The following is a 57671-nucleotide window of genomic DNA, read 5'->3' as shown; positions in this document are numbered from 1 at the left end:
GTAGCGCGAGTCGTCGTCGCGCAGCACGTCGACCGGCAGCCCGTTTGCCGTGGTGTCCGGCTGCCCGGCGAGCGCGCCGCGCAGCGAATCGAGCGACGCGGCCGGCTGGCGGACGTCCACATAAACCTGGTCGATCTGCTGGATGCGCGCCATCGGCTGGCTGTCGCTGCTCGCGACGAGCGCACCCTCGGTCACGAGGGCCTGGTCGATACGGCCCGTGATCGGTGCCTCGACGGTCGCGAACTTCAGGTCGAGCTGGCGGCGCGCGAGCGTCGCGCGGGCCTGCGCGACGTCGGCGGCAGCCTGGTCGCGTTGCGACACCGAATCGTCGTAGACCTGCCGGCTGATCGCGTCGGCTTCCACCAGCGGCTTGAGGCGGGTGGTCTGCACCTTGGCCCGTTCTAGCGCGGCTTGCGCACGTTGCAGGGCCGCCGCGGCCGTGTCCATGTCGGCCTTGAACGGCGCCGGGTTGATCTGGAACAGCGGCTCGCCCGCGCGCACTTCCGAGCCTTGCTCGAACAGCCGTCGCTGCACGATGCCGCTGACCTGCGGCCGGATCTCGGCGATCCGGTGCGCCGCGACGCGGCCGGGCAGGTCTTCGGTCAGGTCGAGGGGCGCGGCCGCGAGCGTCATTGCCGCCACCGGGATGGCCGGCGCGGCGGCCTGCTGTTCGGAGGGCCCGCAGCCCGCCAGCATCGCTGCCACCAGCGCGCACACGGCGCCGTAGCAGGCTCGTTTCTGATTCTTCATGTGGACTCCATGGGACGCAGGCACCCGATGGCCCGCATTTTCGGTTCGCAGTGTGCGTGTGCCCGATGGAGTTTTTTGTGCGGAAAGATGGAGGTTTGATGGAGGCGGCGAAAGAATCGCGGAACGGCGATGCAGCGGCGGGCCGGGCCCGGAGGGGCGGGCTTTCGGAGGACCCGGCGGTGTGCGGAAGCGGGATGGGCGGCGCGGGAAATCCGCAATCCTCCGATGAAATGGCGGCGGCCGTGCATGCCGGCGGAGGCGCCGGCCGTGCGTTCCGCGCGCCATTATTGCGAAGATCGCTTCGGCGCGGGCGGCGGGCACATCGCGCGACGCACGCGCACTGCCCGTTCAGCGGTGGCGGGCGTGAGCGCGAGGGCGCGGGGCGGCAGGCCGGCGCACGGGGCGTGTCGCCGGCTCGCCGGGAGATTCAGCACGGATCGGCATCGACGGAGCGTTGCGTAGCGGACGTCACGTCCTTCCGGTTCGGCGTCGCGATGCGCGGCGATGCGGGGCCGTCGGGCCAGCGCAGTTCAAACGACGTGCCGCCGTGTGCCGTCGGGCGACACGATGCCTCTCCGTCGTGCGCCTGCGCAATGGCCGCGACCACGGCCAGCCCGAGGCCGCTGCCGCCCTTCTGGCTGGACTGCGCGTCGTCCACGCGCCGGAAGGCATCGAAAATCCGGGCCGCGCAATCGGCCGGGATGCCCGGCCCCTCGTCTTCGACCAGCAGGCGACACGCGCCGTTTTCGACACGCGTGTGGATGCGTATCGCGCCGGGTACCGCATAGCGCCGCGCGTTCTCCAGCAGCGCAAGCAGCGCCTGGCGCATCCGGAACGGGTCGCAGCGCATGGGCCGCGTATCGAGATCGAGCACCATGTGTTGGCCGGCCGCGGCCAGTGCATCCTCGAACATCTCGACGACCGCGTGGATGTGCGTCGCGAGATCGGTCTCCTGGATGCTGACGCTCAGATGCCCGCTTTCGGCGAGGCTGATCACGCGGAGATCCTCGATCAGGCGCGTCAGTCCTTCCGCCTGGGTCAACAGGCTCCGGAACAGCGCCTCGCCCGGCTGGAAGACGCCTTCCGCCAGCCCCTGCAACCGCCCGCGCAGGACCGTGACCGGCGTGCGCAGTTCGTGCGCGATCGCGGCATTCCAGAATGCCTGTTCGTCCGTCATGCGCTGCAGCTGGGCCGCGAGTGCATTGAAGTCGTCCGCGATCAGCGCGGCTTCGCGCATCGATCGATCGCCGGCGACCGCGCGCGCGGTCAGGTCGCCCTTGGCGACGCGACGAATGCTGTCCGCGACGGAGTTGAGCGGCACCAGAATCCGGTGCGCGAGTCGAGCCGACACGACGACCGCGAGTGCCAGGCCGGTCACGATGGTGATGCCCAGCCAGATCCACTCGGGGTTCGACGGAAACCAGCCCGCCTGATTGCAGACCTCGCTCCAGTGCCGGAGCATCACGTAGTAGAACGCATAGATCATCAGCACGACGATCAACGTGATGCCGAGTGCCAGCTCCGTCATCGATACCGCAATCTTGCGGCCCAGCCCTCCGAGCTTCATTTCGTGCTCCCAAGCGTGGCGTTGCGTCGATTCACGACGGGAGGGTGGTGCGGTCGGATTGCGTTGGCGTCGGGGGAAGGGCATGACAGGGGCGCGCGAGCGGTGTGCCGGCCGGGGGCTGCCGCTGTGGCGCGGAGGGCGGCGGCGCGCGTCGCGCGGGACGGTATGGATTCTTCAGTCATGGTGTCCGCTTTGTCTTATTGCTATTTCACGCCATCGAATCGCAATGTTACCGCACGAAATCGGCCACCGGACGACACGATGGTTCGGCATGGGTTGGAATGCGATCGCCACCGGCGTTGCGGCGCGGCGCGGGTCGTCAGGCGTGCTGCGCCGTTGGTTGGCGCCCGCTGATTGCCCGATGCTTCCCCGCGATCCAGGTGATTTCGAGGCAGGGGAATACCCTGCTTTTTTTCGTGTTCAATTGTTATGTATCATGACCTACAATAGTCAACGTTTTCTATAAGCGGAATACCCTGTCCCGCTCGATCCGGCGGGGTTCGGCGGAAGGATCGAGGAAGTGTGGGGCCGCCGACGGTTCGAACAGGAAGCATGAGCACACCGATGGGCGTGCGCCATCGCGTCGGGCGAGCGTTCATCCGGAGAACCAACGAAGCATCGAACCGAATCGGTACAGGAAGTTTCATGATGGATTTCAGATCTCCCGACATCGCGTTGTCCGTTGCCTTGCTCGCGTGGGTGACAGGCACCTATGGCATGAAGTTCGTCCGGATGCGCAACCCGTTGCTCGGGGCCGCCTGGTGGGTCGTTGCGGCGTCCGCCGTCAACGCGCTGATTTTCATGGCGACGGGCTGGTCAGGCTCGTCCGGCGTGGCGTACTTCCTGGACATGTTCACGAGAGGGTTCGGCATCCCGGTGATCGCGGCTGCCGGCATGATGGCCGTCACGCACGAATACAGGCCGATGGCCCAGCAGGTCGTGATGTTGCTCGGGATGGCCGTGGTGGGAACGATGGCGCTGATGACGCTCGAGTTCGTCGATGTCGTCCTGCCGTATTTCCATGTGGCGATGTGGGTGTTGCTGGCGCTCTATCTGGTTTATTTCGTCGCGCGGCTGTTGCGCGCCGGGGAAGCGTTGCATGCGATGACGACGGCGCTGGCACTCGTGCTGTCGCTGGTCGTAGCGTACGTCGACGACCTGTACGGGCTGCCCGGCGACGCGCACGGTGCCGTATCCGGATTTCCCGTGCTGGCGCTGCTGACGTGGTCGTATTTCGCGGTCGCGATCTATTACGCGTACTGCGCGCTCGAACGGAAGCGTCATGTCGAAACGGCCGGGGCCGCCGGCATGATCCGGTGGCGTGAATTTACCTCGTTCGAATAGGAATCCTGAGATGAATGAGGGTCTTGAAGCGCATGAAACTCACGGCGCGGATCAGGCCGGACAGGCGGTGAAGCCGACGCCGCGGCGCGGCAGGAAACGCGACGGCGAGTCGCGAGAGCGGCTGCTGCTGGCGGCACGCACGATCTTCGCCGAAAGGGGATATGCGGCGGCGAGCATCGAAAGCATTGCCATCGCGGCGGGCTATACGCGCGGCGCGTTCTATTCGAATTTCGGCGACAAGACGGCCGTGCTGCTCGAGTTGCTCAGGCGCGATCACGAAGGCGTCGAACATGAACTGATGCGCGTCGTCGAGGCCGCCAGCGACCGCGAGGTGATGGAGCGCGCGATGCACGCGTACTTCAGGCAACGCTATCGGCAGCCGGACGCCTGCGTCATGTGGATGGAAGCGGCGCTCCTGTCCGTGCACGACCCGTCGTTCCGCGTTCAATTCGCTGCATTCCTGAACGAGCAGCGAGTCCGGAGCCTGGCGTGCGCCGGTGTGCGGTTGCCGTTGCCGATCGAGTTGCTGACGCTCGGCCTGACAGGGCTGGGCGACGACGTGTTGCCGGACGGCGCGAGCGGACGGTGGCACCTGACCGACGCATGGGTCGACGCGGCGGTGGCGCAGGTGTTCGCGAGTAGCCCGTGCGACGAGACGATGGAATGACCGCGCGCTCGCCGCGTACCGGTGCAAGGACAAACTGACGAGGACGGAAGGAACATAAAAATGAATCGCAAACCCAGGCCGGATGCCCAGACCCGGCGCAACCTGCTCCGCCTCGCAGCGGTGGGCGCGGGGTCGCTCGCGGCCGGCGGAGTGTCGCTCGCGCAAGCGGCCGGCGCAGTCGCCGGGAACGACGGCGTGCTCGACGTCGCGATCATCGGCGCGGGGCTCGCGGGGCTGACCGCCGCGCGCGACCTGAAGCGTGCCGGATGTGAATCGTTCGTCGTGCTCGAGGCGCGCGATCGCGTCGGCGGGCGAACCTACAACCACGACCTCGGCGGCGGGAGAATTTCCGAGGCGGGCGGGCAGTGGTTCGGCCCCGGCCAGACGGCGATCGTCGATCTCGCGCGCGAACTGAACGTCGATACGTTCGACACGTACTACGCCGGCAAGACGGTGTATCTGGCGGACGGTGCGCGGGTGACCCAGGACACGCAGGGTACGGTGGGCGGCAACGGCACGATCGCGGCCCGGCTCAACGCGATGGCGAAGAACGTGCCTTCGGCGGCACCGTGGAAAGCGCCGAATGCGGCGGCGCTCGACAAGCTGTCGCTGGGCGCGTGGCTCGCGCAGCAAGGCCTGACCAACGAGGAGAAATTCTCGTTCAGCCTGGCGGCCCGGCTGTCGCTCGGCACGGCGCCGGCGCAGCTCGGCTTGCTGCACTACCTGGCGACGATCAACAGCGCGAACAGCGACTACGACCAGCTCGAGTCGATCAAGGGGGGCGCGCAGGAATCGCGTTTCGTCGGCGGTTCGCAGGTGCTGAGCATCAGGATGGCGGACGAACTGGGCGAACGGGTGAAGCTGTCCTGCCCGGTGCGCAGGATCGCCGGCTGGAATCGCGAGGTCGTCGAGCTGCATACCGACCAGGGTGTCGTACGTGCGCGCCGCGTGATCGTCGCGTTGAATCCGGCGCTGTGCAACCAGGTCGTGTTCGACCCGCCGCTGCCGGACGGTCGCGCGCAGTTGCAGCGCCTGTGGCCCGCGTACGCGCCGATGCGCAAGACGGTTCACGTCTACGACCGGCCGTTCTGGCGGGACGACGGGTGCAACGGGCAGGTCATCCCGGTCAACGGCCCGCTGTTGTGGGCCTATGACAACTCGCCGCCGGACGCGTCGATCGGCGTCATCAACGGCTTCATCGCACCGGGCGCGCTCGCGAGCGACGCGAAGGTGGCGGAACGGACGCTTTCCGCGATCTATGCGCAGGCGCTCGGCGACAAGGCGCTGCGCCCGACGCAGTTCCACGATTACGACTGGGGCAAGGTGGATCCATGGTCGCTGACCTGCATTCATCCGATTCCGCCCGGCTTCTGGACGAAGTGGGGCGAGTACCTGCACCCGCCGGCGGGGCGGCTGATCTGGTCGGGAACGGAGACGGCCGACATCTGGGCCGGTGCAATGGATGGCGCGGTGCGTTCGGGGCATCGCGCCGCACTGCAGGTTCTGGGTGCGCTCGCGCATCGGACGACGGAGGCTTGAGTGAAGCGAGCATGGATCATCGGTGTTGTCGTGGTCGCTGCCGTGTCGGCGGCCGGTGTGCTGTTCGGGCCGGATCTGTACGGCTATTACCGCTTCGGGAAAGCGCTGGACGGCGAGGCCGACACGCTCAAGGCCGATGCCGGCCCATGGCCGCAGCCGCAGGAGACGTGTTTTATCTGTCACGGCCCGCGCGGACAATCGGGTAACGGCGGATATCCGGCGCTGTCCGGCCAGCCGGCGGCCTATATCGAGGCCCAGTTGCGCGCGTTCGCCAGCGGCCGCCGGCCGGACCCGTACATGGGGCCGCTTGCGCGCGGCATGGACGAGAAGCAGATGAAGCTGCTGGCCGACTATTTCGCGCGCCAGGCGCCGGTCCAGAACGAGAAGATCCGCGTCGATGCGGCGCTCGCCGCGCGCGGCATGTCGGTGGTGCAGACGCGGAGCTGCGTCGCGTGCCATGGCGCGGGCCTGACGGGCAACGCGCGCGCGCCCCGCCTCGCGGGGCAGGGCGAGGCGTATCTCGCGGGCCAGCTCGTCGCGTTCCGGGCGGGCAGGCGGCACGACGAGACGGGCGCGATGAACGGGGTGGCTGCCGCCTTGTCGGACGATGACATCCGGGCCGTCGCGCATTACCTGGCGGGTGTCGCACCGACGCATGCCGCAGCCGCGACCGCATCGACGGATCATGCGCCGCGCCTCGCGAATCACGGCGAGGCGGATCTGGTGAAGCAGATCACGGCCATCAAGACCGGGTATCTAAACGATCGGGCCGATCCGGCCGGTGCGATGCATGCCGCCGTCGCCAGGTTGTCCGGAGACGACATCCGCGCCGTCGCGTACTACCTCGCCAACGTGTCTGCCGCGCGCGGCGGCGGTGGCGTCAGCGTCAGGTAACGCGGGGAGCGGAGCGGCTGCCCGTTGCGATCGCGCGGGCGGACGTCGGCGCCCGGGCGGAGCGCTCAGGCTCGTGGCGGCCCCGGCGGTCGCGATACGGTGAACGCCGCGCACGCGGCACCGGCGCCGCGACGAACGGTGGCAGCGGCGGCCGCCCGCCGCCCGGCGGCGCCCCGGATGGAAATTGGTGTCGGCATCGGGTATAGTCGTTCGCGACCGGCGAAACGCCGGTCCTATCACATCAGGAGGGCGGAAACGCCCGGATCATGACGGAAGCGATGACAGTGCCTATTGAGCAACCGACCCGGAAACGGCGCACGTCGAGTGCCGGACCCACCGGCGCGCAGCCTGAAGGCCTTCGGGCCCAGGGCGTTCGTACGCGCAAACTCATCGTGCGCGTGGCGAGGAAACTCCTGCTCGAGGGCGGTGCGCTGGAGTTTTCCCAGCGTGCGGTCGCGCAGCGCGCCGGCATCAGCGTCAGCAACCTCCAGTACTACTTCCCAACGCGGCTTGCCGTGCTGCGGGCAGTCATGGAGCCCGAGATCGAGGCGTACCTGAGCGCGCTGAAGCGCGCGCTCGAAAGCGGCGCGCCGCCGCGTGAAACGCTCGAGGCATTGCTCGGCATGGCGCTCGAGAATGCGAAGGACGTCAAGGGCACGGCCCTGTGGGCCCACTTCGTTTCGTTTGCGTCGATCGATCCCGAATGCGCGCGGCTGATCGACGAATGGTATGCATCCTTGACGCAAGCCATCGCCGCGCTCGTCCGTGCGGTGAATCCGGGCCTCAAGGCGGCCGACGGCGAGCACGTCGCGATGCTGCTCGTCGCGATGGCCGACGGGCTGGCGCTCCAGTACACGATGGGGCGGCAGACGGAGGGGCTCGATGCGAGGTTCCTGGCGTCGGCGTACTCCCTGGTGGAGAGCAAGGCGCCCGGCGGCAAGAGCCGGTAGCAGTCGCGGCCCGGCCAGGTGACACAGGAAGACAGGGCATGTCCCTGTCTTTTTTCTTTTTTGCCCCGCGCGCATGATGCCGCGTGGCGGGCGCCACGTCCGGCGAGGGCGACGCACAGGGCGGGCATTCGGCTTGCCGGACGTGTGTCGCCGAGCGTTCCGCGGAATTTCGCGAGCTGAAGCGACTCCGCCACGAGCTGCCCGCTCGTATCCCGCAATTCACCATCGATGACCAGCAGGCCATTGCGGACGTCCTTCGTCACGAAGCGGGCGTGGATCGGCCCGGGGCCGGGAGCGGCCTTGAGGTATACCGCATAGTCGATCGTCGGCATCGATCCCCACTCGGCGCGATCGATGACGTTGTCGCTCGGCGGCGGGAACGCATCGGCGAAGAAGGCCAGCGACGCGAGCGTCGGAGATGCTTCGTCATCCAGAGCAATCCATCCATCGATGATCGCGGTGTGTTCAGGCTCGCTGTTTCGCAATGCTCCGGGTGCGAGACGCAGGTCGAACTGCGAGATGAACGAGTGCATCGGATCGGGGATCGCCAGCGTGTCGATGCTCACGCACGCGCGATAGAGCGTGGCCGGCAGCTGCGGTCCCGCGCAATGCGTCGCCGTGGCGCCGGTTGTCTGCGAAAAGTCGGTGAACGTCGCCACGTAGAGCGCCTTGAGTGCGCTTTCCTGCATCAGCGACAACGTCGCGCGCGACAGGCTTTTCATCGATCTCAATTCGACGATGCGGGCCGTCGCGGGGCTGGAAACGGGATGGCCGAGAAAACTCGCGTTGATCGACAACAGGTCGGGGTGCGCGCTTCGGCGGGCAAGCGTCTCGGCCGCCAGCCTCGTGAGATAACCCCCGTTCGGATAGCCGAGGACGTTGAATCGCGACGAGATATCGACGGGTATTTCCGCGCAGGCGCCCGGCATTCCTGTTCCCATGAAGCCATGCCCCGTCGACGACACGGGGAATCGGATTGAACGGCACGCGCACCACGGCGCACGCGCGAGTCGCTGCCGGGCACGGGTTGCCGTGAACCGGCGCGTGGATGCCGTACGGCGATGCCATCGCCGCCGGACCGATGCGATTTCTCGCGTGAATTCGTGACCGCGAGCATAGCGGGCACGTGCGTCACGCTGAAGTTTATTTTGTGAATCGGCCGGCATTCCCGCGATGAATGGTCTGCTTCGCAGCAGCGTCTGCAACCGCCAAAAAAATTCTCCAAGGCAGGGTAATCCCGTGTCTTTTCTTTATTTTGGTTGTATGTATCATGACCTACGTTTGTCACATATTCCTACAAATGGATTGCGTGGTTCGCCGACTTGCCCTGCGCCATGAGTGAGGCGGGAGCAGCGGCCGCATTCCGATCGGTCTGGAACGACGTGCCGAACGGGCCGCCTATCGTTCGTCATCCTGATGGACGGCTCCCGAGCGACTTTCATTGCAGTAGCCAAGACAACATGCCAAAGAAGTCTTTCCCCAATGGAGCAGCCGATTTGCGTCGGAGGCAGTGGCTCAAGTACGCGGGCGCGTCAGCCGCCGCCGTGGGCACGCTCGCGATCGGCGCGCGGCAGGCGAGCGCCGGCGAAGGCGGCACGTCCGGCATGCCGGTCGACGTGCTCGACGTGGTCATCATCGGCGCGGGGCTGGCCGGACTGACGGCCGCGCGCGACTTGCGACAGGCCGGTTGCGAATCGTTCGTGGTGCTCGAGGCGCGCGACCGAGTCGGCGGCCGGACACTCAACTACAACGTGGAAGGCGGATTTGTCACCGAGGTCGGCGGCCAATGGATCGGGCCGGGCCAGACCGCCGTCGCCGATCTCGCCCGCGAACTGGAGGTCGGCACGTTCCCGAGTTACTACGACGGCAAGACGGTCATCCTCGGCGGCGAAGGCCGCGCAACGGTCGACCTGAAAGGCACGTTCGGCACTGACGAAGCCATATCGTCGAAGCTCGGCAAGATGTCGCGCGACGTGCCGTCGGGCGCGCCGTGGACGTCGCCCAGGGCCGGCGAGCTGGACAGGATGTCGGTGGGCGACTGGCTGGTGACGCAGGACATCAAGCCCGAGGACCGGGTGGGTTGGGAGGGCTCGTGCACGCTGAGCGGCGGCGCTCCGCCGGTCAGTATGGGGCTGCTGCACTTCCTGTCGATGATCAATTCGGCGTCCTGCGACTTCACGCAACTCGATTCCATCAAGCGCAGCGCCCAGGAAACGCGCTTCGTCGGCGGCTCGCAGATCCTTTGCACGAAGATGGCCGGGCAACTGGGCGACAAGGTACGCCTGTCGACCCCGGTGCGACGGATCTCCGGTTGGGACCGCGACATCGTCACATTGCATACCGATCGCGGAGAGGTGCGGGCGCGCAAGGTCATCATGGCCATCCACCCGGCCCTCTGCAACCAGGTGCAGTTCCAGCCGGCGTTGCCCGAGAAGCGGGCGTCGCTGCAGCGGGCGTGGCCCGCCCACTCGCCGGCGCGCAAGACGGCGATGGTCTATCGCCGTCCGTTCTGGCGGGAGAAGGGGCTGAACGGCCATGTCTTCCAGGTCGGCGGACCGATCATCTGGGCGTACGACAACTCCCCGCCCGGCGGCGAGATCGGGATCATCAATGCGTTCGTCCGGAACGCGCTGTTGCCGACGGACAGGAAGGCCGCGCAACACATCCTCACGGACATCTATGCACAGGCGTGGGGCGACGACGCGTTGTCGCCCGTGTCGTATCACGACCACGACTGGAGCCGCGCCGACCCATGGACGATCACGTGCGTGTCCGCGATTCCACCCGGTTTCTGGACTGCGCACGGCGAGGGACTGCATTTGCCGTGCGGCAATCTGATCTGGTCGGGAACCGAAACCGCGAACATCTGGGCGGGCTACATGGATGGCGCCGTGCGTTCGGGGCATCAGGGCGCCTTGCAGGCACTGAACGGCCTGCGCCGCGCATAGGAGAGCAATCATGAAAAAACGCATCTTGCTCGCCATTGCGGGGCTCGTCGCCGTATCGCTCGTCGTCTTCGGGCCGACGTTGCTGAATCTGTACCGCCTTCAACAGTTCGTGTCCGCGTCGGAAGAGGCGTACCGCGCCGACGGCGGACCGTGGCCGCACCTGACCGACACGTGCCTCGGCTGTCACGGCGTCAAGGGTACGTCGGCCGACCAGGGTTATCCGAGCCTGGCGGGGCAACCGGCGTCCTACGTGGCGGCCCAGCTTCACGACTTCGCGAGCGGCAAGCGTGTCAATCCGAACATGGCGCCGCTGGCGATGAGCCTGAGCGAGACCGAAATCAAGTCGCTGTCCGAGTACTACGCGCGCCAGCCGGCCCGCAGCAACCGCTACTTCGAGGCCGATCCGCAACAGGCGGCGCAAGGCAGGCAACTGGTCGAGAAGGGGGCGTGTGCCGCGTGCCACGGCGCCCGCCTGATGGGCCAGGCGCAGTTCCCCCGTCTGGCGGGCCAGGGGCACGACTATCTGCTGAAGCAACTGGAGGCGTTTGCAGCCGGCACGCGAACGGAAGCGACCGGCACGATGCAGCGCGTCGCCGCCGCACTGTCGCCGAAAGACCGCGAGGCCGTTGCTCAGTACCTGGCGAGTTTGAATCCGGAGAAGGAATGATGAACCGTATGCAATCGGAATGGAGCATTTGATCATGGACAGCAGAACGCTCGCACTTTGCCTCGCCAGCGCATTGCTGGCAACCACGACGGCCACTTACGGCTGGAAGTTTCTCAAGCGGCGCAATTTCCTGCTCGGGATCGAGTGGCTCATCGTCACGGTCTCTTCGACCAACGCGCTGATCTACTTCGCGACTCACTTCGAGCTCTCGGGGCTCGTGTCGCATGTCCTGGATGCGTTTTCCCGGGGCTTCGGGATGCCGCTCGTCGCCGTCGCGGGCCTGATGGCCGTGACGCGCGGCTACAGGCTGTCGGGCCGCCAGGATGTCGCGCTGTTCGCGATCTCCATCGTCGGCACCGCCGTACTGGTGTCCGGCGTGATCGCGAAAGTGCAGCCGTATTTCTATGTCGCGGCATGGGCGTGGCTGACGATCTACCTCGCGGGTTTCGTGCGGAAACTGCTGGCGGCAGGCGAGCGGTTCCATGCGACGACGACGACCGTCGCGGCGGTGACGTCGATGGCGATCGCGTGCATCTACGACTTCTATCCGATACCGGGAGACGAGCACAACGTCGTGCTCAACTTTTTCGTGCTCGCGCTGGTGACGTGGTCGTACTTGACGGTCGTGGTGTATTACGCCTATTGCGCGCTGGAGCGCGCAGGTCAGACGCATGACGCCAGCCGGTTTGGCTCGAACCGGAGCGGGGATCGTCGCCTCGCGTAAGCGCGTGGCGACGCGCATCGGAGCATTCGCGTCGATCGACGACACGCGCCGGAGATGGCTGTTGTGCCGTCGTGCCGCTCAGCGCCGCATCGCTTCCGCTATTCCGTTACTCACCGCGGCCGATCGAGCGCGTGAGCAACGGTGTTCCGGAGCGAGGCTAGTGCGGATCGGCCCTCGCGTATCCGCTGGCCTTCGTCGGACGGTGTCGACATCGATCCGGCGACGGCCTGCATGTCACGTTGTCCGGCGTGTTCCGGATGGCGGGGTGTCGGCTCGGCGCTGACCGCGACACGTGAAGGCCGTCGAACAATCGTCGGAGGAAAGAGGGGCGCGTGCCCTCGGTGTGCCCTTTCGGCGCGCGGGCGGGCACGCGGCCGTGATCGGCTTCGCATGCCAGGCATCCCGTTTTGTCCACGTATCGAATCCGTACCGGGAATACCCTCTCTTTTTATTTTCTTCTATCTTTATCATCATTACCTAACATTGTTACTCTGTTCCATGTTCGGAATGGTACAAGGCACCCGCAAGCAGGGCGGGGGCGAACCAACAGGAGGTGACCGATGGACGATGTCAAGCGCAAGGCTTTCGCGGAAGACGGTGCGATTCTGATCGAAGGCGTGTTGAACGAGGAACAGCTGGCCCAATGCCGGCTCGCGTTCGACTGGGGGATTGAAAACCCGGGGCCGATGGCGTCGAGTCTCCTCGACGGTACCGAATTCCGGTCGCACGTCGACAACGCGAATCCGTATGCGAAGGAACGGCTCGACGAACTGGTCGCCACGCTGCCGCTCGGTCGCCTGTTTGCCGACTTGTGGGGATCGGAGCACGTGTGGTTCTTCGCCGAGGAACTGTTCCTGAAGCGCGGCGGAAAGGGCGCACGCTCGTTGTGGCATCAGGACACCTCGTACCTGCCGTGGTCCGGGACGCACTTCGGCAACGCGTGGATCAGTTTCGAGGCCGTTCCCAAGCGCAACGCGCTCGAGATTGTCCGGGGCTCGCATCGCGGCGTGCGTCACGACGGCACCACGTTCCAGAACGCCGACGATCCCACCGAGCCGCTGCATGGCGGTGGCGTCTGGCCGCGGATGCCGGACATCGAAGCCGAGCGCCGCGCCGATCCGGGCAAGTACGACATCCTCTCGTGGGCCACGAAGCCCGGCGACGTCCTGCTGCTTCATCCCGGCGTGCTGCACGGCGGCGGCGTGGTCGATCCGGCGTTTCCCGATCGCCACACGCTCGTACTGCGCTTCTTCGGCGACGACGCCACGTTCAGCCCGCTGCCGGACAACAGCGCATCCGGTTTCACGCCGGCGGGCGTGCTGTTTGTGGACGAGCTCGCGTCCTTGAAGGCGGGCGACCCGTTTCGCGCGCCGTGCTTCCGTCAACTCGTCTGAATCCGGAGGATTCCAGTCATGGCAACAACCAGCAAGCGGCAACCGATCGTTCCACCCGGGTTCAAGGCGTGGTACGACACCTACCATTTCGCCCCCGCGACGCGTGTGGGCGACACGATCTGGGTTTCCGGCCAGGTCGGGATCGGCGCGGACATGCGGCCGGGCGACGGCGTGCAGGCGCAGGCGCGCATCGCGTTCGAATCGCTGAAGGCGATTCTGGTCGAGGCGGGCGCGAGCCTTGCCGACGTGGTGGAACTGACGACTTTTCATACGGATCTGCGCGCCGAGGTTGAAGCCTTCGCAGCCGTGAAGGACGAATACTTCCCGGATCGCTATCCGTCGTGGACGGCGGTCGGGGTGACGCAGCTCGCGTTGCCCGAGCTGTGTGTCGAAGTGCGGGCGGTGGCGGTGGCCGGATCCGGCGCCGCCTGACGCGGACGCCCGGCCGTTCGCGCGACCGGCGCGGCGTCGACGCAAGAGGGTGTTCGACGCCGCGAAATTCGGCGGAAGAATACCGACAATATTTCGTATTACTTACAACGTAGAACGCATCGGCTCGGTGATGTCGAGCGTTTCACGGTCGCGGGGTCGCGCGACGGCCTTCCGGGAAGCGGCGTGTCAGCCGCTCGAAACGGATTGAACGCCTGTCACCCGTCAACCGCACAACCGGTGAATGAAAGCTGAGTCTCGGAAGGAGAACATGATGAAGAAGCACACGATCGGAACCGTGTCCGCAATCGCGGCTGCGTTTCTGGTGATGGCAGGCAGCGCGGTGGCTGACGACCTTACCTCCGCAGGCGCCGAACGCGGCGCGAGCAAGGACGGTTCCATTCCGGCCTTTTCCGGCAAGCAGGAGCCGCAGTCGGGCTGGGAATACGGCAAGACGCGAGGCGATTTCTGGAAACACCGGAACGAGAAGCCGCTTTATTCGATCGACGCCGCGAACGTCGACAAGTACGCGAGCAATCTGTCGCCCGGCCAGATCGCATTGGTCAAGCAGCGCAAGGGCTACCGGATGGATGTCTATCCGTCGCACCGCGAGTGCCAGTTGCCGGAATTTGCCGAGCAGAACACGAAGGCCAACCTCACGGCCGCGAAGCTCGCGTCGGATGGCGAAACGCTCGAAGCGGGCGTCTTGCCCGGCGTGCTGTTTCCCCAGCCGAAAACCGGCGCCGAAGCGATCCTGAACTACGAGAACCGGTATCGGGGTGTCGGTATCGAGTGGCCGCTGGTCGTCACGTCGATCTCGCCGCGTCCGGGCGGCGGCGAATGGATCGACGGGATCGGCCCGCAGGTCTTCTTTTTTCCGTCGGGCAAATCGGGCAAGAGCGGGCCGAAGGATGTCGACCAGCTCAGCCTGGCCGCCTATTTCTCGGCCACGTCACCGGCCGCGCTGGCGGGGCAGGCGTTCGTGCAGCGCCAGTATTTCAACAAGGACTCGGAAACCTACTACTACTTTCCGGGCCAGCGCCGCGTGAGACGGATGCCGGCCTATACGCATGACGCGCCGCTGATCGGCTTCGAGAACCAGTACCTGATCGACGAAGCCAACATGTTCAACGGCTCGATCGACCGGTTCAACTGGAAACTCGTCGGCAAGCGTGACCTGCTCGTTCCGTACAACGCGTTCGGCATGTACAAGTTCAAGAGCAAGCTGCACGACGTCGCGACCCCGGACGGCATCGCGTCGGCGAACCGGCGCTACGAGATGCATCGCGTATGGGTCGTCGAGGCGACGGTCAAGCCGAGTGCGCGCCACGTCGCGTCGAAGAAGGTGTTCTACCTCGACGAGGACAGCTGGCTCGCACTCGTCGGCGAGGACTACGACGCGCAAGGCAAGCTGTGGAAGGTGCGCGAGAGCTACCCGATTCCGGTATGGGAGCTGGGCGGTGCCTGCGACAACGAACCGATGGCGCAGTACGACGTGCTGAGCGGGCGTTACGTGTTCGATTCGTCGACGATCGGCCAGGGCAAGGATATCCGCTGGTACCAGGAGATCAACGATCCGCGCTTCAAGCCCGATTTCTACTCGGCGGAATCGCTGAGATCGGTCAGCGAACGCTGATTGCCGTAGCCCAAAAAATAGAAAACAGGCCCGACGTGCGTACTCGCGCCGTCGGCATCCGGTCTGGAGATGGGTGGGTGGTGCGATGAAAGCAAGCAATATCGTTAAGAGTACTACGGTGTCGATTGCCATGCTGGGTGCGGCAACGTCGACTGCGTACGGGTACGAGTTCACGCTGGGGGACGGCGCCGTTCAGGGGTCGTGGGTGACCAATCTCACGGCGGGCGGCGGGATCCGGACCAGGAGTCCGAGCTGCTCGCTGACCGGCGATCCGAATGCATACGGTTGCGGCGCGGCTGCCAACACGGATCAGTGGGGTTACGGTGACAACGGCGACCTGAACTACCGCAAGGGGCAGCCGTTCAGCACCTACGTGAGCGCGACCAGCGAGCTGCTGCTGAAGATGCCGGGCGAAGGGCTCAAGTTCATGGTGCGCGGCACGGGCATGTACGACTTCCTCGCCGGGAGAACGGCCAGAACGCCGCTGTCGAGCACGGCGGCCGCGCAGGTGGTGTACAACGCGCAGCTGCTCGATCTGTGGGCGCAGAAGGATTTCACGATCGGCGGGCGCAACGCGCACGTCCGGCTCGGCAACCAGGTGATCAACTGGGGCGAGAGCATCTACGCGCAGAGCGGCATCAACGCGACCAACTCGATCGACGTCCAGAAGCTGCTGATCCCGGGTTCGCAGCTCAAGCAGGCGCTGCTGCCGGCGCCGATGCTGAGCCTCGCCGCCGATCTTTCCCACGGCTTCAGCACCGAAGCGTATTACCAGTTCCAGTGGAACGGCAACCGCCTTCCGCCGGTCGGTTCGTACTGGTCGCTGGCGAACGTCATCGGCCGCGGCGCCGAACCGTTCACGATCAACGCGAACAACCCCAATGTCGCTGGCCCGGGCGTCGGCACGATCGCCAATGCGATCGGCGGCGGGGCCGCGGCGGGCAACCAGGACACGCTGAATGCGATCAAGAACGGGCTCGTGAACGGCGCGTTCGCCGGGCCGCCGTTCAACGACCTCGGCATTCCGGTGTCGACGCAGCTGCCCGCGAAATACCGGCCGCAGTTCGGCGTGAAGTTCAATTACTCGCCGCGCTCGTTCGATGCGAACTTCGCGTTCTACTACCTGAACTACACGGACAAGTCGCCGGTGCTGTCGACGCTGTCGAACGGCACCGCGCAATGGTCGTATCTCCAGAACCGGCAACTGTTCGGCGCGAGCGCGAACTTCGGGGTCGGCCCGTGGGCCATCGGTACCGAGCTGTCGTATCGGCCGCGCGATGCGGTCGCGTTGTCGAGCTGCTACGGCGCGGGCGGCCCGACCGACCTCGTCACGAACGGCGTGCAAGGCGTCAACTGCCAGCAGTGGGCCGACAAGAAGAAGTTCCAGCTGGATGTCAACGGGCTGCTCGCGCTGACGCGCAGCGAGTACCCGTTCCTGAAGCTGATCGCCGCGGATTCCGCTGCGTTGACCTGGGAACTCACGTGGATCTACTACCCGGGCCTCGGTTCGGACGTGACGCGCACGGTGGACGGGCAGCCGGTCACGCAGGTGCCGGCCGCCGGTTATTTCCCGTGGCTGAACAACAACTCGGGGCTCGGCTATCCGATCACGCAAGGGCAGGGCACGTCGAGTTCGGTGGGCGCGACGGTCGACTTCAACTGGACGTATGACGGTTCGCTGATCCCCGGCTGGCAGGTGACGCCGGGCGTGACGTTCAGCACCGGCCTCTACGGGTACACGCCGACCTTCACCGCGAACTACATGCAGGGCGCGAAGTCGGTGAACGTCTACGTGCTGTTCAACCAGAATCCGCCGAAGTGGCAGGCAGGCATCAACTTCGCGGCGTTCTTCGGCGGTCACCAGTCGGTGGGCAATCCGTATGCGGACCGCAATTTCGTCGGTGTGTTTGCTACCCGGAACTTCTGACGCGCGCGTCGGGCATCGCCGGAATACATGAAGGGGTAATGCAGTGCTCAATCGTCTGGTCAGCCGCCTTGAAAGGCTATTCTTCGGTCATCGCGCGATCGTGCTCGCGGCGATCGGCCTGTTCACCGTCGTGATGGCCGTGTTCGCGATGCAACTGCGCATGGATGCCGGCTTCGAGAAGCAGATGCCGATCGGCCACGAGTACATCCGCACGTTCCAGCAATACCGGAACGACCTGCTCGGCGCGAACCGGATCACCGTCGTCGTGCGCGCGAAGCACGGCTCGATCTGGACGCCGGACGGCCTGACACGGTTGTACAAGGTCACGCAGGCGGTGACCTACCTGCCGAATGTCGACCGGATCGGCGTGCGCTCGCTGTGGACGTCGAACGCGTTCGTCAATGAAATCACCGACGAAGGCTTTCGCGCGGAGCCGATCATTTCCGGCACGATCACGCCGGATCAGCTGACGCCGGAGATCGTCGGGAAGATCCGTCGCGCGACGACGCTGGGCGGCTATGTCGGCACGCTCGTGTCGCACGGCGAGGACAGCGCGATGATCACGGCCGAGCTGAACGAGCGCGACAGTGCGGGCAAGGTGCTCGATTACGTCGCGTTCAATCATTTGCTCGAACAGAAGATCCGCCAGCCGTTCGAGGATGCCGGCTACGAGGTGCAGATCATCGGCTTCGCGAAGCAGATCGGCGACATCGCCGACGGCGCGAAGGCCGTGCTCGGCTTCTGCGCGATCGCGCTGCTGCTGACCGCGCTCGCGGTGTACTGGTATTGCCATTCGCTGCGCTTCACGGTGCTGCTGATCGCGTGCTCGCTGACCTCGCTGGTCTGGCAGTTCGGCACGCTGAAGCTGCTGGGTTTCGGCCTCGACCCGCTCGCGGTGCTGGTGCCGTTCCTGGTGTTCGCGATCGGCGTGTCGCACGGGGTGCAGCAGGTGAACTTCATCGTGCGCGAGATTTCGCACGGGCACAGCTCGTACGAGGCGGCGCGCCGCAGCTTCAGCGGGCTGCTGATTCCGGGCGTGCTGGCGCTGATCACCGCGTTCGTGTCGTTCATCACGCTGCTGCTGATCCCGATCCCGATGGTGCGCGAACTGGCGATTACCGCGTCGCTCGGCGTGGCGTACAAGATCGTGACGAACCTGATCCTGCTGCCGGTGGCCGCGTCCTGCTTCAACTTCACGAAGCGCTACGCGGACAGCGCACTCAAGCGCGGCGAGCGGCGCTCGGCATGGCTGCGGCCGCTTGCGCGCGTCGCGCAGCCGAAGTATGCGGGGGCGACGGTCGCCCTGACGCTGGTCGTGTTTGCGCTGGCCGCGTGGCAAAGCCGCGATCGCGTGATCGGCACGCTGCAGCCGGGCGCGCCGGAACTGCGCGCGGATGCACGCTTCAATCGCGACGCGACGTCCATCGCCGGCAACTACGACATGGGCCTCGACTGGCTGACGGTCGCGATCGAGTCGGCCGGCAAGAGCTGCAACAACCCGGCGGTCGGACTGTACGAGGACGATTTCGCGGCGGCCATGCGCACCGAGCCGGGCGTGGTGTCCGTGCAGTCGTACTCGGGCATGCTGCGCGGCTACAACCAGGGCTACAACGAAGACTATCCGAAGATGAGCGTGGTGCCGATCGACCCGGAGAACTACGGGGCGGTATCGGTCGACGTCGGGCGCGTGAAGGGCTTCATGAAGGCCGACTGCACGATGTCGGCCGTGCACCTGTTCCTGACGGACCACAAGGCGACGACGATCAACCGCATCCTCGACGACGTGAAGCAGTATCGCGCGTCGCATCCGTTCCCGGGTATCGCCGTGCGGCTCGCGGCCGGCAACGCGGGCGTGCTGGCGGCGACCAACGAGGAGGTCGCGGGAAGCGAGCTGCCGATGATGCTGTACGTGTACGGCGCGATCCTGATCCTCGTGTTCCTCGCGTACCGCGACTGGCGCGCGATGATCGCCTGCTGCGCGCCGCTGTCGGTCGCGACCTTCATCGGCTACTGGTTCATGAAGGAACTGCAGATCGGGCTGACGGTGGCGACGCTGCCGGTGATGGTGCTCGCGGTGGGGATCGGTGTCGACTACGCGTTCTATATCTACAACCGGCTGCAGGTGCATCTCGCCGGCGGCCAGCACATCGTGAAGGCCGTGCAGCACGCGATGCTCGAGGTGGGCGTCGCGACGATCTTCACGGCGATCACGCTCGCGATCGGCGTGGCGACGTGGAGCTTCTCCGCGCTGAAGTTCCAGGCGGACATGGGCAAGCTGCTCGCGTTCATGTTCATCGTGAACCTGGTGATGGCGATGACCGCGTTGCCCGCGCTCGCGTCGCTGCTCGAACGCTGGTTCCCGCGCCGCAAGCCGGCCCGCGCACCGGGTTTGTTCAGTCACTGAAGCTCGTGAACCTGCCGATGGAGATTCGTTCATGGTCAAGACGCTAACTGTTTGCGCCGTACTTTGCATCGCGGCGGGTGCGTTCCCGCGATTTCATGAAACGGGCGCGGGTCGGAGTGCGCCGGCTCGTGCGTTCGCGATGGACGCGACACGCACCGGTGTGCACCACGCCGCAACCGGCGAAACGGGTGTCGCCGCGTCGTCGAACGACGGCGGAGCCGAGCGACGGGTAGCGGCCGCGCAGGGCAACGGCAAGCCGCCGGCCGTGGTGCTAGGCGAAGCGAATGCCGGCTGGTCGGCGCTTTTCAACCACTGATGCCCGCACACTACCGGGATTCACCATGATCAAGACGCTCATTTCCTGTATCGCGCTCTGCACGGCCGCGACGGCCTTCGCGCAACCGCAGGACGGAACCGTCGCGGCCTGGGCCGCGAAACCCGCGCACACGTGGGCCGCGCCGACGCACATGATGCTGATGGACGCGACGCGCGCCGGGTCGCGGATCGTCGCGGTCGGCGAGCACGGCATCGTGCTGCTGTCCGACGACGATGGCAAGACCTGGCGTCAGGCACGACGCGTGCCGGTGTCGGCGACGCTGTCGGCCGTGTCGTTCGCGGATGCGAAGCACGGCTGGGCCGTCGGCCAGTGGGGCGCGATTCTCGCGACCGACGACGGCGGCGACACGTGGGTCACGCAGCGGCTCGATACGTCGGTCGACCAGCCGCTGTTCTCGGTGCTGTTCACGAATGCGCAGGACGGCATTGCCGTCGGCCTGTGGTCGCTGATGCTGCAGACTCACGACGGCGGCAAGACGTGGTCGCGCACGACCCTCGCGAAGCCGCCGGGCGGCGGCAAGGCCGACCGCAATCTCTATCACGTGTTCGCCGACGCCGCACACGCGCTCTACATCGTGTCCGAACAGGGGACGGTGCTCAAGTCGGCCGACGGCGGCGCGAACTGGCGCTACCTGTCGACGGGCGGCAAGGGTACGTTGTGGGCGGGCGTCGCGCTGCCCGACGGCCGGATCGTGGTCGGTGGCCTGCTCGGCAGCCTGTACCAGAGCAGCGACGGCGGCGCCAGCTGGACGGCCGTCGACAGCCGCACGCGGAGTTCGATCACCGGCCTGTCGGCGGCAGGCGACGGCCTGGTCGGCGTCGGGCTCGACGGCCTGGTATTGAAGCAGCGTGCCGGCGCCCCGACGGTCGAGGTCGCGCAGCGCCCGGACCGTGCGACGCTGACCGCCGCGCTGCCCGGCAAGGGCGGCACGCCGGTTCTTTTCTCGCAGGACGGCGTGTTGACGTCGCCCTGATTGCAACCCGGATGACACGGAATGCCGGTTGGCGGAAACGAGCGACGGAGGCACACATGAGCAATTCGCAGTACCAGAATATGAATGACTCGACCGGCACGGCGATGCGGTTCGACGCGGCGCAGGCAGACCGCACGTTGCGGGCCTATCGATCCATCGGCGGCTGGATCGAGCGGCCGGCCGACATGCATCCGCAGCTCGAAGGCGACGTTCGCGCGGATGTGGTCGTCGTCGGCGGCGGCTTCGCGGGCCTGTCCACCGCGCTCGAACTGACCGCGCGCGGCGCGAGCGTCGTCGTGATCGAGCGCGAGTTCGCGGGCTTCGGCGCGAGCGGCCGAAATGCCGGCTATCTCGCGGGCGGGCAGGGGCTCGAGTACGAGATGTTCGTGAAGCGCGTGGGGCGCGAGCAGGCGAAACGGATCGTCGGCTTCTACGACGAGGGCGTTGCCTACGTCGAGCGCAAGCTCGTCGAGTACGGGATCGACTGCGACTTTCGCGCGACGGGGATCATTCGCGCGGGTGTGCATCCGTCGCAGGAGAAGCGCCTGCGCGAGAACATGGAGATGGGCATTGCGCTCGGTTCTCCCGCACAGTATCTCGATGGCGCGGCGCTGCGGGCGCGCGGCATTCCGCCGGCGTTCCTGTTCGGTTGCCACTTTCCCGGCGGCGGCACGCTCGACCCCGGCAAGTATGTGACGGGCTTGCGGCGCGCGGCGCTCGCGGCAGGCGTGAGGCTCTACGAGAACACCGCGCTGCTCGACTTCGACGCCGGCGCGACCGTGCGGGCCCGCACGGCGCGCGGCACCGCAAGCGCGCCGGTCATGGTGCTTGCCACCAATGCGTATACGCCGCAACTCGGCGTGCTTGACGACAAGGTGATGCCGCTGCGCGTGTCGGCGCTCGAAACCGAACCGCTGTCCGATGCGCAACTGGCGATGCTGGGCTGGCCGAACCGCGAGGGAATCGTCACGCCGCACCTGACGATGGAGAGCCACCGGCTCACCGCGCGCAATACGCTGGTGGTGACGACCAAGCGGCTGGATTACGTCTATGGCTCGCGCACGCCGAACGTACCGGACGACGCGGCCTATCGCGCGCTGCTGGCGACGCTGCGCGCGCGTTTCCCGCAACTGGGCGACCAGCCGGTGCGTGCATGCTGGAGCGGCTATGTCTCGATCGCCGGCGATGCATTGCCGGTGGTCGGCGCGACCGGCCCGCACGGCAACGTGTTCTACACGGCCGGATGCTCGGGCCACGGCGTCGGCACGCAGTCGCTGATCGGGCAGGTGCTGGCCGACCGGATCATCGGCGCGGAGTCGCCGCTGCTCACGGCGCTCACGCACCGCACGCCATCGATGCCGCCTGAGCCGCTGCGCTGGTGCGCGATCAAGGCCGTGCTGGGCGTCGCGAACCTGCTCGACGAACGCGTGAACCGCCGTGCGGCTCGCGGATAGTGCCATGCGACACCGTCACGACGAACCGGACACGGTGACCGAACCCGAAGCGCACCATGCTGGCGGAAGGAAGCGCGCGACGAGTGCTGCCTCGTCGGGCAGCCATCCCGACGGCTTGCGGGCGCAGGGGCTGCGCACGCGCAACACGATCGTTCGCGTCGCGCGGGAGCTGCTGCTGGAAGGCGGCCCGCTGACCTTCTCGCAGCGCGCGGTCGCCGCCGGTGCCGGTATCAGCGTGAGCAACCTGCAGTATTACTTCCCGACCCGGCTGGCCGTGCTGCGGGCCGTGATCGAGCCGGCCATCGATGCGTACCTGGGCGAGCTGACGCGCGTGCTCGACAGCGATGCGTCGCCGGACGACGTACTCGAACGCGTGCTGGCGCGCTCGCTGAGCGATGCGAAGGATGCGCAATACGGTGCGCTGTTCAGGCATTTCCTGTCGTTCGCCGCCATCGATCCCGAATGCCTCAAGCTGTTCGACGGATGGTACGACACGCTGACGCGCGAGATCGCGAAGCTGTTGCGCACCGTCAATCCGGCGTTCGACACGGCCGACAGCCTGCACGTCGCCACGCTGCTGATTGCGACTGCCGATGGCCTGACGTTGCAATCCGGGTCGGCGCGATTTACGCAGGAGCTCGATGCCATGTTCATGGAGACGGTCCGTTGCCTCGTCTACGAAAATCGACCTCGAGGTAACGCCGTGCGGTGACCGCGTGTAGCGGGTAGTCGTCCCCGGTCACGCAGCGGTTGCGCGATGTCGTGCCGGGTGCGCCGGGCCGGAACTGCACGACAGCGGCGGGGCGCCTTGAGCCGACCGCAACGTCCCGTTGCGCGCCAATGACCGTTTGCGTACGTCATCCGCATGTGAAGAACGGCCTCGACGCATGCGCCGCGATCAATCCGGATCGTTGGCGATCCAGTACAGCACCTCCAGCGCGGCCGCGACGTGCAGGCGCTGCTGCGCGAGCGGGCGGGGGAGCAGCGCCTCGGCACGCTCGAGCCGGCGCAGCAACGTGTTGCGGTGAACATGGGTTTTCTCGGCCGCGTCGGTCACGCTGCAGCCTTCCGCGAGAAACGCGCGCAGCGCGGCGCGCAGCGACTTGTCGGCGGTGGCCAGCTCGCCCAGTGTATTGGTGACGAACTGTTGTACGGACTCCATGTGATTGGTCATCAGCGCGATCAGACTCATGCTGTCCGCATGCACCACGCCGACGCCGGCGTGCAGCCTGCCGAGCAGCCGCTGCGTCGCCAGTGCGTCCAGGTGGCCATGCCGGAATCCTTCCACGCCGCTGCCGGCGGTCGCGACGGCCATGTGCACACCGGGCAGCGTGTTGATCGCACGCTGCAACCAGGGCATGTCGAGCGGTTTGCCGTCGTGATACGTCCAGACCCACAATGTCGCCGTGTTCGCGACGACGACCAGGGCATTGCGCGTGCCCGCGCATTGGGCCAGCGCGTCGGCGGCCCGCTCCAGCAAACCCAGTTCGATATCCGCTTCCTCGCTCCAGACGATCGCGGCGTGATGGCGCTGCTCCAGCGTGTAGCCCAGACGCCGGCTGGCCTCTTGCGTGCCGATGGCCGTGCCCTCGACGATCTGCGTGACCAGTTCGCGACGGTCGGCGTGCGTGCCGCGTAGTCGCGCTTCGCGCTCGGCGCGCATGAACTCCGCCATGCCGACCATGTTGGTGTCGATGAACGTCGCGATCGAACGTGACGACACGGCGAGGAATTCGCGCAGTTCTTCCGGGTCCTGGGTCAACGTAAACGCGAGCTCCATCCAGCGTTGCCACACGACGCTCTGCGACGAACGGGCCGCGACGAACACGAGGTCGGTCAGGCCGCGCCGCACCAGTTCCTGCGCACTGCTCAGCATGTCGGCGGACAGGAAGCGGGATACCGGCGCGCAAGGGTTCTCAAGATTGGAGGTTGCCCAGTGAATCAGCCCGTTGCGGTTGATCCGCCGCACGGCCGCCGCGAGTACGGGGTCGCTCATCGTCGCGCTGGCCGCCACGTTCTCCTTGTCGAGTTCCTGCAGCCATTCCGTCTGCACATTCAGCGCGATCTCGGCACCCTGACGCATCAATTCCCGGATGCGAGGCGACGGCATCGGCCATGGCGGCGGGGTCATGGAGGGGAGGTTCTGGGACATGGCAGGCGAGACGCAAATGAAGAGGTGCAAGTTGCACTAATTGTAGTCGCGTACTGTGCGTTCGACACCTTGTTTGGTGCGGTTCGGTTGATAACAATAACGACACATCGCGCATTTCGACGCAATCAGGAGACACGCCGTGACCGTACACCCTCTTCCGTCCACCGAGCATGTAGATGTGCTCATCGTTGGCGCCGGCCTTTCCGGGATCGGCGTTGCCCGTCAACTCGAGACGGACCGTCCCGGCACGTCGTACCTCATTCTGGAAGCGCGTGCCACGACCGGCGGCACGTGGGACCTGTTTCGTTATCCGGGCATCCGCTCCGACTCGGACATGCATACCTACGGTTACGGTTTCAAGCCGTGGGCCGACAAGAAGGCGATCGCCGGTGCGGATTCGATCCTTTCGTACCTGAGAGAGACCGCGACCGAATACGGGATCGATCGTCACATCCGCGTGAATCACAAGGTGATCCAGGCAAGCTGGTCGAGTGCGCAGGCGCTGTGGAACGTCGAAGTCGAGCGCCTCGATACGGGCGAACGCAAGACGATCCTGGCCAAGTGGTTCTTCAGCGCCGCAGGGTTCTATCGGCACGACGAAGGCTACACGCCGAAGCTCGACGGGATCGAGAATTTCGGCGGGACGGTGGTTCACCCGCAGCACTGGCCGGAAGATCTCGACTACGGCGGCAAGCGCGTGGTGGTGATCGGCAGCGGCGCGACCGCCGTCACGCTGTTGCCGGCCATGGCCGGCAAGGCCGGGCACGTCACGATGCTGCAGCGCACGCCGACCTACGTGGTGAGCCTGCCGTCCGAAGACATCATTGCGAATACGCTGCGCAAGATCATGCCGCACAAGTGGGCCTATGCGATCGTGCGTCGGAAGAATGTCGCGATTTCCCGCTTCATTTGGCGTTTCTGCCGGTCGCGTCCGCAGGCGGCGCGGCGCCTGATCCGCTACCTGAACAAGCGCCAGTTGCCGAAGGACTATCCGGTCGACGTCCATTTCAACCCACCGTACAACCCGTGGGACCAGCGCCTGTGCGTGGTGCCGGACGGCGATCTTTTCAAGTCGATCCGCGATGGCCGCGCATCGGTCGTGACGGACCGCATCAGGGCCTTCACAGAAACGGGCATCGTGCTGGAATCCGGGCAGACCTTGCCCGCCGATATCATCGTCACGGCGACGGGGCTCAACGTCAGGTTCTTCGGCGGGATCAAGCTGGTGGTCGACGGCGAGCCGGTCGATCTGCACAGCAAGGTCGCTTTCAAGGGCATGATGCTCAGCGGCGTGCCGAACTTCGGGTTCTCGATCGGCTATACGAATTCGTCGTGGACGATGAAGGTCGGGCTGCTGGCCGAACACTTCTGTCGTTTGCTGACGCATATGGAGCACGGCGGTTACGCGGTCTGCATGCCCGAATTGCCGGCCGCCGACATGCCGACGCGCCCGCTGCTCGATTTCGGTGCCGGCTACATCAAGCGCGCGATCGACGGCCTGCCGCGCCAGGGCCCGGGCACGCCGTGGATCATGTCGATGGACTATCACGTCGACGTCAGGATATTGCGGCATGGCCCGGTCGAAGATCCGAACCTGCGTTTCAGGCATGCGCCGGCAGCAGGCGGCACGGATCGCGTCGAGGCCCGTCGGGCCGTCGGAGCCTGATCATGACGATCCACGCCATGGAAGCAATCCAGGACGCGTTCTGCGACCTGCCGGGCGGGGTGCGCCTCTGCTATCGCACCTACGGGCCCGACGACGGCGAGCCGTTGCTGCTGATCGCGGGCATGACGCTGCAATTGACCTTCTGGCCGCCTGCGCTGATCGGCGCGCTGATTCAATGCGGCTATCGCGTGATCGTGTTCGACAATCGCGATGTCGGGCGCTCGTCGCGCATCGCGCGGCCGGGGCCGAGCGTGCTCCGGCAATTCCTGCGCGTGCCCGTCAAGGACGGCTACGACCTGGAAGACATGGCGCAGGACACGATCGGCCTGCTCGACAGCCTGAAGGTGGCGCGCGCGCACGTCGTCGGCATGTCGATGGGCGGCATGATCGGCCAGGTGCTCGCCGCTCGCCATCCGCAACGCGTGCTGTCGCTGACCTCCATCATCTCCACGACCGGTGCGCGCAACGTCGGCCAGCCGGCCATGTCCAGCATGCTGATGCTGACCGCACCGCCGCCGCGCACGCGCGAAGCGGCGGTGGAGCAGTACAGCCGCATCATGGCCCACATCGGTACGCAGGCGTATCCCGCGGACGACGCCGCGCGGCGCGCGTACGCGGCCCAGGCGTGGGACCGCGGCCAGCAGGCGTGCGACCACGAGAGCACGACCCGCCAGATCGGCGCGATCATCAAGTCAGGAGACCGAACCGAGGAAATCCGGCGAATCCGGGCGCCGACCCTGGTCGTGCACGGCGATCGCGACCTGCTGGTCGCGCCGAGCGGAGGTGCCGCGACCGCTGCCGCGATCCCGGGTGCCGACATGGTGACGGTGCGCGGCATGGGGCACGACATTCCCGATGGCGTCGTGCCGCTGCTGACGAGCCTGATCGACGGCCATATCCGGCACCGTGCAACACGCGCTGCCGCCGAACCCGTGCGTGCCGGCAGGCACATTGCGTGAGCCGGTTAGCGTGCGGCACGCGACAAGAGGAGACGGCGTGGCGCGGCGCTCGCGCAATCGCCGGCAAACGATCTGCCCGAAGGCAGCGTGAAAACCAGGGACATCTTGCAAGACGCTTGTCGTGATGCGACGCGATCGCACGATCGACAAGCCGGAGGAGACACCATGCATCAAGGCTACCCGACCGACCTTGCGGCCCGCTTCGAGCGCCAGCGCCGCGCCTTCGCGCTGGAGCCGAACCCGGCCCTGGCCACCCGGCTGGCGCGCCTCGAACGGCTGGCCGCGTGGCTCGATGCGCACGAGCACGACATCGTGCGCGCCATCGACACCGATTTTCAGGGCCGCTCCGCTCACGAGACGCGGCTCGCGGAGGTGTTCATCGTGCGCGCCGGCATCCGGCACGCGCGCCGGCACCTGAAGCACTGGATGCGGGCGCGCCGCGTGCCGACCGCGCTGCATTTCCGGCCCGGCTACAACCGGCTCATCCCGCAGCCGCTGGGCGTGACGGGCATCATCTCGCCGTGGAACTACCCGCTGCAGCTTTCGCTCGGGCCGGCACTCGCGGCGCTCGCCGCCGGCAATCGCGTCCTGATCAAGCCGTCCGAGCTCACGCCCGCGCTGTCCGACCTGCTCGTGTCGATGGCGCGCGAGACCTTCGCGCCGGACGAACTGGACGTCGTGGCGGGCGACGTCGAACTCGGCAAGGCGTTCGCGAGCCTGCCGTTCGATCATCTGTTCTTCACCGGTTCGACCCAGGTGGGGCGTGTCGTCGCACAAACCGCCGCCGCCAACCTGACGCCCGTGACGCTCGAGCTCGGCGGCAAATCGCCGGCCATCCTCGATGCGTCGTGCAACGTAGCGGTGGCCGCGCAGCGCATCGCGTTCGGCAAGCTGCTGAACGCGGGCCAGACCTGCGTCGCGCCCGATTACCTGCTCGTGCCCACCGGCACGGCCGGCAGCGTCGCGTCGCAACTGGCGCGCGCCGTCGCGCGCCTGTATCCGACGCTGGCCGCGAATCCCGACTACACGGCCATCATCAGCGAACGCCACCGCGCGCGCCTCGCCGACATGGTCGATGAAGCGCGTCGCGCGGGCGCGCGCATCCTCGAAGTCAACCCGGCCGGCGAATCGTTCGTCACGTCGTCGCGCAAATTCGCGCCGACGATCGTGGTCGGCGCGCCGGCCGACACGCGGCTGATGAACGAAGAGATCTTCGGCCCCGTCCTGCCGATCGTCGAATACGCGAACCTGGACGATGCACTCGCCTACATTCAGGGCCGCGCGCGTCCGCTGGCGTTGTACTGGTTCGGCGAAGACGCATCGCGCCGCGATCGCGTGCTGCGCGAGACGGTGTCCGGCGGCGTCACGATCAACGACTGCCTGTGGCACCTGGTACAGGAGAACCAGCCGTTCGGCGGCGTCGGGCAGAGCGGCATGGGCGCCTATCACGGGCAGTGGGGCTTCGACACCTTCAGCAAACTGAAGCCGGTGTTTCACCAGGCCCGCTGGAACGGTGCCGTGCTGTTCCATCCGCCGTACGGCCGCGTCTTCGATCTGCTGCTGCGCACGCTGTCGCGACTCGCGTGACTTCCGAATCCCGTATCGAGAGAAATGCCATGAATCATCAGTTCGACTACATCGTTGTGGGCGGCGGCTCGGGCGGCAGCGTGGTAGCAGGGCGCCTGACCGAAGACCCGAACACCTCCGTCTGCCTGCTGGAAGCGGGCGGCGGCGGCAACGGCATGGAAATCAACATCCCGGCGGGCATGGTCGCGATGCTGCCGACCCGCCTCAACAACTGGGCCTTCCACACGGTGCCGCAGCGCGGCCTCGGCGGCCGCGTCGGCTATCAGCCGCGCGGCAAGGCGCTGGGCGGCTCGTCGGCGATCAACGCGATGGTCTACATTCGCGGCCACCGCACCGACTACGACACGTGGGCCGCGCTCGGCAATCCCGGCTGGTCGTACGACGAAGTGCTGCCGTACTTCCGCCTGAGCGAGCACAACGAGCGCATCAACGACGCGTGGCACGGCCAGGACGGCCCGCTGTGGGTCAGCGACCTGCGCTCCGACAACCCGTTCCAGGCACGCTTCCTGGCGGCGGCCCGCCAGGCCGGCCTGCCGCTGACGGACGATTTCAACGGCGCGCAGCAGGAAGGCGTCGGTATCTACCAGGTCACGCAGAAGCAGGGCGAACGATGGAGCGCGGCGCGCGGCTATCTGTTCCCGCATCTCGGCAAACGCGCGAATCTCGCCGTCGAAACGCACGCGCAGGTGCGGCGCATCCTGTTCGAGGGCAAGCGCGCGGTGGGCGTGGAAGTGCTGCAGAAAGGCACGCTGAAGACCTTCCGTGCGCGGCGCGAGGTGGTGCTGGCCGCGGGCGCGCTGCAGACGCCGCAACTGCTGATGCTGTCCGGTATCGGCCCGAAAGGCGAGCTCGCGCGCGTCGGCATCGACACGCTGCACCATCTGCCCGGCGTGGGCCGCAACCTGCAGGACCACCCCGACTTCATCTTCAGCTACCGCACGCGCAGCCTCGATACGATGGGCATCTCGGTGGGCGGCAGCGCGCGGATGCTGCGCGAGATCCTGCGTTTTCGCCGCGAGCGGCGCGGCATGCTGACGTCGAATTTCGCCGAAGGCGGCGCGTTCCTGAAGACGCAACCCGGCCTCGACGCGCCCGACATCCAGCTGCATTTCCTGGTGGCGCTGGTCGACGACCACGCGCGGCGCATGCACCTGGGCCACGGGCTGTCCTGCCACGTGTGCCTGCTGCGCCCGCGCAGCCGCGGCTCGGTCACGCTGCTCAGCCGCGACCCGGCCGACGCGCCGCTGATCGATCCCGCGTTCCTCGACGATCCGCGCGACCTGGAGGACATGGTGGCGGGCTTCAAGATCACGCGCGGCCTGATGAACGCGCCCGCGCTCGCGGAGTGGATCACGCGGGACATGTTCACGCGCGACGTGCACAGCGACGACGAGATCCGCGCCGTGCTGCGCAAGCGTGCGGATACCGTCTATCACCCGGTCGGCACCTGCCGCATGGGACAGGACGCGATGGCCGTGGTCGATCCGCAGTTGCGCGTGCATGGCCTCGACGGGCTGCGCATCGTCGATGCATCGGTGATGCCGACCCTGATCGGCGGCAACACCAATGCGCCCACCATCATGATCGCGGAGAAGGCGGTCGACATGATGCGCGGCGTCAGCCGGGTGGCATCCGCGGCGCATGCGACGGCGGCGTCGGCGGAAACGCACCGGTTCACGACGTCGGGCATCGATACCGGCCGATAGGGGGCTGTCCGGTTGCCGGCGGCGCCGGACGTTCACCCGGCCAAACGAATGCGTGCACGCAGTGTCGGGACGGCCGGTCCTGCCGCTGCCATTTCTCACCCGCAGTTTTGACGAAGAGTTGCCGAACCATGTCAGCCATCCGATCGCCATTCTGGCCCGCGCACCTGGCCACGCGTCAGGTGCCGCCCGCGACCAACCTGTTCCGTCACGTGGAGGCCGCGGCGGAGCGCCATCCCGACAAGCCGTTCATCCTGTTCTACGACACGCCGGTCTCGTTCGCGCGCTTCCGGCGCGAAGCCGAGCACGTGGCGGGTTTCCTGCAGCAGCGTTGCGGGGTGAAGGCGGGCGACCGCGTGCTCCTGGACATGCAGAACAGCCCGCAATGGATGATTGCGTACTACGGCATCCTGCGTGCGAACGCGGTGGTTGTGCCGGTCAACCCGATGAACATGACCGACGAACTCGCGCATTACATCGAGGACAGCGGCGCGAGCACGGTATTCGTCGCGCAGGACCTGTATCCGCGCGTCGCGCCGCTCGTGGGCGGCGCGGGCGGCCTCGCGAACGTCGTCGTGGCGACGTACGGCGACTACGTGGCGCAACCTTCGGCCGTCGCGGTGCCCGATTTCGTGGCCGCGCCGCGCCACGTCGACGGGCCCGGCGTGGTGCACTGGCGCGATGCGCTCGCCGCGCAGCTGGCGCCGGGCGAACTGACGGCGGGCCCAGACGACATCTGCCTGATGCCGTACACGTCCGGCACGACGGGCAAGCCGAAAGGCTGCGTGCACACGCATCGTAGTGTCTTGTGCACGGCGGCCGGCTTCGTCGACTGGTTCGACGATCCCGAGGACGCGATCCACCTCGCGGTGCTGCCGCTGTTCCATGTCACCGGCATGCAGGGCGGCCTGAACGGCCCGCTGTACCGCGGGTCGACGGTGGTCGTGCTGCCGCGCTGGGATCGCGATGCCGTGGCCCTGGCGATCGGCCGCAACCGCGTATCCGTGTGGCAGTCGATCTCGACGATGATGGTGGATTTCCTGTCGAATCCGAACCTGCACGAATACGACCTGTCGAGCCTGCGCTCGGCGCGCGGCGGCGGCGCGGCGATGCCGGAAGCGATCGCCCGGAAGCTCAGGGAAACGGTCGGGCTCGACTACGTCGAAGGTTACGGGATGTCGGAAACGATCGCGGCGACGCACATCAATCCGCCCGCGCATCCCAAGCCGCAGTGCCTCGGCATTCCGGTGTTCGACGTCGATGCGCGGATCGTCGATCCGGTCACGTTCCAGCCCGTGCCGCAAGGCGAGGTGGGCGAGATCGTCATGCATGCGCCGCAACTGATGCAAGGGTACTGGCGCAATCCGGAAGCAACGCGGCAGGCGTTCGTCGAGATCGACGGCAAGCGCTTCCTGCGCACCGGCGATCTCGGCCGCATCGACGCGGACGGCTACTTCTTCATGGCCGACCGGCTGAAGCGGATGATCAACGCGTCGGGCTACAAGGTCTGGCCGGCCGAAGTCGAGACGACGATGTACCGCCATCCGGCGATCAAGGAAGTGTGCGTGATCGGCACGCGCAGCGCACATCGCGGCGAGACCGTCAAGGCATTCGTCGTGCTCGATCCGGCGTATCCCGACGGCGTGACGCCCGACGACGTGGTCGCATGGTCGCGCGATCATATGGCGTCCTACAAGGTTCCGCGCATCGTGGAATTCGTCGAGTCGCTGCCGAAATCCGGGTCAGGAAAGATCCTGTGGCGGGAATTGCAGGAAAGGGAAGAGGCGGCGGCCGCTCAAGGAAACGCAGCGGCGTGACGTAAGTGCGATGCGTCACGCATCGCGCTGAATGAAGCAGCCACGAGGGAATGCCCTCGTGTTTCGTGTCGATTTCATGTTTGTCATATCGACCTATCGTTGTTGTCGTGAATTACCGATCGAGCGGCCCGGTTTCCGGCGTCGCGCGATCGGGCCTGTCAACGTCAATCGAATGGTTCTCCATGCGGGAACCGGGCATGGTGTGCGGAGAAAGAGAATGAGGAACGATTCATACAAGGTCATGCGCTTCGCGGCATGGAGCGCGATCATCGGTGGCCTGCTGGCTTACGCGAACGTGGGGCTGGTGTCGGCGGTGGCCGGTCCGGATACCGGCATGTTGCTGCACGGCGCGACGATGCTGAGCCTGCCGTCCGATACGCGCGACCTGTTTCGCCTGTCGATGCTGGCCGACGTGTTCGGGTTCTATCTCGCGGTTCTCGTGATCGGCGGGTACTTCCTGCATACCTTCAAGGACGAACTCGGCGCGCTCGGCTACATGATCGCGTTCGCGATCGGGGCGTATGCGGTGCTCGGCATCACCGGGGCGGCACTGCAGCTGTCGGTGCTCGATCCGCTGGCGCGGATGTATGCGGGCGGAGACGACCCAACGAGGGCCGCCGCGGCCGCGGCGTGGACGACCGTCGCCAACGGCACGCAAAGCGGGTTGTGGTGGGCCGAAGGCCCGCTGGTGTTCTTCTGGGCGCCGATCGCCGCCAACCGGTTGAAACAGGCCGGATGGCACGGGTCGTTCCTGCTGAAGATCGTCGCGTGGTTCTTCGCGATCATCTTCGTGTCCGGTTTCTTTCCTGAATACGAAGTCGTGACGGGGGCGAGCGAGGTCGTCGTCGTCCTCGTGCTGCCGTTGTGGATGCTGTGGTTCGGCGTGCAGTTGCTGCGCCGAGCGGGCCGGCACGTGAAAGCGGGTGCGATGGTCGCCGGCTGACGGAGTGGCAGCGAGGGAGGGGGCTCCCATAACCGGCTCCCTTCTCGCGTTCCCATGGACGGCTCCCACGTCCGATACCGAACGCGGGAATCGCCACCGCGTGAATTCGGCGGGGCCTCGAAGCCGGTCTACTCGACCGCGACGCAGGCCGCCGTGCTGCCCAACGCCGCCGCCCGCAGGTGGCGATCGCGGTCGGCCAGCCAGTCCTTGCGTTCGCCGCGCCAGCCCACCGCATGGATCTTGTCCATCTGGCGCGCGGCAACGGTTGCCGCGCAGGCCAGGCCGGGGAGCGGGATGTCGAGCAGGCGCCAGCGGCCCGCATGCGGCGTATCGACCTCGCGGAACGGCCCCACAAACGGCGCCAGCGACGCGAGCGTCGCGCCGTGTCCGCTTCCGCATGCATTCGAGAGGCTGTCCAGCCGAAGTTGGTCGCGCGATGCCGGACCGGCGTACGTGCCGGCTTGCGCCATGCCCAGCCCGATCGGGCCACGGGCGATCGCGATCACGATCCAGATGCCGGCGTGGCCAACCACGATGTCGAGCCCGTCCAGCGAGTCGCAGCCCGCGATCGCGATATGGTCGGCCTCGCGCTCGAGCAGCGTGAGCTCGTCGGCGGCGCGGCCGGCCAGCGTCCCCAGGATCGCGCGCAGCGCCGACCGGCCGATCGCGAAGCGGCGGCCATGCGCGCGGTTCGGATGCATCCTGGCACGCCGCAGTTCCGTCTTCGACAGGCAGAGATGGCCTTGCTCGCTGGTGACGAGCTGCCATTCACCGCGCAGTCGCCACAACAGGATCTCGCCCGGATCGGGGAGCCGCGACGGACATGACGCCAGCGTGTGCGAGCTCGTGATCGTCAGGGCGGGATAGCGCATGCCGGCCCTCGTGTCGGTGGCGGAGGCGACGTGTCCCGGCGTGCCGGCCCTGTCATGCCTGTTGTCCGGTTTGCAGCGCGTCGTTGCCCGGATGCTGCCGCGTGAGCCGGGCGGCGAGCGAGACGGCCTGCCCGAACGACGCCACCGCGTGATGCGGAATCCCGAATGCCTTGACGGCGACCTCGCCCTGCGCGGCCACTTCCGCGCGCCGGTCGGGATCGGGTTCGACGCTGACGAGCGCCTTGCAGACGGCGCCCAGCTCGACCTTGTTCTGCTTGAGCCAGACCGCGCGGTGCTTGCGGTCGTCGTGGCTCTCGTCGGTGTCGAGCTCGACGTAGACGATCACGAACGGCTCGCCGTGGCGCATCAGCGTGTCGATCTCGCCTTCCCAGCGCGGCGCGTAGCCCGGTGTCGCGTGTTCGGGGCGAAACACGCAGACCGGAAAGAGATGGATGTCGTGTAGCGCGAAATCATTCGGATTGAGAGCGGACATCGAAGGTTCTCCGTTGGATGAGCGACGCCGGAGCGTCGGGTGGCCGTGCGTGGGCATTCAATGCGCGCTCGCTTGCGCCGCGGCCGCCTGCGCGACCGGCGGCGCGGCGCGCCAGCCGACGCCGAGCGACTTGTAGAGCGCGATCGCGCCCTGCACCTGGGCGAGCCGGCTGAGTGCGAGCGCATCGCGTGCGCGGTACGTGGCGCGCTGCGCCGTGAGCACCGACAGGTATTCGCCGAGGCCGTTGCGATACAGCCGAGTCGCGCGCGACTGCGCATCCTGGCTGCTGTCGACCGCCGCGGCGAGCATGGCTTGCTGGTCGCGCGCGGCGCCGATCGCCACCAGCGCGTCCTCGACATCGCGAAACGCGCCGCGGATGCGCTGCTCGTAGGCGAGCCGGGCCGCCTCGGCGGCCGCGCGCGCGGCGTCGACGCCGGCTTTCGCGCGGCCGCCGTCGTACAGCGTCTGCGTGCCGTCGAGCGCGACCGACCATGCGACGCTCGCGCCCGAGAACAGGTCCTGCACGAGGCTCGCCGTCGTGCCGAGGCTCAGCGGAATCGCGAAATGCGGAAACTGCTCGGCGCGCGCGACGCCGATCTGCGCGGTCGCGGCGGCGAGCCGCCGTTCGGCGGCGCGAATGTCGGGGCGCTCGCGGATCACGTCCGACGGCAGCGTGACGGGCAGTGCGGGCGCGACCGGCAGGGGCGCGCCGGGCGCGCTCAGCGTGTCGCGCAGCGTTTCCGGAAAACCGCCGACGAGCACGCCGATCGCGTGGGCGAGGCGCGCGACGTCCTGCTGCAGCGGCGGCACCGCCGCCTGCGCGAGCTGCAGTTCGGCACGCGCTTGCGCGACCGCGAACGACGTGCCGAGGCCGCGCCGGTTCGAGCGCTCGGTCAGCTGCCGCGTGGCGTCGAGGCTCGCGACGTTGTCCGTTGCGATCCGCAGCCGCTCCTGGGTCGCGCGCAGTTCCGCGTAATCGGATGCAAGCTCGGCCAGCAGGCTCACGAGGATCGCGTGGCGATCGTCGTCGAGCGCGTCGATCTGCGCATCGGCGGATTCGACCGCGCGTCGCGTGCCGCCGAACAGGTCGAGTTCCCACGACGCATCGAAGCCGAGCCGGTAGGTGCGCGACTGGCCGATCCCGGGCGGCCATTCGAGCGCGCGCGACGAGCGCAGCGCATCGGCGTTCCCGCCCGCGGTGACGGTCGGGCCGAGGCGGCTCGCGATCTGGTCGCGTTCGGCACGCGCCTGCAGCAAGCGCTGGCGCGCGATCGCGAGATCCTGGTTGTGCGCGATCGCCTGCTCGACCAGCGCATCGAGCTGCGCATCGCCGAACGCGTGCCACCAGTCCTGCAACTGCGCGGGGTCGGCCGTCACCGTGTCGCGCGGCGCGCTCCAGCCGGGCGGGTGCGCGGGCTGCGGCGCCACGTAATCGGGGCCGACCGTCGTGCATGCGGCGAGCGCGCACGCGCAGGCCGCGACGAAGGCGCGCACGCGGCACGTCGCGCGCACCGGAGGGAACGGGCATCGCATCGTCGCCTCCGTCACATCCACGCGTGCAGCCACGACGCAAGCCGGCCGCGCGGCGTGCGCTCGCGCCCGCGTTCGCCGACTTCGACGCTGCACGTCATGCCGGCCGCCAGCAGCACGCCGGCCGGCACCCGGTCGATCTCGATGCGCACCGGAATGCGCTGCGCGAGCCGCACCCAGCTGAAGGTCGGGTTGACGGCCGGCAGGCCGAGTTCGTCGAGCGTGCCGTTTTCGTCGGCGATGCCGCGGCCGATGCTCGTCACGTGCCCGCTCAGCAGCGGATCGAAGCCCATCAGCCGGATCGTCGCGGGTGCACCCGTCGCGACGCGGCGCAGCTTGGTCTCCTCGAAATAGCCGGTGATCCAGAAGCTGTGCGCGTCGAGCACCGAGATGCCGGGCTTGCCTTCGACCGCGTAGTCGCCGTGACGCAGGCGCAGCTGCGTCACGTAACCGTCGACCGGCGAGCGCAGCGTCGTGCGTTCGAGGTCGAGCTTCGCGACGTCGAGCGCGGCCAGCGCCTTGCGGTGCTCGGCCTGTGCGATCGCCACCGCGCGGCTCGAGCGCTGGATGTCCTCCCGCGGCACGAGATCGTCGAGGCCGGTGCGCCGTTGCGCTTCGTCGCGCTTCTGGCGCATCGACTCGGCGGTCGCGGCGACCTGCGCCTCGGCCTGTTCCACCGCCAGCGCGAAGCGCTGCGGATCGATGCGGTACAGCACGTCGCCTTTCGCGACGCGCTGGTTGTCGACCACCGCGACTTCGACGACGGTGCCCGACACTTCGGGCGCGATCCGCACGACGTGCGCGCTGACACGCGCGTCGCGCGTCCACGGCGCGAGGACGTATGCATGCCAGAGCGCGGCGACCAGCACGATCGCCACGGCCACGGTGGCGAGCGTCAGCAGGGAGCGGGTGAGGGGTTTGAGCGACATGACGCGATACGTTCCGACGGAAGGCTAGAAATAGAGGATCAGCGCGGCGACCAGCACGAGCGAAATCGCGAACTCGAACAGCGCCGGATGCCACACGCGGCGCAGCACGCCGAGCCGGGCGAGCAGCGCGCGCACGGCCAGGTAGAGCGGCACGGTCGCGCACGCATAGACGAAAAAGGGCGGCAGGTAGATGCCGGCCAGCGGGAATTCACTGAGCATCGCGGGCGCGCTCCGGAACGGCGGTGAAATAGGCGGCGTACGTGTGCAGCAGCACGTAGACGTCGGCGAACGCGGCCATCAGCCACTTCAGTTCGGCGTTGCCCGGCTGCGCGGCGGCGAGGCCGGCCAGCGCGTGCGCGGCGCGCCGTGCATGCCGGGCCGCGCGCGGCGGGGCGGCCGCGTGCCGCGCGAGGCCCGCGAGCCCCGCCCGCACGCATCGCCGCGCGGGGTCGGGCAGGCCGTCGCGCGCGGCGCCGCGGCGGATCCGCAGCAGCTCCTTGCCGACGTGCAGCGCTGCGAGCGCCTCGATGCTCGCCTGCGTCATCGCGGCGGGCTGGCCGGCGAGCAGCGCGCCGAGCTGCGCGATGCGGTGCTGCTGGCGCTGCTGCCAGCCCGCCGCCGTGACGCGCCGGCCGGCCACGAGCGCGAGCGTGTCGTCGCGGATCGTGCGGCGCAGCCGCGTGGCGTCGGTGGCCAGGTTGCCCGGCAGGATCAACCGGAACGTGAGCAGCGTGAGGAACGTGGCGAGCACCCACGCGACCGACTGGTTCAGGAACAGCGCGACGTCGGGGCGGAACGGATTGGTCGCGCCGGTCAGCGTGTTGAACGCGACGAGATAGGCGAGCCCCGCGAGCGCGGTCTTCGGCACGCTCGTCGCGTAGATGCCGGGCATCCAGAACAGCGCGAGCGCGACGACGAGCAGCGGAAAGCCTTCGATGCGCGGCAGGATGCCGAACGCGCACACGAACGCGGCCGGTACGGCGAGCACCGTGCCCTTGATGAACGCCTGCGCGCCGGCGGCCGGGTTGCCGGCGGTTGCGAGCAGCGCGCAGTACGGCGCGACGACGAGCAGCATCATGTCGCCCTGGTTCCAGCCGGTCGCGAGCCAGAATGCGCCCGAGATCACGATCGCGCACGCGGCGCGCACGCCGTTGCGCAGGGCCGCGCCCGTGTCGCGGTGAAAGCGCACCCGCGCGGGCCGGTAGCCGGGGCGCGGGCGCTGCAGTTCGACGAGCCCGTCGAGCGCCGCGCGGTAGTCGTCGATCTGCTCGATCAGCCGCTCGCCGGCGATCAGCAACGCCGCATCGTCGCGCGGATCGCCGAGCGCGATGCCGTCGAGCGCGTCGCGCAGGCGTTCGCGCGCGTCGCCGAGCAGCGCACGCGCGTGCGTCGCGCCGCCGGGGCCGTCGCCCAATGCGTCGGCGGCGGCCTGCCACGCGGCCGCGAGACGCGGCTGCAGCGATGCGACCGCGCGCGCGCCGGGGCTGTCGGCCGGCAGCGGCGGCATGCCGCCCGCGAGCGCGCCGAACAGCGACGCCATCCCGTGCCGCACGGCGGCCGCGCGTTGCGCGAGATCCTCCGATTCGGCCTTGCCGAGCGCGAGCAGATCGTCGATGCCGTAGATGCCGGCGAACAACGCGTGCCGCTTGTCGTCGGCCGGTGCCGCCGCGAGGCCGTTGCGCTGCGCGGCGATGACCCGCGCGACGTCGGCGGTGACGCGCGTCACCAGCGCGTCGAGTTTCGCGTGCACGTCGCGCGTGCCGAGCAGCATCGACACGAGGCTCAGGCACAGCACGCCGATCGCGACCGTCGAGCCGCGCCCGATCACGTGTTCGAAGGTCAGCTCGGGATGCTGCATCGCGCCGTAGGTCGCGAGGCCGATCGTGTAGCCGGCCACGACGGTGCCCGACGCGCGGAAGTGCCGCAGCAGCGTCATGCCCGCGACGCAGACGCCGAGCCAGAACGCGAAGCCGAGGATGAACAGCAGCGGCTGCTGCGCGAAGCAGCCCATCAGCACGAACGCGACGACCATCCCCGCGATCGTGCCGACCACGCGCCACACGCCCTTGCCGATCACCGCGCCCTGGACGGGATTGATCACGAGCAGCACCGTCGACGCGGCCGAATACGGCGTTTCCAGTTCGAGCAGGTACGCGACGCCGAGCGCGAGCGCGGCGGCGATGACCGAGCGCGCGACATACGCGCCGCGCGGCGTGAAGATGTCGATGCGCGCGATCAGCGCCGCGGCCGCGCGAGTCAGGCGGCGGGGCGGCGCCGCGACGGCGCGCGTCTGATCTGCTGCGTCATGCACTGCACTCGCTCCATGAGAAAGGACGAAGCCAGTCTACGGTCGCGCCATGCATGCCGAACAGTGACGTCTTTGCACTCGACGAGTGCGTGCAACGCATCCGTCATGCATGCGCCGCACGCAGCGCCGGCTGGCCGGTGCACAGCCCGCGCACGACACGCCGCAACCACTGGTGCGCGGGGTCGCTCTGGAAGCGCGGATGCCACGCCTGCGTGATCAGCACGGTTTCGAGCGGCACCGGCAGTTCGAACGTGCGCACGCCGAGCCCGGCCCGCACCGCGCCGCGCGCGAGATGCTCGGGCAGCGGCAGGATCAGGTCGGACGCCTGCAGCGCGAAGATCGCCGCATACGGCGTCGGCACGACGAGCAGCACGTGGCGCGCGAGCCCGCGCGCGGCGAGCGCGTTGTCGATCGGCCCCGCCGACTTGCCGCGCCGCGAGACGCCGATATGCGGCCAGCGCGCGAAGCGCTCGGGCGTGATGTCGTCGTCGAAGATCGGATGGTCGTGGCGCGCGAGGCCGACGAAGGTCGTCGTGAACAGCGGTTGCACGCGAATCTCCGGCCCCAGGCGGCGCGACGCGCTGATGAAGAGGTCGATGCGGCCGCTGCGCAATGCGTCGTCGTCGACGTCGTCTTCCTCGGGCATGAAGCGCAGCATCGCGCGCGGCATCCCGCGCGCCATCTCCTCGAGCAGCCGGCTGCTGTGCAGGCCGACGAAGACGTCGTTCGCACGCACGTTGAACTGCTTGTCGAGCGTGCCGAGATCGATTTCCGCGGACGGCGCGAGCAACTGCGCTGCGCGCTCCACGGTCTCGCGGACGACGCCGCGCAGTTCGAGCGCACGCGGCGTCGGCACCATCTTGCGGCCGGCCTGCACGAAGATCGGGTCGCCGACCGTTTCGCGGATGCGCGCGAGCGTGCGGCTCATCGCGGGCGGGCTGAGGTTCATGCGGCGTGCGGCGCCGACGACGCTGCCCTCTTCGAGCAGCGCATCGAGCGAAATCAGCAGGTTCAGGTCGGGTGCCATCGGCTTCTCCGTTTCATCGCGTGCATGCGGCGCAATGGTAGTGCGTGATGTGCGCGCGCAGCGTGACTGCAGCGCACGCAACGATTGCGTGCGGCATCACGCGTGACGCACGCATCGGTGGGGGCGCGTGTTGCCTCGAGCACACGGGCCTGGTGCGAACCCCGCGAATGAATGCTCGAAACAACGGCACGTGCGCCCGTTACCCGCCGCCGGCATCGGACGGCAGCGAGCGGACGGCGGCGAACGCGCCGTTCACGTACATCAGCGGGTTCACGTCGGCGGACATCGCGACGCGCGTGACCCGCCCGACCAGAATCGAATGCGAGCCGACCTCGACCTGTTCGAGCGTGTCGCAGAAGAACGACGTCTGCGCGTTCTCGAGATAGGGCAGGCCCGTCGCCGCGTCGGTACGCCATGCGTCGTGCGCGAAACGCGCGTCGGAGCCCGTCGTGCTGCACGCGAGCGCGAGCGGCACGTGGCAGCTTCGCAGCGCGTTTACGCAGAAGCGCCGGCGGCCGGTGATCGACGCGTGAATGCTCGCGCGCCGGTTGATGCACACCAGCACGGTCGGCGGATCGAGCGCGACCGACGTGAACGAGCTGGCAGTCAGCGCGCACGGTGCGGCGGCGGCGCCGTCGCCGCCGGTCGTCACGATCGTGACGGTGGCGGCCACGCCGCGCATCGCCTGTTTCAGTTGCTGCGCAATGTCCACGGTGTTCGTCATGATGCGGTCCTGTCGCGAGGAGCCCCGGTACCGCGCGGGTCGCGCCGCGCGGCATCGGGGCGGGCGTCAAAGCTGGTACGCGTCGGCCCAGGTCCAGTGATAGGACTTGAAGTCGGCGCGGCGCGACTTGAGCTCGGCGTCGCGCGCCTGCTGCTCGGGGCCGTCGGGCAGGTGGAATACGCCGCCGTTGCCGGCCGATGCAAGCTGGATCCGCGCGCTGCGGTCGATCCGCAGGCGCTGGTATTCGACCAGCGCGGCGCCGAGCGCCTCCTTCGACGCGAGCCCGGTCACGCACCGGCCGAGCACGACCGCGTCCTCGAGTGCCTGCGCGGCGCCTTGCGACTGGTACGGCAGCATCGGGTGGCATGCGTCGCCGAGCAGGCACACGCTGTCCCACACCCAGCGCGCGAGCGGCTGGCGGTCGTGCAGCGACCAGCGGCTCAGGTCCGACGCGCAGCGGATCAGCCCGACGAGGCGCGGATCCCAGCCGGCGAGCTCGGCCTCGAGCGTCGCGCGGTCGCCCTTGCTGCTCCACGATTCGCGCGTGCTGCCGTCGCCCGGCACGATCACGACGAGGTTCAGCAGCCGGCGGTCGCGCACCCAGTAATGGATCGCGTGCCGGCCGGGCCCGAGCCAGATCGTCACCTGCGGTTCCCGGACGATCTCGAACACGGGCGAGCGCGGGTCGATCGCATCGGCGTCGATCAGCGCGCGATACGCGTCGTCGCCGCTGTAGTGCGGCGCGTCGTCGCCGAGCAGCGCGTGGCGCAGCGTCGAATGAATGCCGTCGGCCGCGACGACGAGATCCGCGCGCCAGCGCGTGCCTGCCGCATCGACGAGCGTCGCGCCGTCCGGCCCGTATGCGTCGAGGCCGCGCACCGCGATGCCGCCGAGGACGGCGACCGGCGGGCCGGCCGTGTACGGGTCGCGCACGGCATCGAGCAGCGCGGCATGCAGGTCGGCGCGATGCGCGTTCCAGTACGGCGCGTTGAACTCGGCTTCGACATCGTCGCCGAGCGGGAAGGAACCGAGCAGGCTGCCGTCCTGCCAGCGGCGGCGGATCGTCGCGATCGGGGCGACGGCGGCCAGCCGCTGCCGGTCGAGCACGCCGAGCGCACGCAGCGCGCGCGTCGCGTTCGGCACGACCTGCAGCCCGGCGCCGACTTCCCGAAACGCCCGGCTCTGCTCGAGGACGGTGACCCGATGGCCGGCGCGCCGCAGCGCGAGCGCGGCGGCGAGGCCGCCGATGCCGGCGCCGACGACGATCGTGTCGAGTGACAGGGACGGTGTCATGGGCGAGCCCGTGGTGGATCCGGAAGAAATCGGCATGGCGTCATAGTCCCGGCAGCACGTCGCGGGCGAACACCTCCAGGTTGTTGCTCATCAGTTCGTACGGCTGCGCGCCGTAGTCGATGTGCCACAGGATCGCGTCGAGGCCGAGGTCGGCCTCGAGCGCGCGAATGCGCTGGCGCACGGTGTCGGGCGTGCCGAGCACGGCGGTTGCGTCGAGGTCGGCCGTGTCCATGCCGCCCATCTTGTTCTTCATCGCTTCGTTGTAGCCCTGGTAGGCCGGCGACTGCACCTGCTCCCACGACTTCGCCGCTTCCGCGAAATTGCGCCAGTGATGGCGCAGGCGCGGCTCCGCGAGTGCCAGTGCATGCGCGTCCGACGTGCCGATCATCAGCGGGATGCTGATCGCGACCTGCGGCTTGCGGCCGGTGTGGCCGTGATGGCGCTCGAACGTGTCGCGATAGAGCGCCACCATCTCCTGTGTCTTCGCGAGCGCGGCCTTGCGCGGCGGCGCGGCCATCAGCAGGTTGAAGCCGCGTTCGCCGATCCACTCGAAGCTGGACGGCGTGAGCAGCGCCGCGACCCACACCGGCGGGCGCGGCTGCTGCGTCGGGCGCGGCAGCGATTGCGCGTCGCGGTAGCGGAAGAACGGGGTGTTCTCGCTGGCCGATTCCTCGGCGAGGAGCCGCACCGTCGCGTCGATCGTCTGCTGGAAGCGCGTCTTGCTCGAGTCGAGATCGATGCCGAACGCATCGAATTCGTACGGCAGGAAGGCGCGCGCGAAGCCCAGCTCGAGCCGCCCGTTCGAGATCGCATCGAGCTGCGCGGCTTCGGCCGCGAGCTGGATCGGATGATGGAACGACGCCTGGATGCCGCCCGTCATCAGGCGGATCGACTTCGTCTGCGCGGCCACGGCCGCGAGGAACATCAGCGGCGACGGGCTGTAGCCGCCGTACGGCTTCAGGTAGTGCTCGGTCATCTTCACGTACGTGTAGCCGAGCCGCTCGGACAGCGCGCTGAGCTTCAGCGCCTGGGCGTAATAGTCGGCCGCCGGGCGGTCGGCCGGGCCGGTATCGGGCAGGAAGGACACGCCGAACTTCATAGACACCTCACAGGTTGATGTGCTGCCGTTGTCTGCAAAGGGGAAGCGATGCCGCGACGAATGCGTCCCCCGGTCGGGAAACTGGATCGCTCGCAAGGCACTTGCAAGGATGATCCAATCATAGGATGATTGGGTCTATGCAAGTCTTACACGTCGCAAGATTTGCTGCAAGCGTTGCTCGGTTGTCGCTCCAGTTCCGCCCGCAAGCGGGCACCCCGGGGGCAGGCTGAAGTCGAACGGGCCGGCCTTTCCATTTCTGGCGAGGAATCACGGATGAACGCTCTTCTATCGGTTTCTGGCAAGGCGCTCAGGATGCGGCGGGTGGTGCGTGCCGCGTCGGGCAAGTGTCTGATGGTGCCGCTCGATCATTCGCTCGCGGACGGGCCGATCGCCCATCCGCAGCAGTTGCGGCAACTGGTTGGCGACATCGCCGCGCACGGCGGCGACGCGATCGTCGTGCATCGGGGCCGCGCGCGCTTCCTGGCACCCGACGTGCTGAGCGATCTCGCGCTCGTCGTGCACCTGAACGGTTGCACGCGCTACGCGGAGGACGCGAACGCGAAGACGCTGTTCGCGAGCGTCGAGGACGCGCTGGCGAGCGGCGCGGACGCGGTCAGCGTGCACGTGAATCTCGGCTCGAAAACGGAATCCCAGCAGCTGCTCGACCTGAGCCGCATCGCGACCGAATGCGCGCGCTGGTCGCTGCCGCTGCTCGCGATGATCTATCCGCGCGGCCCCGGCCTCGGCGATCGCCCGCAGGCCGAACTGATCGCCCATGCGGCGAACGTCGCGGCGGATCTCGGCGCCGACATCGTCAAGCTGCCGTACAGCGGCGACGCCGCGAGCATGGCCGACATCATTGCCGGTTCGTCGCTGCCGGTGCTGGTCGCGGGCGGCGCGAAGCTGCCCGAAGACGAGTTCGTCGCGCTCACGTCGCGGGTGATGAACGCGGGCGCGCTCGGCATCGCGGCCGGCCGCAACGTGTTCGCCGCGCCGAAGGCCGCCCCGCTGATCCGCCGCCTGTCGGACGCGGTGCACGGCGTCGAGCGCCGCGCCGCGCACCTGGCCGCCTGATCCGCTGCGCCGGGCCGTCGTACCCGGTCTTTTTCGACCATCGAGGGTTTCCATGCATCGCTATCCGTGGATCGACCTGCGCGCGCTCGGCGCGCAGGCAGGCGCCGTCGCGGCCGACGCGGCGAGGGCCGGCGCGCGCCGCGTCGTGGTGGGCGAGGCCGGTCGCGATACGTGCGCGGCCGGCGCGGCGGCGCTATTGACCGTTTCGACGGCGGGCGTCGCGACGCTGGTCGACGATGCGCATGCGCCGCTTGCGGGCGTTCGCGTGAGGATCGACGGCGCGGCCGATTTCGATGCCGCGCGCGCCGCGATCGCGCGGCACGCGCTCGTCCTGCTCGACTACGCGCTCGCGACCACGATGCCGCTCGAGCGCCTGCTCGAGGGTGTCCGCGACGCCGCGTGCCGCATCGTCGTGTCGCTCGCCGATCCGCACGGCGCGGCCTATCTCGCGCGCAAGCATGCGCAGTCGCCGGTCGACATCGCGTTCGCACCGCGCGATGCGGCGGCGTTGCGCGGCGTGCTGGCCGCGTGCGGAGAGCTGCGCTCGCGCGAGCCGCTGAAGCTGAAGGCATTCGAGGTGCAGCGCGTCGAGCCGCTCGGCGTCGGGCTGCATGCGGTGATTGACGGCTGCTCGCAGCTCGACGGCGAAGAGTGCGTGCTGGCCGGCGCGAGCGCGACCAGCATGCTGCTCGTCGTCGCGGCCGGCGCCGCGCACCCGCCCGGCCGGCCGCTCGTGTTCGGCATCGACGCCGGCTCGGCCGAATCGTTCGTGTTCTGCGGCGGCGACCGCGCGCGCCAGCTTTCGCTGCTGCGTTCGGGCGAGCGGATCCTGACGGTCGGCGCGGCGGGCGACACGCGCGCGATCGTGGTCGGCCGCGTGCGGATCGAATCCGCGCCGCTCGTCGCGTTGCACACGCGCAGCGCATCCGGCACGAGCACGCGTGTCGTGCTGCGCGGCGACCGCGCGGTGCGGTTCCGGACCGACGGCGGCACGGCCGTCGGGCTCGCCGATGTCGCGCCCGGCGTCCGGCTGGCCGGCTACGAGCCGGGCGCCGGCTGGGTGGATTGCCGGATGCGGGCCGCCGCGTCGCGTTCGGCCGTTGCCGTCAGTCGCTAGTTTCACCCTGTCATTCAACCTGCTTTATCCCCTTCGAAGGAGATTGGCCTTGAAGAAGCTTTCCTGGATTGACCTGCGCAACATCGGCGAGCTCGCGGACGAGATCACCGAGGAAGCGCTGCATGTCGGCGTGTCCGCATTCGTCGTGAAGGATGCGGAGCAGGCCGGGCGGCTGCCGCCGAGCGCGTGCAAGGTCGCGGTCGTCGATCGGCAGCCGGCCGATGCCGCGCTGCTCGAGCAGGTGCAGATCGTCCTCGTGAAGGACGGACTGCCGGTCGATTTCGCGGTGCCGGACGGCGTCGAGCTCGGCGTGTTCATCGAAGTGACGGGCGAGGCGACGCTCACGCGCGCGTGCGAGCTGTCGGTGTCCACGCCGTGGCTGCTCGTCGAATTCCTGCAGGACCCGAGCAAGATCCCGCTCGAGATCCTGCTGGCGGCCGCCGATCGCGCGGCGGGCGAGCTGATCACCGTCGTCGCCGACCTGGAGGATGCCGAAGTGACGCTGAACGTGCTGCAGCGCGGTCCCGAAGGCGTGCTGCTCACGCCGACGCAGGTCGGGCAGGCCACGCAGCTCGTGTCGATCTGCAGCGACACGGTCGAGGATCTGCAGCTCGAGGAAATCGAGATCGTCGGGCTCACGCACCTGGGGCCGGGCGAGCGCGTATGCGTCGACACCTGCTCCCGCTTCGAGCAGGACGAGGGCATCCTCGTGGGCTCGTATTCGACCGGCATGATCCTGATCAGCAGCGAGACGCACCCGCTGCCGTACATGCCGACGCGCCCGTTCCGCGTGAACGCGGCCGCGCTCCATTCGTATGTCGTCGCGCCGGACAACCGCACCCGCTACCTCGCCGAGCTCGAATCGGGCGCGGAGATCCTCGCCGTCAACGTGCAGGGCAAGGCGCGCCGCGTCGTGGTCGGGCGCGCGAAGGTCGAGACGCGGCCGCTGCTGCTGATCGAGGCGAAGAATGCCGCGAATCGCGCGATCAACATCATTGCGCAGGACGACTGGCACGTGCGCGTGCTCGGGCCGAAAGGCAGCGTGCACAACATCACGGAGCTCAAGCGCGGCGACCGCATCCTCGGCTATACGCTCGATGCGCAGCGCCATGTCGGCTACCCGATCCGGGAATTCCTGCACGAGCAGTGATCCGCCTGCTTCGTTGACGATGCGATCGCCCGGTGCATCGTGCGCCGGCGCGGTCGAACCCTGTTCAGGAGTGCTTTATGGAAAATGCGGCAAAACAGGTGCTGGATACGCTGTTCGGGCGGTGGCGCAGCCGGATCCTGTATGCGGGCACGCGGCTCGGCGTGTTCGATGCGGTTACCACGGATGCACCGGTTTCGTCGGCCGCGCTCGCGGCGACGCTCGACGTCGACGAACCGCTGCTGTACCGGCTGCTGCGTGCGCTCGCCGCGCTCGGGCTGCTCGACGAGGACACGCGGCGCGGCTTCCGGGCCACCGCGTCGGGGGCGCTGCTGCACGCGGACGCCGCGAGTACGTTGCGCGATTTCGTGCTGCTGCAGGAAGGCCCCGAGCACTACGCGATCTGGGCGCACCTGCCCGACATGGTGCGCGAGGGGCAGCAGAACGGCTTCGTCCGCGAGTTCGGCGCGATGGCGTTCGACTATGCGAAGGATCACGAACGCTACCGAAGCGATTTCAAGCGCGCGATGTCGAGCTTCTCGACCGTGCAGTCGGAACAGGTCGTCGATGCGTTGCGCGACGTTACGTTCGCGCCGGGCACGCATGCGTGCGACATCGGCGGCGGCCAGGGGCACATGCTGTGCAGCCTGCTGCGGCGGTTCGGCGCGCTGACCGGTGTCGTGTTCGACCTGCCGGAGGTGATTGACGGCGACGCGGACGACTGGGCGCAGCGGATGGGCGTGAGCGCGCGCTGCAGCAAGGCGGGCGGCAACATGTTCGACGCGGTGCCGGCCGCCGACGTCTACCTGCTGAAGCTGATCCTGCACGACTGGAACGACGACGAATGCGTGGCGGTCCTCAGGCGGGCACGCGAAAGCGCCCGCGACGGCGCGCGCGTGTTCGTGATCGAGCGGGTCGTGCCGGCGCCGGGCGTCGCGCATTTCTCGAAGCTCTACGACATCCACATGATGTGCTGGGGCAGCGGCCGCGAGCGCACGCGGGACGAATACGACGCGCTGCTCGCCGCCGCCGGCTGGCGGCCCGCGGGGCTCCGCTCCGCGCCGGACGGGCAGATCGACGTGATCGAGGCCGTCGCCGCGTAGCGCGCACCGGGCATACCGGGCGTACGGTGCCCGTCAGGCGGCGGGCGCCTCGCGCGTCTCGAGCCAGGTCATCTGCGGCTTGAGGATCGCGAGCGTCGCGCGCACCGCCTTGTTCTCGTCGCGCTGTTCGATCGCGTCGAGCACCGCCTGGTGCGCCCGCATGTCCGGCTCGGGGATCTCGGCCTCGTCGAGTTCGACGAGGATGTCTTCCACGTTCGCGAGGATCGAGCCCGAGAAATAGCGATACAGCGCTTCGAGCGCGTGATTGTGCGAGGCGGCGGCCACGGCGATGTGAAACGCGCGGTCGCGCTCGACGAACTTCTTCACGTCGCGCGACGCTTCGCGCTCGCCGCGCGCCTTCAGCAGCTTGCGCAGCGTCACGAGATCCTCGTCGGTGCGCCGGCGCGCCGCGTAGCGCGCGCATTCCGTTTCGAGCATGCATTGCAGTTCGAGATGGTCGCTGCGCGCGGCACGATCGACGTTGCGCATCGTTTCGGCCGGATCGACGTTGCGGCGCACATAGGTGCCGTCGCCCTGGCGCACTTCGAGCACGCCGGAATACGCGAGCGTACGGACCGCCTCGCGCACCGTGTTGCGCCCGACTTCGAGCTGCTTCGCGAGATCGAGCTCGGTCGGAATGCGCTGGCCGACGCGCCAGATGCCGGAAGTGATGTTGGACTTGAGGATCTCGATCGCAGAATCGACGAGGGAGTGTCGGGTGGCCGGGGGCAGGCTTGACATTAAGTGTGTCGCTTGAAACTTGAGGGTGTCGCTATCCTATCATCCGATCATTCATTTGGTCGTTCAGGATAACGACATTCAAACGTGACATTTTGTTAACGTCAGACGAATAAACCTGCGGCCGATCGATGCATGCCGCACATTCGTCGATTGCGTCCACCGGCATTTACCCGCGCCGCGTCGGCGTAAATGATTCGCATTCGCTGTTCAGTCGAGGTCGCCGTTGCAAGAGCGGCCCGTCTCCGTACCCAAGGGCGCGACGTATCTGCCGACGCCCGTCTCCGCTTTCCGGATAACCCGACATGAATCGATCACACATCGGCCGCGATGCGCGGCCTGGATTTCCGTTGCCGTGCGCGGCGTTGCGGCGCGTGCCGGGCTGGGCGGCCGTACTGGCCTGCGCGGCTACGATGCCGATCGCCGCTTCGGCTGCCGCGCAAGATGCGCCGGACGCGGGCGAGCCCGCGGATGCGCCGCTGCTCGCGCCGATCGTCGTCGACGGGCGGCGCGAGACGGGCGTCGGCCCCGTGAACGGCATCGCGGCCGACGTGTCGCGCGCGGGCACCAAGACCGACACGGCGATCGTCGAGGTGCCGCAGGGCCTGTCGGTCGTCACGCGCGAACAGATGGACCGGCAGGACGTGCACAGCGTCGGCGACAGCCTGCGCTACACGCCGGGCACGTACGCGGATTCGCGCCCCGGCGGCGTGCTCGAGAGCGTGTTCCTGCGCGGCTTCGGTGGCTTCGCGGCGGCGGCGATCAATCCGCAGATGCTCGACGGCCTGCCGCTGCCGAAAGGCGTGAACTGGGCCGCGAGCGTCGTCGATCCGTGGACGCTCGAACGCATCGACGTGTTGCGCGGCCCGGCGTCGGTGCTGTACGGGCAGGCGAGCCCCGGCGGCATCGTCGACATGGTCAGCAAGCGGCCGACGCGCGACGCGCAGCACCTGCTCGCCGTGCAGACCGGCAACCGCGATCGCGGGCAGCTTGCGTTCGATTTCAGCGGGCCCGTGACGCAGGACGGCACGTGGCGCTACCGGATCGACGGCCTCGCGCGCCGCGCGGACGAGCAGATCGATTACTCGCGGCAGCAGCGGATCGTCGTCGCGCCGTCGCTGACGTGGCAGCCGAACGCCAATACGAGTTTCACGCTGCTGGGTTCGTTCCAGCGCGATCCGCACAACAACTTCGCGGGCTGGCTGCCGGCCCTCGGCACGCTGTGGCCGGACGCGGGCCGGCGGATGCCGACGCGCTTCTATCCGGGGCTGCCCGGCTTCGACACGTACGACCGCACGCAGGCGATGATCGGCTACGCGTTCGAGCATCGTTTCGACTCGACGTGGAAAGTCCGGCAGAACGTGCGCTATACGCATCTCGACGTCGACTTCGCGGGCGCGGCCGTCAATTTCGTCGCGCCCTACCTGGCGCCGGGCGTGCTGAACCGTTCGCTGTCGTGGTCGCGCGAGCACGTGAACCATCTCGCGCTCGACAACCAGGCCGAGATGCGCGTGATGACGGGGCCGGTCGAGCATACGGTGCTGGCCGGGCTGTCGTACGAGCATGCGGTGGCGAACCTCGTCGGATCGGGGTTCGGCGCGGCGCCGCCGCTCGATACGCGTGCGCCCGATTACGGGCAGCCGTTCACGGCGCCGCCGGTCGGGCAGCAGACGCGCCAGACACCCGACCGGATCGGCGTCTACCTGCAGGACCAGGTGCGCTGGGATCGCTGGGTCTTCACGCTCGGCGGGCGCGAGGAATGGTCGCGCACGACGACCGACGACCTGCTGCGCTCCGCGAGCGTGCGGCAGAGCACGCGTGCGTTCACCGGGCGCGCCGGTGCCGTTTATCTGTTCGACAGCGGCTTCGCGCCGTACCTGAGCTATTCGACGTCGTTCGAGCCGGCGCTCGGCACGCGCTTCGACGGCCAGCCGTTCACGCCGACGAAGGCGAAGCAGTTCGAGTTCGGGCTGCGCTACCAGTCGCCGGACCGGTTGCAAAACGTGTCGATCGCCGCGTTCGACATTCGCCAGCGCAATGTGCTGACCGCCGATCCCGAGCATCCGTTCTTCAACGTGCAGACGGGCGAGGTGCGCTCGCGCGGGATCGAGCTGGAAGGGCGGTCGCGCGTCTGGAAGCAACTGGACGTGATCGCCGCGTACACGTATCTCGACACGACGGTGCAGGCCGATACGGACGCGGCCGTCGTTGGCAAGCGCGTGGCGGCGGTGCCGCGCCATCTGGCGTCGCTGTGGCTCGACTACGCGGTCGACCGGCCGGGGCTGCGCGGGCTGAGGGTGGGCGGCGGCATGCGCTACGTCGGGCGCAGCGCGGGCGACAACGTCAATACGTTCGACGTGCCGGCCGTCGTGCTCTTCGATCTCGGGCTGTCGTACGACCTGGGTGTCGAGCGGCCGGCGTGGAAGGGGTGGCGCGTCGCGGCGCACGTGAACAACCTGTTCGACCGGACTTATGTGTCGTCGTGCTTTTCGGCGGGAGGATGCTTCTACGGCACGCGGCTGACGGTGACGGGGGATGTCAGTTACCGGTGGTGATGGCGGGTGACGATCAGGATGCCGGTGCCGGGTGTGCGGCCGGTGCGGGCTGTAAGCATGCGGCCGGCCCGGTTGCGGCGCCGCACGGATACACTGTCGCCTTCGCGGTACGCGCCACAGCCTCGCCCGTCATCCCTGGATTCGTGGAGAGATTGCCCATGAGCATCGTCGTTCGCCGAAACTCGATCGCCATCCCCCTGTGCCGGGCGCTGATTCCGGGCGTGTTGATCGCTTCCGTCGCCGGCTGCGCGGCGACGGCGGTCGAAGACACCGCCATTGCCCCCGATCTGCATGAAACCGTCGTCAAGGTGCCGGTCGACGAAGGAGGGCGCACACGCGACATCGTCGCCACGACCTACATGCCGGACGGCCCCGGGCCCTTTCCGCTGATCGTGCTGAGCCACGGCAGCCCGCCCGATCCGCGCGCACGGCCGAAGGTGGGACGCTACCGCGCGTTGCCGCAGATCCGGACGTTCGTGCAGCACGGTTTCGCGGTCATCGTGCCGATCCGTCGCGGGTACGGTGCGACGGGCGGTGTCGACGAAGAGGATGCGGGGTCGTGCCGGCATCCCGATTACCTCGCTGCCGGCCAGCAGGCCGCGCGCGATGTGCTCGCGGCCGTGCGGTATGCGCAGACGTTGCCGCAGGTGGATCGAAGCCGCATCGTGCTGGTCGGGCAATCGGCGGGCGGCTTCGCGTCGCTGGCGGCGGCAAGCTACGCGCCGCAGGGCGTGGTCGCGGTGGTGAACTTCTCGGGCGGGCGCGGCGGGAATCCCGCGACGCATCCCGGCATGCCGTGCGATCCGCGGCAGATGGCCGACACGATCGGGCATTTCGCGAGCACGACGCGCGTGCCGGTGCTCTGGCATTACGTGCAAAACGACAAGTATTTCGCGCCGGAAGTCGTGGCGACGTGGTTTGCCGCGTTTCAGGCGGCGGGCGGGCACGGGCAGATGATCGTCGAGCCGCCGTTCGGCAAGAACGGCCACGGGATGTTTGCGGTCAAGGAGGCGATCCCGATCTGGTTGCCGCATTTCGAGGCGTTTGTCGGGCCGCTTGTTGCGGTGAAGTAGGTGGGGTGGGGGGGGCGGTTTGGGCCGGGGGGGATGGCCGTTGGCGACCCATTGCAGCCACTCGATCTGCTCAATAGCGGTCATTCACCGTCCCGACCGGCATGCGCAATTCCCGCTTAATTCTCAATGAGCGATTCGCTGACGAAGACGTTATAAGGCGTGATTTCCAGATTCAGACTTTCAGGGATGGGTATGCCGTTTCCGCAATAGTCGATTTCGACATCGGCTAGATGACCTGACTCGTCGGCAAAGAGCAGAATCTCAATCGACCCCCAACCTTCCGGTTCCCTCCGATCCCGGAAATCCGCTTCAAACACCATGCGATAAGGCTGTCCACTCGAAGCGACGGCTATGGGAGGAACTTTATCGGGCGTGGCCAGCGACAGGCCAAAACTGTTGCATCCACATTTACAGATTCTGAGTATCTCTGCATTCGCGAACTGCGCCGCAAGCGCGTCTCGATTTGGAAACGGGCAGTGCTCAAGGATAAACGAAACCCAATAGGCTGCCTGGTTCAGATCGTTTGGCATATTACGTCCTAGCATCGAGGCTTCCGGCTTCAACGCGTCAATTGTCAGCGATTCAAGCCGCTCTGTCGAACGTCTCAATGTGGCCGAACTGCGCCTTATCCCGAAGCTCCGGGTGCGTGCTGACACCACAGTCGTTCGAAATACGTTGACTCAATGCTGCGCGCGTCGAACTGAGCATCCGAATTTATCTCGTCTAACGGCGGAACAGGTCGTTTCCCAAGCTGAGTTCCCATCGCTGACTTGTGGCCGTCCACATATCCGACCCGGCCATCGCGAAAAAACTCCAGCTTGCGAACTTCATAGCGCTCGTTGTCAAGCTGCGAGACCAGTCTAATTGGCTCGGACTCGAAATCGTGTACCCACTCAACATCGATAAATATTGGCTGCAATGCCTCGGCCATCTTCCGTTCCCCTCTTGCGCCTGCCCTAGCTAGTTTCCACACCGTCATTGTCGACGATTCGTACGGTGGAGTCGAAGGACCGCTCCTGGCCGGCAGCAGCCGATCGTGATCTCCGGCGACTGGCCGAACGGCGAACTTCGACCGATCCCGTGCAGGCCGCTGGTAAACTCGGGCAGCCAAAGCAACTTTTCCCGGTCACATGAGCACCCAACCCACCGCAGCACCTGCACCCGTCACCCCAATGATGCAGCAGTACCTGCCGCTTATCTGACAAGGCCCGGCACACAAAGCTACGCTGAAACCTACTCCGGCACTTTTCTGGACGGGCCGTTACCGACCTACAAGGGACGGTTGTATTTCTCGAAAGCAGTCGTTCGGTGAGCATGCATCATCCTTGATGCGACTCAAAAGCCTTGCCGAGCTGCTGTTCAAGCGTCGAGTTAGATTGAGTCGGAAGTAAATGAGCAGGTCGTTCGCAGCCACGTGTCGAGGAGCACTGAAGATACCGGCAAGTTTTGCAAGGCGTCCGAGGACGGCCCTTCAGTAAAGCGGATCAACGCCTGCGCGGCTGGTCGTTCAAAGCATGCCCGGACCTGCGGCTTCAGGGGTAACAGTGGGCTATCGACGGAGCCTAATCCCTGACGGCGAGTGGCTGCTTGAAGCACCGGATCAAAATTCAGACCCACAAAAACAGCGGTTGACGTGTCTGCAATTGCTCCTGAAGCGATTACCGTCAGAGCAATCAGTACGCATGCCTTTCGCATTGGAGCCTTCTAGTTGTCGTATGACTAGATCCTTCAACTTTTCCTTTCGTCGACGGCGCATCTCCATAGATTGTCGACGATTTAGCCATACGCGTCGACGGTCTGTTCATGGCCGCCAACCGACGGATGCGGCCGACGGTTGCCGACCCGTTGCGGTCAGTGGTATCGACCGATAGCCGTCGTTCATTCGCCTCTAAACATCTGTGCAGTCACCATTTAGCTGCTTGTAATGCGTACCCCTTCGCTTCTTAAGCGCTGCAGAAACTGATTCCGTGCCACAGATGCGCTAGCCCAAAGATCGACAAGATCCCCCTCCCAAAGAAGAAATGTGGCTCTTAGCGGTATGTAGATGTATGCGCTCATGCCGCAACGAAGCACTGTGGCGCAACACCCAAGCGCGTCATCTGCTTCGCTGGCCTCGAAGAGTTGGCCAAAGCCGTCCCACGGGTTTAGCTTGCCGGAGCATGTCGATTCCATTTCCTCCAATAGTGAGTTCTCAAGCTCTCCATGCCTCGACCAATCCGTGACCTGGAGCAAACAGGTTCTCGGCGGCTCAAGATAGCTGCGAACGCCGTCGACAATCACGGAAGCTGCCCCATCGTTTTCCGGCACTGCGAATTGCAAATACGATGTGTGGCCTAGCCCGGCCTTCCCGTACGGCGCTTCAATACATTCTTCGTATTTCAGCCACGTCGAACAATCGGAAGGGGACAGCGATTTCATGTCGGTACCCGAGCATGTTGCGCAAGTAGGAGGTAGATCCAATTGTCGACCAATTAAGTGATCGCGTCTAACGTCTGAAATTGGTCGGCTGCTGCCTTCCGCAGTTGCTTGCCGTAGGCCAGCGCAGTTACCCGAAATCGACCCGAAGCGGCCACGCATAGATCTCCAAAGCGGTCGTTTAGCATGCGCTCGCCTGAAAAATACCACTGTCGACGTGGCGAAGTACGCCAATCCCAACTCCGTTAGCACCGAGCGGTTGACTGGACCGAACACCGGGCTGGACCGTCGCAATCTTGTTGCCGGCGCCCGCGTTGCGCTGGCCGGCGGTCGCATCGAGGGTCACGTTCGCGGCCTCTACCGGATGCGAAATGAGCACGAGGTGACTTGTCTTGACCTCGACTGTCTTCGCGAGCGTGCGGCTCGCCACGAAGCGCACGGGATCCGAATGGGTGGCGCGATCTTCTTTCGATACCATGAGCCAGCTTCGATCACTCCACCGACGTCAGATCAACATCAAGCCGATATCATTCGGATTACATATCTATTATCGTATTCACACGGCAACGGAAGCGTCTCTTCTTGCCCGTTCTCTAGATTTTCATCGAACGGGTACCCTGCGGTTTCCTGCGAAGATAAAGCGCTTGAGCGATCAGCCCCAGAACGAGCGCGACGAGGAGCGCGGCTTGGGCACCGAGAAGCAGTGGCGACCTCGGATCGCTGACCAGCGGATGTCCGTCGGGCACACGCTTCAGCGTTTCGGTAACCGTGGGAACCATCAGCCCGAATGCGGTCAACGTCAGACAGAAGGTTTCCAGGTAGATACCGGCTCGACCGGGCAGCGGCAGATACGCAACGCCATATCCAGACAGTAACAGCACGACGGCTCCGACTCCGATGACGTAGCTGATACCTTGATGCGCTATGACGAACACGGTCAGGGAACCAATCAACATGGTAACGAAGTACACCCTCCCGGCAACTGAGCGCGGAACGATCCTGCCGTAACGCGCGAACATGTACACGGCCATGGGGATCGCAGGTAGACTGCCGAGAGTGTGTATCCAGCCGAGCGGCGAAATTCCAAACATGGTTTCAATCCTTGCCTTGCGTGATTTCGTTGGTGGTCGACGCTTACTTTAGGCTCACGAAACCCGAATTGACATGACTGAACCTGGGAAAAACTTGACCATTTTTCCGGATCGGGCGCTTGCTGGTCTGGCTAACGGTGATCTCCTGTCTCAGGTTCTTGCGCATATGCGCATGACAGGCGACCGCATCTTTTCGTCGATGCTGCTGCCATTCGCACAGTTGGACATGTCTGCGCGGGCGGCGCACGCGTACGCAGTCATGGAAGGCGTGGTGAAAATTTCCGGCGATGACGCAGACGCTTCCGAGATTCGGTCCGGCGAACTGCTCTTGTTGCCGCGCGGACCTGGCAGCCTGCGCATTTCCGCCCTGGACCAACCGGCGAACGTCGTCGTCTGCCACTTCTGGTTTGATCCGGCGAGCCAGCCGGATCTGCTTCTGACGTTACCCGTCATGATCCACCTTCGCCAGGCGGAGACATGCGACTGGCTGCCGAACATCATGCAGTTTCTCCTGCACGAGGCGGACAATGACGAGGCGGGATCCGCCTTGATGGTCTCCCGCATGATTGATCTCGTGGTGGTGCGTGCGTTGCGTGCCTGGGTTCATCATGGTCATGCATCGAACTGGTTGGGCGGATTGGCGGATAAGCGTATTGCCCGCGCTTTGAAGGCAATCCACGAGCAGTCGCCACGTGGTTTGACGATCGATGGTCTCGCTGCCGTCGCGGGCATGTCCCGCTCCAACTTTTGCGAACGTTTCAATGCGCTCGTTGGCAAGTCGCCGTTGCGTTACCGCAATGAATGGCGCTTGAGCGTCGCTCGCGACATGCTGGCGAAAGGTGACGCGCGCGTGGGCGAGGTTGGACGGTCGGTTGGTTACGAGTCGGAAGCCGCTTTCAGTCGTGCCTACAAGGCCTACTTCGGCCACGCCCCTCGAGAAGCGAAGCCATCCATCACGCCCGCTGAATGACGGCGCTGCCCGCGACGCCATGAACGAGACTGCCGCGAGAATGCTAGACAGCCGCCCCGTGCCTGATTGTCGCGGACGCCACAAACGGAGCGTTTCAGCCAACCGCATCGGGACATTGAGCGAGGCAACTGTCGAAAGCCCGGCTCAATGTCGGCCGGGGTTTTAAAAGGCGCTTTTTATAACGCCCCCGTCGGCTCGCAACGCGGCTCCCGTTGTGGCCGCCGAAAGCGGACTGGCGATATAGGCCACGAGCGACGCAACCTCCTGCGGCGAACCAAATCGCTTGATGAGCGATGTGGGGCGGACTTTCTCGAAGAACTCCTGTTCGAACGCTTCAAACGATTTGCCCTCGGCGCTTGCAAGCGCCTCCACAAACTCGCCCACGCCACGCGATTTCGTCGGCCCCGGCAGCACGCTATTGACTGTAATTCCAGTGCCGGCAACGGCTTCGGCGAGCCCGCGCGACACGGCAATCTGCGCGGCTTTCGTCATCCCGTAGTGGATCATTTCGGCAGGAATCTGCACGCCGCTTTCGCTCGAAATGAAAATGATGCGGGTGGATTCAACCGGTCATCGCAACACCTTCTGGTCTAATGTCGCCCCAGGAGGTAAGGTAGGTGAGCAAGAAGAAGCGGTGTGGGCTATCCGCCGAACAAAAAGCGTTGTTGTGGCAAAGATGGAA

General features: G+C 67.0%; 50 protein-coding genes and 2 pseudogenes (1 of these 52 running past the window's edge). 31 read left to right on the top strand and 21 right to left on the bottom strand.

Annotated elements, in window-relative coordinates:
- Both E9536_RS27360 and E9536_RS27355 read right to left on the bottom strand, forming a co-directional pair.
- Positions 1–750, bottom strand: partial view of an efflux RND transporter periplasmic adaptor subunit gene (locus E9536_RS27360; RefSeq protein ID WP_060061322.1) — the 5' portion only. It extends 408 nt beyond the left edge of the window; 750 of the gene's 1158 nt are visible here — the first part of the coding sequence; the start codon lies at positions 748–750; its stop codon lies off the left edge, out of view.
- Between the two features lie 427 nt (positions 751–1177).
- Entirely contained in the window at positions 1178–2317 is a 1140-nt protein-coding gene (locus tag E9536_RS27355) for an ATP-binding protein (protein ID WP_060358610.1), read from the bottom strand.
- Positions 2318–2543: 226 nt separating this feature from the next.
- Here E9536_RS27355 and E9536_RS41600 point away from each other — a divergent pair, with 226 nt between their 5' ends.
- From E9536_RS41600 to E9536_RS27330, 6 genes are all read left to right on the top strand, one after another.
- A complete protein-coding gene (locus E9536_RS41600) occupies positions 2544–2783 on the top strand; it encodes a hypothetical protein (protein ID WP_168799576.1) in 240 nt (79 codons plus the stop codon).
- Between the two features lie 182 nt (positions 2784–2965).
- Positions 2966–3661: a hypothetical protein gene (locus tag E9536_RS27350; protein ID WP_247873513.1), complete on the top strand. Its 696-nt coding sequence runs from the start codon at positions 2966–2968 to the stop codon at positions 3659–3661.
- Positions 3639–4328 (top strand): TetR/AcrR family transcriptional regulator, encoded by a 690-nt coding sequence (locus E9536_RS27345; protein ID WP_136471304.1) that lies wholly within the window; start codon positions 3639–3641, stop codon positions 4326–4328. Before E9536_RS27350 ends, E9536_RS27345 begins: the two co-directional genes overlap by 23 nt.
- 60 nt (positions 4329–4388) lie before the next feature.
- Positions 4389–5867 carry an FAD-dependent oxidoreductase gene (locus E9536_RS27340; RefSeq protein WP_060172834.1) on the top strand — a complete coding sequence of 493 codons (1479 nt, stop codon included), beginning with the start codon at positions 4389–4391 and terminating at the stop codon, positions 5865–5867.
- Complete coding sequence (locus E9536_RS27335; RefSeq protein ID WP_136471302.1) at positions 5868–6761, top strand: c-type cytochrome; 894 nt, start codon at positions 5868–5870, stop codon at positions 6759–6761.
- A gap of 266 nt (positions 6762–7027) precedes the next feature.
- On the top strand, positions 7028–7711 hold the full coding sequence (locus E9536_RS27330; RefSeq protein WP_311767165.1) for a TetR/AcrR family transcriptional regulator: 684 nt from the start codon (positions 7028–7030) through the stop codon (positions 7709–7711).
- Positions 7712–7893: 182 nt separating this feature from the next.
- Here the strand turns inward: E9536_RS27330 and E9536_RS42200 are convergent.
- A pseudogene (locus tag E9536_RS42200) lies at positions 7894–8640 on the bottom strand (thioesterase family protein); the annotation flags it as partial.
- 531 nt (positions 8641–9171) lie between these two features.
- Here E9536_RS42200 and E9536_RS27320 point away from each other — a divergent pair.
- The 12 genes from E9536_RS27320 to E9536_RS27265 all read left to right on the top strand — a co-directional run bounded on the left by E9536_RS27320 (position 9172) and on the right by E9536_RS27265 (position 23316).
- On the top strand, positions 9172–10659 hold the full coding sequence (locus tag E9536_RS27320) for an FAD-dependent oxidoreductase (RefSeq protein ID WP_124816268.1): 1488 nt from the start codon (positions 9172–9174) through the stop codon (positions 10657–10659).
- Between the two features lie 10 nt (positions 10660–10669).
- The gene (locus tag E9536_RS27315) at positions 10670–11326 is read left to right on the top strand and encodes a c-type cytochrome (RefSeq protein WP_060198464.1); all 657 of its coding nucleotides are present in this window, start codon (positions 10670–10672) and stop codon (positions 11324–11326) included.
- A gap of 34 nt (positions 11327–11360) precedes the next feature.
- Positions 11361–12050, top strand: a complete 690-nt coding sequence (locus tag E9536_RS27310; RefSeq protein ID WP_136471298.1) for a hypothetical protein — start codon at positions 11361–11363, stop codon at positions 12048–12050.
- Positions 12051–12610: 560 nt separating this feature from the next.
- Positions 12611–13444 carry a phytanoyl-CoA dioxygenase family protein gene (locus tag E9536_RS27305; protein ID WP_060061331.1) on the top strand — a complete coding sequence of 278 codons (834 nt, stop codon included), beginning with the start codon at positions 12611–12613 and terminating at the stop codon, positions 13442–13444.
- A gap of 18 nt (positions 13445–13462) precedes the next feature.
- Positions 13463–13876, top strand: a complete 414-nt coding sequence (locus E9536_RS27300) for a RidA family protein (RefSeq protein WP_060061332.1) — start codon at positions 13463–13465, stop codon at positions 13874–13876.
- Between the two features lie 268 nt (positions 13877–14144).
- A complete protein-coding gene (locus E9536_RS27295; RefSeq protein ID WP_060198467.1) occupies positions 14145–15509 on the top strand; it encodes a DUF1329 domain-containing protein in 1365 nt (454 codons plus the stop codon).
- Positions 15510–15594: 85 nt separating this feature from the next.
- Positions 15595–17436, top strand: coding sequence for a DUF1302 domain-containing protein (locus E9536_RS27290; RefSeq protein WP_136471296.1), 1842 nt, complete (start codon positions 15595–15597; stop codon positions 17434–17436).
- A gap of 43 nt (positions 17437–17479) precedes the next feature.
- A complete protein-coding gene (locus tag E9536_RS27285; protein ID WP_060061335.1) occupies positions 17480–19840 on the top strand; it encodes an efflux RND transporter permease subunit in 2361 nt (786 codons plus the stop codon).
- Between the two features lie 139 nt (positions 19841–19979).
- Entirely contained in the window at positions 19980–20156 is a 177-nt protein-coding gene (locus tag E9536_RS42195) for a hypothetical protein (RefSeq protein ID WP_226157578.1), read from the top strand.
- Positions 20157–20181: 25 nt separating this feature from the next.
- The gene (locus E9536_RS27275) at positions 20182–21150 is read left to right on the top strand and encodes a YCF48-related protein (protein ID WP_136471294.1); all 969 of its coding nucleotides are present in this window, start codon (positions 20182–20184) and stop codon (positions 21148–21150) included.
- Positions 21151–21254: 104 nt separating this feature from the next.
- Positions 21255–22604: an FAD-dependent oxidoreductase gene (locus E9536_RS27270; RefSeq protein ID WP_247873520.1), complete on the top strand. Its 1350-nt coding sequence runs from the start codon at positions 21255–21257 to the stop codon at positions 22602–22604.
- Positions 22605–22608: 4 nt separating this feature from the next.
- A complete protein-coding gene (locus E9536_RS27265; RefSeq protein ID WP_081072771.1) occupies positions 22609–23316 on the top strand; it encodes a TetR/AcrR family transcriptional regulator in 708 nt (235 codons plus the stop codon).
- A 186-nt stretch (positions 23317–23502) separates the two neighbouring features.
- Here the strand turns inward: E9536_RS27265 and E9536_RS27260 are convergent, their stop codons facing one another.
- Positions 23503–24687: a helix-turn-helix domain-containing protein gene (locus tag E9536_RS27260; RefSeq protein ID WP_124533642.1), complete on the bottom strand. Its 1185-nt coding sequence runs from the start codon at positions 24685–24687 to the stop codon at positions 23503–23505.
- Positions 24688–24895: 208 nt separating this feature from the next.
- Here E9536_RS27260 and E9536_RS27255 point away from each other — a divergent pair, with 208 nt between their 5' ends.
- The 6 genes from E9536_RS27255 (at position 24896) to E9536_RS27230 (ending at position 33431) form a co-directional block, all read left to right on the top strand.
- Complete coding sequence (locus tag E9536_RS27255; RefSeq protein ID WP_136471290.1) at positions 24896–26422, top strand: NAD(P)/FAD-dependent oxidoreductase; 1527 nt, start codon at positions 24896–24898, stop codon at positions 26420–26422.
- Positions 26423–26424: 2 nt separating this feature from the next.
- Positions 26425–27381: an alpha/beta hydrolase gene (locus tag E9536_RS27250; RefSeq protein WP_136471288.1), complete on the top strand. Its 957-nt coding sequence runs from the start codon at positions 26425–26427 to the stop codon at positions 27379–27381.
- Between the two features lie 165 nt (positions 27382–27546).
- Positions 27547–28968: a coniferyl aldehyde dehydrogenase gene (locus tag E9536_RS27245; protein ID WP_136471286.1), complete on the top strand. Its 1422-nt coding sequence runs from the start codon at positions 27547–27549 to the stop codon at positions 28966–28968.
- A gap of 29 nt (positions 28969–28997) precedes the next feature.
- Positions 28998–30674: a choline dehydrogenase gene (locus tag E9536_RS27240; protein WP_124533459.1), complete on the top strand. Its 1677-nt coding sequence runs from the start codon at positions 28998–29000 to the stop codon at positions 30672–30674.
- A gap of 128 nt (positions 30675–30802) precedes the next feature.
- Positions 30803–32488 (top strand): long-chain fatty acid--CoA ligase, encoded by a 1686-nt coding sequence (locus E9536_RS27235; RefSeq protein ID WP_136471284.1) that lies wholly within the window; start codon positions 30803–30805, stop codon positions 32486–32488.
- Positions 32489–32705: 217 nt separating this feature from the next.
- Positions 32706–33431 carry a hypothetical protein gene (locus E9536_RS27230; RefSeq protein WP_060172847.1) on the top strand — a complete coding sequence of 242 codons (726 nt, stop codon included), beginning with the start codon at positions 32706–32708 and terminating at the stop codon, positions 33429–33431.
- A 128-nt stretch (positions 33432–33559) separates the two neighbouring features.
- Here E9536_RS27230 and E9536_RS27225 read toward each other — a convergent pair whose 3' ends face one another.
- From E9536_RS27225 to E9536_RS27180, 10 genes are all read right to left on the bottom strand, one after another.
- Positions 33560–34303: a hypothetical protein gene (locus E9536_RS27225; protein WP_136471282.1), complete on the bottom strand. Its 744-nt coding sequence runs from the start codon at positions 34301–34303 to the stop codon at positions 33560–33562.
- Between the two features lie 52 nt (positions 34304–34355).
- Entirely contained in the window at positions 34356–34796 is a 441-nt protein-coding gene (locus E9536_RS27220; RefSeq protein ID WP_021162534.1) for a hypothetical protein, read from the bottom strand.
- A gap of 57 nt (positions 34797–34853) precedes the next feature.
- On the bottom strand, positions 34854–36329 hold the full coding sequence (locus E9536_RS27215) for an efflux transporter outer membrane subunit (RefSeq protein WP_136471280.1): 1476 nt from the start codon (positions 36327–36329) through the stop codon (positions 34854–34856).
- A gap of 11 nt (positions 36330–36340) precedes the next feature.
- Positions 36341–37255 carry an HlyD family secretion protein gene (locus tag E9536_RS27210; protein WP_027792349.1) on the bottom strand — a complete coding sequence of 305 codons (915 nt, stop codon included), beginning with the start codon at positions 37253–37255 and terminating at the stop codon, positions 36341–36343.
- Positions 37256–37279: 24 nt separating this feature from the next.
- Positions 37280–37474, bottom strand: a complete 195-nt coding sequence (locus E9536_RS27205) for a DUF1656 domain-containing protein (protein ID WP_060172851.1) — start codon at positions 37472–37474, stop codon at positions 37280–37282.
- A complete protein-coding gene (locus E9536_RS27200) occupies positions 37464–39566 on the bottom strand; it encodes an FUSC family protein (RefSeq protein WP_060358622.1) in 2103 nt (700 codons plus the stop codon). The genes E9536_RS27205 and E9536_RS27200 overlap by 11 nt, the downstream gene beginning before the upstream one ends.
- 100 nt (positions 39567–39666) lie before the next feature.
- Positions 39667–40590, bottom strand: a complete 924-nt coding sequence (locus tag E9536_RS27195; RefSeq protein WP_136471278.1) for a LysR family transcriptional regulator — start codon at positions 40588–40590, stop codon at positions 39667–39669.
- Positions 40591–40789: 199 nt separating this feature from the next.
- Entirely contained in the window at positions 40790–41314 is a 525-nt protein-coding gene (locus tag E9536_RS27190) for a flavin reductase family protein (RefSeq protein ID WP_021164278.1), read from the bottom strand.
- A gap of 66 nt (positions 41315–41380) precedes the next feature.
- Complete coding sequence (locus tag E9536_RS27185; protein ID WP_136471276.1) at positions 41381–42607, bottom strand: FAD-dependent monooxygenase; 1227 nt, start codon at positions 42605–42607, stop codon at positions 41381–41383.
- Positions 42608–42647: 40 nt separating this feature from the next.
- Positions 42648–43694 carry an LLM class flavin-dependent oxidoreductase gene (locus E9536_RS27180; protein WP_247873512.1) on the bottom strand — a complete coding sequence of 349 codons (1047 nt, stop codon included), beginning with the start codon at positions 43692–43694 and terminating at the stop codon, positions 42648–42650.
- A 285-nt stretch (positions 43695–43979) separates the two neighbouring features.
- Here E9536_RS27180 and E9536_RS27175 point away from each other — a divergent pair, with 285 nt between their 5' ends.
- The 4 genes from E9536_RS27175 to E9536_RS27160 all read left to right on the top strand — a co-directional run bounded on the left by E9536_RS27175 (position 43980) and on the right by E9536_RS27160 (position 48147).
- Positions 43980–44780, top strand: a complete 801-nt coding sequence (locus tag E9536_RS27175; protein ID WP_136471272.1) for a 2-amino-3,7-dideoxy-D-threo-hept-6-ulosonate synthase — start codon at positions 43980–43982, stop codon at positions 44778–44780.
- 52 nt (positions 44781–44832) lie between these two features.
- The gene (locus E9536_RS27170; protein WP_059696729.1) at positions 44833–45897 is read left to right on the top strand and encodes a 3-dehydroquinate synthase II family protein; all 1065 of its coding nucleotides are present in this window, start codon (positions 44833–44835) and stop codon (positions 45895–45897) included.
- Positions 45898–45946: 49 nt separating this feature from the next.
- A complete protein-coding gene (locus E9536_RS27165) occupies positions 45947–47047 on the top strand; it encodes a 3-dehydroquinate synthase II family protein (protein ID WP_021164176.1) in 1101 nt (366 codons plus the stop codon).
- A 77-nt stretch (positions 47048–47124) separates the two neighbouring features.
- Positions 47125–48147 (top strand): methyltransferase, encoded by a 1023-nt coding sequence (locus tag E9536_RS27160; protein WP_136471270.1) that lies wholly within the window; start codon positions 47125–47127, stop codon positions 48145–48147.
- 33 nt (positions 48148–48180) lie between these two features.
- On the opposite strand, the gene E9536_RS27155 is transcribed toward E9536_RS27160, so the two are convergent.
- Positions 48181–48888: a FadR/GntR family transcriptional regulator gene (locus E9536_RS27155; protein ID WP_021164174.1), complete on the bottom strand. Its 708-nt coding sequence runs from the start codon at positions 48886–48888 to the stop codon at positions 48181–48183.
- Between the two features lie 302 nt (positions 48889–49190).
- Here E9536_RS27155 and E9536_RS27150 point away from each other — a divergent pair, with 302 nt between their 5' ends.
- Together E9536_RS27150 and E9536_RS27145 are read left to right on the top strand one after the other, a co-directional pair.
- Positions 49191–51440 carry a TonB-dependent siderophore receptor gene (locus E9536_RS27150; protein WP_247873511.1) on the top strand — a complete coding sequence of 750 codons (2250 nt, stop codon included), beginning with the start codon at positions 49191–49193 and terminating at the stop codon, positions 51438–51440.
- The gene (locus E9536_RS27145) at positions 51386–52513 is read left to right on the top strand and encodes an alpha/beta fold hydrolase (RefSeq protein WP_348772178.1); all 1128 of its coding nucleotides are present in this window, start codon (positions 51386–51388) and stop codon (positions 52511–52513) included. Before E9536_RS27150 ends, E9536_RS27145 begins: the two co-directional genes overlap by 55 nt.
- A gap of 116 nt (positions 52514–52629) precedes the next feature.
- Here E9536_RS27145 and E9536_RS27140 read toward each other — a convergent pair whose 3' ends face one another.
- From E9536_RS27140 to E9536_RS27120, 5 genes are all read right to left on the bottom strand, one after another.
- The gene (locus E9536_RS27140; RefSeq protein WP_136471266.1) at positions 52630–53043 is read right to left on the bottom strand and encodes a hypothetical protein; all 414 of its coding nucleotides are present in this window, start codon (positions 53041–53043) and stop codon (positions 52630–52632) included.
- Between the two features lie 95 nt (positions 53044–53138).
- Positions 53139–53444, bottom strand: a complete 306-nt coding sequence (locus E9536_RS27135; protein WP_136471264.1) for a hypothetical protein — start codon at positions 53442–53444, stop codon at positions 53139–53141.
- A gap of 980 nt (positions 53445–54424) precedes the next feature.
- Positions 54425–54931: a hypothetical protein gene (locus E9536_RS27130; protein WP_136471262.1), complete on the bottom strand. Its 507-nt coding sequence runs from the start codon at positions 54929–54931 to the stop codon at positions 54425–54427.
- 178 nt (positions 54932–55109) lie between these two features.
- On the bottom strand, positions 55110–55406 hold the full coding sequence (locus tag E9536_RS27125; protein ID WP_136471260.1) for a hypothetical protein: 297 nt from the start codon (positions 55404–55406) through the stop codon (positions 55110–55112).
- A gap of 115 nt (positions 55407–55521) precedes the next feature.
- Complete coding sequence (locus E9536_RS27120; protein ID WP_136471258.1) at positions 55522–56019, bottom strand: hypothetical protein; 498 nt, start codon at positions 56017–56019, stop codon at positions 55522–55524.
- Positions 56020–56092: 73 nt separating this feature from the next.
- Between E9536_RS27120 and E9536_RS27115 the strand changes: the two genes are divergently transcribed.
- Entirely contained in the window at positions 56093–56989 is an 897-nt protein-coding gene (locus E9536_RS27115; RefSeq protein WP_136471256.1) for an AraC family transcriptional regulator, read from the top strand.
- Between the two features lie 162 nt (positions 56990–57151).
- On the opposite strand, the pseudogene E9536_RS27110 reads toward E9536_RS27115, so the two are convergent.
- Positions 57152–57544 (bottom strand): annotated as a pseudogene (locus E9536_RS27110) (SDR family oxidoreductase); the annotation flags it as partial.
- Positions 57545–57671: the final 127 nt, after the last annotated feature.

The sequence above is a fragment of the Burkholderia sp. LS-044 genome, from assembly GCF_004803625.1.
In the GTDB taxonomy this organism is placed as follows: Bacteria; Pseudomonadota; Gammaproteobacteria; order Burkholderiales; family Burkholderiaceae; genus Burkholderia; species Burkholderia cepacia.
This window is presented reverse-complemented; position numbering and strand designations above follow the sequence as displayed.

Excerpts from the sequence above, each read along its gene's own strand:
- E9536_RS27205 (WP_060172851.1), bottom strand. The coding sequence starts at position 37,474 with ATGCTCAGTGAATTCCCGCTGGCCGGCATCTACCTGCCGCCCTTTTTC.
- E9536_RS27135 (WP_136471264.1), bottom strand. The coding sequence starts at position 53,444 with ATGGCCGAGGCATTGCAGCCAATATTTATCGATGTTGAGTGGGTACAC.
- E9536_RS27320 (WP_124816268.1), top strand. The coding sequence starts at position 9,172 with ATGCCAAAGAAGTCTTTCCCCAATGGAGCAGCCGATTTGCGTCGGAGG.
- E9536_RS27130 (WP_136471262.1), bottom strand. The coding sequence starts at position 54,931 with ATGAAATCGCTGTCCCCTTCCGATTGTTCGACGTGGCTGAAATACGAA.
- E9536_RS42195 (WP_226157578.1), top strand. The coding sequence starts at position 19,980 with ATGGACGCGACACGCACCGGTGTGCACCACGCCGCAACCGGCGAAACG.
- E9536_RS27260 (WP_124533642.1), bottom strand. The coding sequence starts at position 24,687 with ATGCGTCAGGGTGCCGAGATCGCGCTGAATGTGCAGACGGAATGGCTG.
- E9536_RS27120 (WP_136471258.1), bottom strand. The coding sequence starts at position 56,019 with ATGTTTGGAATTTCGCCGCTCGGCTGGATACACACTCTCGGCAGTCTA.
- E9536_RS27210 (WP_027792349.1), bottom strand. The coding sequence starts at position 37,255 with ATGTCGCTCAAACCCCTCACCCGCTCCCTGCTGACGCTCGCCACCGTG.
- E9536_RS27225 (WP_136471282.1), bottom strand. The coding sequence starts at position 34,303 with ATGCGCTATCCCGCCCTGACGATCACGAGCTCGCACACGCTGGCGTCA.
- E9536_RS27265 (WP_081072771.1), top strand. The coding sequence starts at position 22,609 with ATGCGACACCGTCACGACGAACCGGACACGGTGACCGAACCCGAAGCG.
- E9536_RS27330 (WP_311767165.1), top strand. The coding sequence starts at position 7,028 with ATGACGGAAGCGATGACAGTGCCTATTGAGCAACCGACCCGGAAACGG.
- E9536_RS27170 (WP_059696729.1), top strand. The coding sequence starts at position 44,833 with ATGCATCGCTATCCGTGGATCGACCTGCGCGCGCTCGGCGCGCAGGCA.
- E9536_RS27315 (WP_060198464.1), top strand. The coding sequence starts at position 10,670 with ATGAAAAAACGCATCTTGCTCGCCATTGCGGGGCTCGTCGCCGTATCG.
- E9536_RS27215 (WP_136471280.1), bottom strand. The coding sequence starts at position 36,329 with ATGCGATGCCCGTTCCCTCCGGTGCGCGCGACGTGCCGCGTGCGCGCC.
- E9536_RS27185 (WP_136471276.1), bottom strand. The coding sequence starts at position 42,607 with ATGACACCGTCCCTGTCACTCGACACGATCGTCGTCGGCGCCGGCATC.
- E9536_RS27175 (WP_136471272.1), top strand. The coding sequence starts at position 43,980 with ATGAACGCTCTTCTATCGGTTTCTGGCAAGGCGCTCAGGATGCGGCGG.
- E9536_RS27290 (WP_136471296.1), top strand. The coding sequence starts at position 15,595 with ATGAAAGCAAGCAATATCGTTAAGAGTACTACGGTGTCGATTGCCATG.
- E9536_RS27230 (WP_060172847.1), top strand. The coding sequence starts at position 32,706 with ATGAGGAACGATTCATACAAGGTCATGCGCTTCGCGGCATGGAGCGCG.
- E9536_RS27355 (WP_060358610.1), bottom strand. The coding sequence starts at position 2,317 with ATGAAGCTCGGAGGGCTGGGCCGCAAGATTGCGGTATCGATGACGGAG.
- E9536_RS27250 (WP_136471288.1), top strand. The coding sequence starts at position 26,425 with ATGACGATCCACGCCATGGAAGCAATCCAGGACGCGTTCTGCGACCTG.
- E9536_RS27270 (WP_247873520.1), top strand. The coding sequence starts at position 21,255 with ATGCGGTTCGACGCGGCGCAGGCAGACCGCACGTTGCGGGCCTATCGA.
- E9536_RS27275 (WP_136471294.1), top strand. The coding sequence starts at position 20,182 with ATGATCAAGACGCTCATTTCCTGTATCGCGCTCTGCACGGCCGCGACG.
- E9536_RS41600 (WP_168799576.1), top strand. The coding sequence starts at position 2,544 with ATGTTACCGCACGAAATCGGCCACCGGACGACACGATGGTTCGGCATG.
- E9536_RS27340 (WP_060172834.1), top strand. The coding sequence starts at position 4,389 with ATGAATCGCAAACCCAGGCCGGATGCCCAGACCCGGCGCAACCTGCTC.
- E9536_RS27295 (WP_060198467.1), top strand. The coding sequence starts at position 14,145 with ATGATGAAGAAGCACACGATCGGAACCGTGTCCGCAATCGCGGCTGCG.
- E9536_RS27240 (WP_124533459.1), top strand. The coding sequence starts at position 28,998 with ATGAATCATCAGTTCGACTACATCGTTGTGGGCGGCGGCTCGGGCGGC.
- E9536_RS27220 (WP_021162534.1), bottom strand. The coding sequence starts at position 34,796 with ATGTCCGCTCTCAATCCGAATGATTTCGCGCTACACGACATCCATCTC.
- E9536_RS27305 (WP_060061331.1), top strand. The coding sequence starts at position 12,611 with ATGGACGATGTCAAGCGCAAGGCTTTCGCGGAAGACGGTGCGATTCTG.
- E9536_RS27350 (WP_247873513.1), top strand. The coding sequence starts at position 2,966 with ATGGATTTCAGATCTCCCGACATCGCGTTGTCCGTTGCCTTGCTCGCG.
- E9536_RS27195 (WP_136471278.1), bottom strand. The coding sequence starts at position 40,590 with ATGGCACCCGACCTGAACCTGCTGATTTCGCTCGATGCGCTGCTCGAA.
- E9536_RS27140 (WP_136471266.1), bottom strand. The coding sequence starts at position 53,043 with ATGCCAAACGATCTGAACCAGGCAGCCTATTGGGTTTCGTTTATCCTT.
- E9536_RS27125 (WP_136471260.1), bottom strand. The coding sequence starts at position 55,406 with ATGGTATCGAAAGAAGATCGCGCCACCCATTCGGATCCCGTGCGCTTC.
- E9536_RS27150 (WP_247873511.1), top strand. The coding sequence starts at position 49,191 with ATGAATCGATCACACATCGGCCGCGATGCGCGGCCTGGATTTCCGTTG.
- E9536_RS27235 (WP_136471284.1), top strand. The coding sequence starts at position 30,803 with ATGTCAGCCATCCGATCGCCATTCTGGCCCGCGCACCTGGCCACGCGT.
- E9536_RS27155 (WP_021164174.1), bottom strand. The coding sequence starts at position 48,888 with ATGTCAAGCCTGCCCCCGGCCACCCGACACTCCCTCGTCGATTCTGCG.
- E9536_RS27145 (WP_348772178.1), top strand. The coding sequence starts at position 51,386 with ATGCTTCTACGGCACGCGGCTGACGGTGACGGGGGATGTCAGTTACCG.
- E9536_RS27190 (WP_021164278.1), bottom strand. The coding sequence starts at position 41,314 with ATGACGAACACCGTGGACATTGCGCAGCAACTGAAACAGGCGATGCGC.
- E9536_RS27310 (WP_136471298.1), top strand. The coding sequence starts at position 11,361 with ATGGACAGCAGAACGCTCGCACTTTGCCTCGCCAGCGCATTGCTGGCA.
- E9536_RS27245 (WP_136471286.1), top strand. The coding sequence starts at position 27,547 with ATGCATCAAGGCTACCCGACCGACCTTGCGGCCCGCTTCGAGCGCCAG.
- E9536_RS27115 (WP_136471256.1), top strand. The coding sequence starts at position 56,093 with ATGACTGAACCTGGGAAAAACTTGACCATTTTTCCGGATCGGGCGCTT.
- E9536_RS27300 (WP_060061332.1), top strand. The coding sequence starts at position 13,463 with ATGGCAACAACCAGCAAGCGGCAACCGATCGTTCCACCCGGGTTCAAG.
- E9536_RS27160 (WP_136471270.1), top strand. The coding sequence starts at position 47,125 with ATGGAAAATGCGGCAAAACAGGTGCTGGATACGCTGTTCGGGCGGTGG.